The sequence below is a fragment of the Kosakonia sp. LAM2021 genome, assembly GCF_016620385.1.
GTDB lineage: Bacteria > Pseudomonadota > Gammaproteobacteria > Enterobacterales > Enterobacteriaceae > Kosakonia > Kosakonia sacchari.
In genome coordinates, this window is sequence record NZ_JAENHT010000001.1 from 1 (window position 1) to 57069 (window position 57069).

The 57069-nt window shown below is 54.7% G+C and carries 53 protein-coding genes, 2 rRNA genes and 1 pseudogene (1 of these 56 only partly in view); 40 read left to right on the forward strand and 16 right to left on the reverse strand.

Features of this window, described 5'->3' with window-relative positions; genetic code table 11:
• The 3 genes from JKP81_RS00005 to JKP81_RS00015 all read left to right on the forward strand — a co-directional run.
• Positions 1-96: ribosomal RNA gene (locus JKP81_RS00005) — 23S ribosomal RNA — on the forward strand; the annotation flags it as partial.
• A gap of 93 nt (positions 97-189) precedes the next feature.
• Positions 190-305 (forward strand): 5S ribosomal RNA (gene rrf / locus JKP81_RS00010).
• Between the two features lie 407 nt (positions 306-712).
• Positions 713-2011: an MFS family transporter gene (locus JKP81_RS00015; RefSeq protein WP_200550102.1), complete on the forward strand. Its 1299-nt coding sequence runs from the start codon at positions 713-715 to the stop codon at positions 2009-2011.
• Between the two features lie 3 nt (positions 2012-2014).
• On the opposite strand, the gene JKP81_RS00020 is transcribed toward JKP81_RS00015, so the two are convergent.
• The 5 genes from JKP81_RS00020 to trxC form a co-directional block, all read right to left on the reverse strand.
• Positions 2015-2335, reverse strand: coding sequence for a YfiM family lipoprotein (locus JKP81_RS00020; RefSeq protein ID WP_200550104.1), 321 nt, complete (start codon positions 2333-2335; stop codon positions 2015-2017).
• 45 nt (positions 2336-2380) lie between these two features.
• Positions 2381-3736, reverse strand: a complete 1356-nt coding sequence (gene pssA / locus JKP81_RS00025; RefSeq protein WP_200551040.1) for a CDP-diacylglycerol--serine O-phosphatidyltransferase — start codon at positions 3734-3736, stop codon at positions 2381-2383.
• A 119-nt stretch (positions 3737-3855) separates the two neighbouring features.
• Positions 3856-6510 (reverse strand): protein lysine acetyltransferase, encoded by a 2655-nt coding sequence (gene pat / locus JKP81_RS00030; protein ID WP_200550108.1) that lies wholly within the window; start codon positions 6508-6510, stop codon positions 3856-3858.
• Between the two features lie 32 nt (positions 6511-6542).
• Complete coding sequence (locus JKP81_RS00035; protein ID WP_200550109.1) at positions 6543-7241, reverse strand: tRNA-uridine aminocarboxypropyltransferase; 699 nt, start codon at positions 7239-7241, stop codon at positions 6543-6545.
• 69 nt (positions 7242-7310) lie between these two features.
• Complete coding sequence (gene trxC, locus JKP81_RS00040) at positions 7311-7730, reverse strand: thioredoxin TrxC (RefSeq protein WP_020454759.1); 420 nt, start codon at positions 7728-7730, stop codon at positions 7311-7313.
• Between the two features lie 204 nt (positions 7731-7934).
• Between trxC and JKP81_RS00045 the strand changes: the two genes are divergently transcribed.
• Entirely contained in the window at positions 7935-9053 is a 1119-nt protein-coding gene (locus tag JKP81_RS00045; RefSeq protein ID WP_200550110.1) for a tRNA/rRNA methyltransferase, read from the forward strand.
• Between the two features lie 208 nt (positions 9054-9261).
• Here JKP81_RS00045 and ung read toward each other — a convergent pair whose 3' ends face one another.
• Positions 9262-9951 (reverse strand): uracil-DNA glycosylase, encoded by a 690-nt coding sequence (ung, locus tag JKP81_RS00050; RefSeq protein ID WP_200550111.1) that lies wholly within the window; start codon positions 9949-9951, stop codon positions 9262-9264.
• Between the two features lie 314 nt (positions 9952-10265).
• Here ung and grcA point away from each other — a divergent pair, with 314 nt between their 5' ends.
• Complete coding sequence (grcA, locus tag JKP81_RS00055) at positions 10266-10649, forward strand: autonomous glycyl radical cofactor GrcA (protein ID WP_065370323.1); 384 nt, start codon at positions 10266-10268, stop codon at positions 10647-10649.
• 42 nt (positions 10650-10691) lie between these two features.
• Here grcA and srmB read toward each other — a convergent pair whose 3' ends face one another.
• Entirely contained in the window at positions 10692-12026 is a 1335-nt protein-coding gene (gene srmB, locus JKP81_RS00060; RefSeq protein ID WP_097407585.1) for an ATP-dependent RNA helicase SrmB, read from the reverse strand.
• A 129-nt stretch (positions 12027-12155) separates the two neighbouring features.
• Between srmB and JKP81_RS00065 the strand changes: the two genes are divergently transcribed.
• The gene (locus tag JKP81_RS00065; protein WP_200550112.1) at positions 12156-12893 is read left to right on the forward strand and encodes a tRNA1(Val) (adenine(37)-N6)-methyltransferase; all 738 of its coding nucleotides are present in this window, start codon (positions 12156-12158) and stop codon (positions 12891-12893) included.
• On the opposite strand, the gene nadB is transcribed toward JKP81_RS00065, so the two are convergent.
• The gene (gene nadB / locus JKP81_RS00070; RefSeq protein ID WP_200550114.1) at positions 12878-14497 is read right to left on the reverse strand and encodes an L-aspartate oxidase; all 1620 of its coding nucleotides are present in this window, start codon (positions 14495-14497) and stop codon (positions 12878-12880) included. The two genes, JKP81_RS00065 and nadB, sit on opposite strands and share 16 nt — an antisense overlap.
• 423 nt (positions 14498-14920) lie before the next feature.
• On the opposite strand from nadB, the gene rpoE reads away from it, so the two are divergent.
• The 11 genes from rpoE to acpS all read left to right on the forward strand — a co-directional run bounded on the left by rpoE (position 14921) and on the right by acpS (position 24366).
• Positions 14921-15496 carry an RNA polymerase sigma factor RpoE gene (rpoE, locus tag JKP81_RS00075; RefSeq protein WP_000003307.1) on the forward strand — a complete coding sequence of 192 codons (576 nt, stop codon included), beginning with the start codon at positions 14921-14923 and terminating at the stop codon, positions 15494-15496.
• A gap of 31 nt (positions 15497-15527) precedes the next feature.
• The gene (gene rseA / locus JKP81_RS00080) at positions 15528-16178 is read left to right on the forward strand and encodes an anti-sigma-E factor RseA (protein WP_065370326.1); all 651 of its coding nucleotides are present in this window, start codon (positions 15528-15530) and stop codon (positions 16176-16178) included.
• The gene (gene rseB, locus JKP81_RS00085) at positions 16178-17131 is read left to right on the forward strand and encodes a sigma-E factor regulatory protein RseB (protein WP_200550116.1); all 954 of its coding nucleotides are present in this window, start codon (positions 16178-16180) and stop codon (positions 17129-17131) included. Before rseA ends, rseB begins: the two co-directional genes overlap by 1 nt.
• Positions 17128-17607, forward strand: coding sequence for a SoxR-reducing system protein RseC (gene rseC / locus JKP81_RS00090; RefSeq protein ID WP_200550117.1), 480 nt, complete (start codon positions 17128-17130; stop codon positions 17605-17607). Before rseB ends, rseC begins: the two co-directional genes overlap by 4 nt.
• A gap of 156 nt (positions 17608-17763) precedes the next feature.
• Positions 17764-19563: a translation elongation factor 4 gene (gene lepA, locus JKP81_RS00095; RefSeq protein ID WP_086870710.1), complete on the forward strand. Its 1800-nt coding sequence runs from the start codon at positions 17764-17766 to the stop codon at positions 19561-19563.
• A 15-nt stretch (positions 19564-19578) separates the two neighbouring features.
• Positions 19579-20553, forward strand: a complete 975-nt coding sequence (gene lepB, locus JKP81_RS00100; RefSeq protein WP_200550118.1) for a signal peptidase I — start codon at positions 19579-19581, stop codon at positions 20551-20553.
• Between the two features lie 210 nt (positions 20554-20763).
• Entirely contained in the window at positions 20764-21444 is a 681-nt protein-coding gene (gene rnc, locus JKP81_RS00105; protein WP_025263878.1) for a ribonuclease III, read from the forward strand.
• A complete protein-coding gene (gene era, locus JKP81_RS00110) occupies positions 21441-22346 on the forward strand; it encodes a GTPase Era (protein ID WP_086870713.1) in 906 nt (301 codons plus the stop codon). Before rnc ends, era begins: the two co-directional genes overlap by 4 nt.
• A gap of 134 nt (positions 22347-22480) precedes the next feature.
• The gene (gene recO / locus JKP81_RS00115; protein ID WP_200550119.1) at positions 22481-23188 is read left to right on the forward strand and encodes a DNA repair protein RecO; all 708 of its coding nucleotides are present in this window, start codon (positions 22481-22483) and stop codon (positions 23186-23188) included.
• Positions 23189-23254: 66 nt separating this feature from the next.
• Positions 23255-23986 carry a pyridoxine 5'-phosphate synthase gene (gene pdxJ, locus JKP81_RS00120; RefSeq protein WP_200550120.1) on the forward strand — a complete coding sequence of 244 codons (732 nt, stop codon included), beginning with the start codon at positions 23255-23257 and terminating at the stop codon, positions 23984-23986.
• Positions 23986-24366, forward strand: a complete 381-nt coding sequence (gene acpS / locus JKP81_RS00125; RefSeq protein ID WP_200550121.1) for a holo-ACP synthase — start codon at positions 23986-23988, stop codon at positions 24364-24366. Before pdxJ ends, acpS begins: the two co-directional genes overlap by 1 nt.
• Here the strand turns inward: acpS and JKP81_RS00130 are convergent.
• Positions 24363-24623 (reverse strand): YfhL family 4Fe-4S dicluster ferredoxin, encoded by a 261-nt coding sequence (locus tag JKP81_RS00130; protein ID WP_017459033.1) that lies wholly within the window; start codon positions 24621-24623, stop codon positions 24363-24365. The two genes, acpS and JKP81_RS00130, sit on opposite strands and share 4 nt — an antisense overlap.
• A gap of 352 nt (positions 24624-24975) precedes the next feature.
• Here JKP81_RS00130 and JKP81_RS00135 point away from each other — a divergent pair, with 352 nt between their 5' ends.
• Positions 24976-26271 (forward strand): SGNH/GDSL hydrolase family protein, encoded by a 1296-nt coding sequence (locus JKP81_RS00135; RefSeq protein ID WP_234455449.1) that lies wholly within the window; start codon positions 24976-24978, stop codon positions 26269-26271.
• A gap of 35 nt (positions 26272-26306) precedes the next feature.
• Here the strand turns inward: JKP81_RS00135 and JKP81_RS00140 are convergent, their stop codons facing one another.
• Together JKP81_RS00140 and JKP81_RS00145 are read right to left on the reverse strand one after the other, a co-directional pair.
• Positions 26307-27155 (reverse strand): MurR/RpiR family transcriptional regulator, encoded by an 849-nt coding sequence (locus JKP81_RS00140; protein WP_200550123.1) that lies wholly within the window; start codon positions 27153-27155, stop codon positions 26307-26309.
• 130 nt (positions 27156-27285) lie between these two features.
• Positions 27286-28530, reverse strand: coding sequence for an MFS transporter (locus tag JKP81_RS00145; RefSeq protein ID WP_200550124.1), 1245 nt, complete (start codon positions 28528-28530; stop codon positions 27286-27288).
• A 193-nt stretch (positions 28531-28723) separates the two neighbouring features.
• Between JKP81_RS00145 and yfhb the strand changes: the two genes are divergently transcribed.
• Complete coding sequence (gene yfhb / locus JKP81_RS00150) at positions 28724-29359, forward strand: phosphatidylglycerophosphatase C (protein ID WP_065370330.1); 636 nt, start codon at positions 28724-28726, stop codon at positions 29357-29359.
• A 41-nt stretch (positions 29360-29400) separates the two neighbouring features.
• Positions 29401-29929, forward strand: a pseudogene (tadA, locus tag JKP81_RS00155) (tRNA adenosine(34) deaminase TadA).
• Positions 29930-29948: 19 nt separating this feature from the next.
• On the opposite strand, the gene mltF reads toward tadA, so the two are convergent.
• Positions 29949-31541 carry a membrane-bound lytic murein transglycosylase MltF gene (gene mltF, locus JKP81_RS00160; protein WP_234455482.1) on the reverse strand — a complete coding sequence of 531 codons (1593 nt, stop codon included), beginning with the start codon at positions 31539-31541 and terminating at the stop codon, positions 29949-29951.
• 239 nt (positions 31542-31780) lie between these two features.
• Between mltF and purL the strand changes: the two genes are divergently transcribed.
• From purL to glnB, 5 genes are all read left to right on the forward strand, one after another.
• Positions 31781-35668, forward strand: coding sequence for a phosphoribosylformylglycinamidine synthase (gene purL / locus JKP81_RS00165; RefSeq protein WP_200550128.1), 3888 nt, complete (start codon positions 31781-31783; stop codon positions 35666-35668).
• 536 nt (positions 35669-36204) lie between these two features.
• Positions 36205-37641: a two component system sensor histidine kinase QseE/GlrK gene (qseE, locus tag JKP81_RS00170; RefSeq protein WP_200550130.1), complete on the forward strand. Its 1437-nt coding sequence runs from the start codon at positions 36205-36207 to the stop codon at positions 37639-37641.
• Entirely contained in the window at positions 37638-38375 is a 738-nt protein-coding gene (qseG, locus tag JKP81_RS00175; RefSeq protein ID WP_200550132.1) for a two-component system QseEF-associated lipoprotein QseG, read from the forward strand. The genes qseE and qseG overlap by 4 nt, the downstream gene beginning before the upstream one ends.
• Complete coding sequence (glrR, locus tag JKP81_RS00180) at positions 38372-39709, forward strand: two-component system response regulator GlrR (RefSeq protein WP_017459023.1); 1338 nt, start codon at positions 38372-38374, stop codon at positions 39707-39709. The genes qseG and glrR overlap by 4 nt, the downstream gene beginning before the upstream one ends.
• A 74-nt stretch (positions 39710-39783) precedes the next feature.
• A complete protein-coding gene (gene glnB / locus JKP81_RS00185) occupies positions 39784-40122 on the forward strand; it encodes a nitrogen regulatory protein P-II (protein ID WP_002438074.1) in 339 nt (112 codons plus the stop codon).
• Between the two features lie 37 nt (positions 40123-40159).
• On the opposite strand, the gene hmpA is transcribed toward glnB, so the two are convergent.
• Positions 40160-41350 carry an NO-inducible flavohemoprotein gene (hmpA, locus tag JKP81_RS00190; RefSeq protein ID WP_200550133.1) on the reverse strand — a complete coding sequence of 397 codons (1191 nt, stop codon included), beginning with the start codon at positions 41348-41350 and terminating at the stop codon, positions 40160-40162.
• Between the two features lie 316 nt (positions 41351-41666).
• On the opposite strand from hmpA, the gene glyA reads away from it, so the two are divergent.
• Positions 41667-42920: a serine hydroxymethyltransferase gene (gene glyA, locus JKP81_RS00195; protein WP_131406444.1), complete on the forward strand. Its 1254-nt coding sequence runs from the start codon at positions 41667-41669 to the stop codon at positions 42918-42920.
• A 47-nt stretch (positions 42921-42967) separates the two neighbouring features.
• On the opposite strand, the gene JKP81_RS00200 is transcribed toward glyA, so the two are convergent.
• Complete coding sequence (locus JKP81_RS00200) at positions 42968-43837, reverse strand: nickel/cobalt efflux protein RcnA (protein WP_200550134.1); 870 nt, start codon at positions 43835-43837, stop codon at positions 42968-42970.
• A 143-nt stretch (positions 43838-43980) separates the two neighbouring features.
• Here JKP81_RS00200 and rcnR point away from each other — a divergent pair, with 143 nt between their 5' ends.
• Together rcnR and JKP81_RS00210 are read left to right on the forward strand one after the other, a co-directional pair.
• Positions 43981-44253, forward strand: a complete 273-nt coding sequence (rcnR, locus tag JKP81_RS00205; RefSeq protein ID WP_065370335.1) for a Ni(II)/Co(II)-binding transcriptional repressor RcnR — start codon at positions 43981-43983, stop codon at positions 44251-44253.
• A gap of 127 nt (positions 44254-44380) precedes the next feature.
• Positions 44381-45523, forward strand: a complete 1143-nt coding sequence (locus JKP81_RS00210) for a 3-phenylpropionate MFS transporter (protein ID WP_200550135.1) — start codon at positions 44381-44383, stop codon at positions 45521-45523.
• On the opposite strand, the gene csiE is transcribed toward JKP81_RS00210, so the two are convergent.
• Positions 45520-46797, reverse strand: a complete 1278-nt coding sequence (gene csiE, locus JKP81_RS00215) for a stationary phase inducible protein CsiE (protein ID WP_200550136.1) — start codon at positions 46795-46797, stop codon at positions 45520-45522. The genes JKP81_RS00210 and csiE overlap by 4 nt on opposite strands.
• Positions 46798-46921: 124 nt before the next feature.
• On the opposite strand from csiE, the gene JKP81_RS00220 reads away from it, so the two are divergent.
• A complete protein-coding gene (locus JKP81_RS00220; RefSeq protein WP_200550137.1) occupies positions 46922-47560 on the forward strand; it encodes a DUF1007 family protein in 639 nt (212 codons plus the stop codon).
• The gene (locus JKP81_RS00225; RefSeq protein ID WP_200550138.1) at positions 47551-48531 is read left to right on the forward strand and encodes a nickel/cobalt transporter; all 981 of its coding nucleotides are present in this window, start codon (positions 47551-47553) and stop codon (positions 48529-48531) included. Before JKP81_RS00220 ends, JKP81_RS00225 begins: the two co-directional genes overlap by 10 nt.
• A gap of 42 nt (positions 48532-48573) precedes the next feature.
• Here JKP81_RS00225 and suhB read toward each other — a convergent pair whose 3' ends face one another.
• Positions 48574-49377: an inositol-1-monophosphatase gene (gene suhB / locus JKP81_RS00230; RefSeq protein WP_200550140.1), complete on the reverse strand. Its 804-nt coding sequence runs from the start codon at positions 49375-49377 to the stop codon at positions 48574-48576.
• Positions 49378-49494: 117 nt separating this feature from the next.
• Here suhB and trmJ point away from each other — a divergent pair, with 117 nt between their 5' ends.
• The 10 genes from trmJ to pepB form a co-directional block, all read left to right on the forward strand.
• Positions 49495-50226 carry a tRNA (cytosine(32)/uridine(32)-2'-O)-methyltransferase TrmJ gene (gene trmJ, locus JKP81_RS00235; RefSeq protein ID WP_200550142.1) on the forward strand — a complete coding sequence of 244 codons (732 nt, stop codon included), beginning with the start codon at positions 49495-49497 and terminating at the stop codon, positions 50224-50226.
• A 188-nt stretch (positions 50227-50414) separates the two neighbouring features.
• Positions 50415-50906: a Fe-S cluster assembly transcriptional regulator IscR gene (gene iscR / locus JKP81_RS00240; RefSeq protein ID WP_200550144.1), complete on the forward strand. Its 492-nt coding sequence runs from the start codon at positions 50415-50417 to the stop codon at positions 50904-50906.
• A 118-nt stretch (positions 50907-51024) separates the two neighbouring features.
• The gene (gene iscS / locus JKP81_RS00245) at positions 51025-52239 is read left to right on the forward strand and encodes a cysteine desulfurase (protein WP_200550146.1); all 1215 of its coding nucleotides are present in this window, start codon (positions 51025-51027) and stop codon (positions 52237-52239) included.
• A gap of 26 nt (positions 52240-52265) precedes the next feature.
• A complete protein-coding gene (gene iscU / locus JKP81_RS00250; protein WP_017459010.1) occupies positions 52266-52649 on the forward strand; it encodes a Fe-S cluster assembly scaffold IscU in 384 nt (127 codons plus the stop codon).
• A gap of 17 nt (positions 52650-52666) precedes the next feature.
• Complete coding sequence (gene iscA / locus JKP81_RS00255; protein WP_131406460.1) at positions 52667-52990, forward strand: iron-sulfur cluster assembly protein IscA; 324 nt, start codon at positions 52667-52669, stop codon at positions 52988-52990.
• A 73-nt stretch (positions 52991-53063) separates the two neighbouring features.
• The gene (hscB, locus tag JKP81_RS00260) at positions 53064-53579 is read left to right on the forward strand and encodes a co-chaperone HscB (protein ID WP_200550149.1); all 516 of its coding nucleotides are present in this window, start codon (positions 53064-53066) and stop codon (positions 53577-53579) included.
• Positions 53580-53597: 18 nt separating this feature from the next.
• Positions 53598-55448: a Fe-S protein assembly chaperone HscA gene (gene hscA / locus JKP81_RS00265; RefSeq protein WP_200550151.1), complete on the forward strand. Its 1851-nt coding sequence runs from the start codon at positions 53598-53600 to the stop codon at positions 55446-55448.
• Position 55449: 1 nt separating this feature from the next.
• Positions 55450-55785 (forward strand): ISC system 2Fe-2S type ferredoxin, encoded by a 336-nt coding sequence (fdx, locus tag JKP81_RS00270; RefSeq protein WP_039079657.1) that lies wholly within the window; start codon positions 55450-55452, stop codon positions 55783-55785.
• A gap of 1 nt (position 55786) precedes the next feature.
• Positions 55787-55987 (forward strand): Fe-S cluster assembly protein IscX, encoded by a 201-nt coding sequence (gene iscX / locus JKP81_RS00275; protein WP_200550153.1) that lies wholly within the window; start codon positions 55787-55789, stop codon positions 55985-55987.
• Between the two features lie 60 nt (positions 55988-56047).
• Positions 56048-57069, forward strand: the 5' portion of a protein-coding gene (pepB, locus tag JKP81_RS00280; protein ID WP_200550155.1) for an aminopeptidase PepB. It continues 265 nt past the right edge of the window; only the first 1022 of its 1287 coding nucleotides appear in the window; it begins with the start codon at positions 56048-56050; its stop codon lies beyond the right edge, outside the window.

Here is a 57069-nt window from a genome sequence, read left to right on the forward strand (position 1 = left end):
AAGGAACGTTGAAGACGACGACGTTGATAGGCCGGGTGTGTAAGCGCAGCGATGCGTTGAGCTAACCGGTACTAATGAACCGTGAGGCTTAACCTTACAACGCCGAAGATGTTTTGGCGTGAGAGAGAAGATATTCAGCCTGATACAGATTACATCAGAACGTGAGAACGGTCTGATAGACAGAATTTGCCTGGCGGCACTAGCGCGGTGGCCCCACCTGACCCCATGCCGAACTCAGAAGTGAAACGCCGTAGCGCCGATGGTAGTGTGGGGTCTCCCCATGCGAGAGTAGGGAACTGCCAGGCATCAAACAAGTGAAGAGGCCATCCTGACGGATGGCCTTTTTGCATTTTTACGCAGCGAAACAGCACAGGCGCTCGCCCTGCGATGCCGGTTTTAATCTTTCATCTGCCCGACAGAAAGCCTCATGCGGAACAGACAGTAAGTACCGGAAAACTACCCCGCCTGCCCAATCCAGCACACAACAGGCGTGACTGCCTGCCCAGAAAAAAGCCTCATGCGAAAAATCGGAGCTTTTTTGTACAAGTCCCCATATGCCCCTATTCTGAATTACTTACCTTGCTAAGTTGAAATGTGATGTAAATCACTCCTGATATATAACAAATGTGTAACATTTTGATTTTTGCGCTGAGTGGATATGGATATTCACGAGGTTCATATCTCCCAAATGTTTAGCAGGAGTATCAGTAGAATGGCAGAAAGCAGTGTGACCACACCAGACTCGCTCACCAGCAGCGATACTCGACGCAGGGTATGGGCGATCATTGGCGCTTCATCAGGTAACCTGGTTGAATGGTTTGATTTCTATGTCTACTCCTTTTGCTCCCTCTATTTCGCGCATATCTTTTTCCCCGCCGGCAACGCAACGACTCAGCTATTACAAACGGCGGGGGTTTTTGCCGCAGGCTTCCTGATGCGACCGATCGGCGGCTGGTTATTTGGCCGTATCGCAGACAGGCGCGGACGTAAGGCATCAATGCTTATCTCGGTGTGTATGATGTGCCTGGGATCGCTGGTCATCGCCTGCTTACCCGGTTATGAGTCCATTGGCACCTGGGCGCCAGCATTATTATTGCTGGCGCGCCTGTTCCAGGGGCTATCAGTGGGCGGTGAATACGGTACAAGCGCGACTTATATGAGCGAAGTTGCAGTGGAAGGGCGTAAAGGGTTTTACGCATCATTCCAGTATGTCACGCTGATCGGCGGGCAGTTGCTGGCTCTACTGGTTGTTGTGGTATTGCAACAGGTTCTGAGCGACGAGGATTTACGTGCCTGGGGTTGGCGTATTCCGTTCGCGCTCGGTGCTGCACTGGCTATCGTTGCGCTGTGGCTACGCCGACAACTTGATGAAACCTCGCGGCAAGAGGTACGGACCCTGAAAGAGGCGGGATCGCTAAAAGGGCTGTGGCGTAACCGCAAGGCTTTCATTATGGTGCTTGGTTTTACGGCTGGCGGCTCACTGGCGTTCTACACCTTTACCACCTATATGCAAAAATATCTGGTTAATACCGCCGGAATGCATGCCAATGTTGCCAGCGTCATTATGACAGTTGCGTTATTTGTCTTTATGCTGATTCAACCCGTTATTGGCGCGCTGTCGGATAAGATAGGACGCCGTAATTCAATGTTGCTGTTCGGCGGTCTTGCCACGCTTTGTACTGTCCCGATTCTCAGCGCACTGCATAGCGTTACTTCACCTTATGCCGCGTTCGCGCTGGTTATGCTGGCGTTAGTGATCGTCAGTTTCTACACCTCAATCAGTGGGATCCTGAAAGCCGAAATGTTCCCGGCGCAAGTTCGTGCGTTAGGTGTCGGGTTATCTTATGCCGTGGCGAATGCGCTGTTTGGCGGTTCGGCTGAGTATGTTGCGCTGTCGCTGAAATCGGTCGGTTTTGAAAGCAGTTTTTTCTGGTATGTTACTGTGATGAGCGCATTAGCATTTGTGGTTTCCCTGATGCTGCATCGCAAAGGAAAAGGCATCCGGCTTTAGTGTCTATCTTGCCAGTTGCCACACGGCAAAACCGGTTGTGGCGCCGGCAATATCCCATGCGAAATCTTTCCAGCTCCAGCCGCTCCCTGCCGGGCGGCTATCCCATAACTCTTTCGATGCGCCAAGGCTAACAGAAAACATCAGACCATATATCGCACTGCGGTCACGGCTGGTGCCCTGATGTTGCGCGTATTCGTTCCCGGCTGCCGAAAGCATGGCCGAACCAAGAAAATGTTGTGCTTTATCTTGACCGCTCCAGCTATCGTTCGCCATATGGCTACAGCCTGTCAGCAGCAACGTTGTTGCCAGCAAGGTGTATTTCATTGAAAGACCTGAAAAAAAGCCCCGTCACAGAGACAGGGCTTAATGTTAAAGAATGCGGCTAATCAGCTTATCAATGCGGATACGGCGCAGGCGGCGTATCAGCTTACGCACTTTCACCGGGTAATCCGCAATGCTCTGCAAATCGCGGTAATGATTTACCACGGTGGTGTGCGTGCGAATAAGTTCCAGCTCTTTATCACGCTGTGCAGCCAGCTCATGTTTTGGATCGTGGATAAGCACTGCGTTTTCCAGATCCAGACGCCAGGCGCGTGGGTTCAGGTTGTTTCCGGTGAGCAAGATCCACTCATCATCAACCCACATCCCTTTCAGGTGGTAGCTGTTATCGTCATCTTTCCACAGGCGAACGACGAGCTGATCGGTATTCACATAATATTGCAGGCGGCTTAAGAAACGGCGCAGGTTGATTTCATACAGATAAGGTAACGCGCCAATAATCTTAAACGGCTCATCTTCAGGAATGAAAAAGTCATTCGCCGTCTTATCGCCAACAATGATTTCGACTTTTTTCCCCTCGCGCAGCAACTGAATAATATTGCGAACCAGTACCGCAGGCAGGTTGAAATAGGGCGTACAAATCGTCAGCTTGTGTTCTGCGCACGGCATCAGATGGAAAATCGTCTTATTCAGCAGGCTGGATTTACCCAGACCAACCAGCGGAGTCACTGCCAGTTGTTCGTTATCCGCATCGCCCTGGAAATGGTACGACGCATCACGCAATTCCTGGCGGAACAGGCGGATATCGTTTTTGATTTCCGGGCTTTTCGGACGCTGCGGATCGTCAAGGCGGTTTACGCCGCGGCCCTGGATCAGATTCCGCTCAACCCAGCCTTGCATGACGTCAGCCATCTGCGGATTGCGGATCAACTGATAACGATCATAGCGGTATTTATCGTGCTGATGCAGGTAAACATCGTTAAGGCTCGCGCCGCTATACAGCACGCAGTCATCAATAATAAAGCCTTTGAAGTGGAGCACGCCAAGCGCTTCGCGGGTATTAACCGGCACACCGTAAACGGGAACGACAACGCCCGGGTTTTCCTGCGCCAGACGGCAGTACCAGTCCGCATTGGTATTTGACGCTGCTGCGCCAATACGTCCGCGCTGAGCGCGATGCCAGTCTACGAGGACGCGAACATCCAGCTCCGGGCGCTGGCGTTTTGCTTCATACAGCGCGTTCAGAATTCCTTTCCCGCCATCATCCTGCTCAAGATACAGGGCAATGATATAGATCCGGCGCGTTGCGTTGGCTATCTTCGCAAGCAGCGTCTCCCTGAAATCAGCAGGCGCATAGAAGAACTCTATGTCATCAGCTGACTGAGAAATCTTGGGTAATTGGGCAAGGTGTTGTTGATGTTTATTACGCTTAAATTTTGACAACATCACAGTGCGTTTCTTCTCTGTTTATTGAAGGGTCTTCTGTAGCATGCAGACGACATAAGCGGGCAATAATAACACCGAGCCTGCTAAAGTGGTCAACATTTCCAGTACCTTACTCGGGATTACTCTGTCTGGGTCAGATGGAGCGACAAACCGACTATGCCATCTTCCAGTTGGATATCGACATCGAACCCCAATTTACGCGCCAGTGTCACCATGCCGCGATTGTTGGGCATAGTAATACCATTCAAGCGCTTAAGTCCGTGATCCCGGGTATAACTGATGAGCTTTTCAAGTAAACGTCGTCCGAGCCCGAGCCCTTTCAAATCGGATCGCACCAGCACGGCAAATTCAGCGTCAATATTATCCGGATCGGAAATAGCGCGGGTTACGCCCAAAATCTCTTCGCCCTGATCGGTGCTGCGCACGGCCACGAAGGCCATTTCCCGATCGTAGTCGATCTGCGTCATATTCGCTAAATCATCGTGGGTAAATTCGTTGATCTCGCTAAAATAGCGATAGTAGAGATCTTCTTTTGTCACCCTGGCAATAAATGCCTGTAACTGAGGTTCGTCTTCGGGAAGAATCGGGCGGAACAAGCACTGCTCGCCATTTCTCATCTCAACGCGTTCTTCCAGATGCTGCGGATAGGGGCGAATTGCAAGACGCGTCTCACCGTTCCCGGCGCAGGGCGCAATGGACATCGTGACATCCAGCGCCGTGAATTCGCTGCCGGAGGCCAGTAAAGGGTGAATGTCGAGCCGTTCGATTTCCGGGCAATCGACAATCAAATTTGAGACCTGAACTAAAAACTGGCTCAGACCAGCGATATCCAGCGTGCGTAATGCGCTGCGCCCACGGATCTTTTTACTTTTGATCGACTGAATGACCAGATAGCGCGCCAGATTCATGTTCAGTGGCGGAAGCGCCACGGCGGCTTGATCCTCTGCCCGCCACTCAACGCCGCCTTCACCTAACATGATCAGCGGGCCGAACACCGGATCGTGTTCTACCACGACACGCAGTTCTTGCGCGCCAGCGCGGTTCGCCATGCTCTGCACTTGCAGGCCATGGATGCGCGCTTGCGGCCAGTTCATTTTGACGCGATCGATAATCGCATCAGCAGCCTGCTGCACCTCTTTCGCGGTACGCAGATAAAGCATTACCCCCTGGACTTCCGACTTATGCGGGATATCCGGAGAACGCAATTTCAGCGCGACCGGGTAGCCAATCTGTTCGGCAATATGCACGGCTTCCGCACTGTCGCTGGCAATCCATGTTGGCAGCGTTTGTAATCCCCAGGCGCGCAGGATCGGCTGTACTTCATGGGTATCCAGCGTTGCTGCGCCATCGGCCAGCGCCTGCTGCAGAAGAGTGTGTGCTGCGGCAGTATCTGCTGTCAGGCTTACGGAGATCGCCGGCGTTTCGCGCAGTTGCTTCTGGTTTCGCCGATATTCCACCATATGCATAAAGGCCGTAATGGTGCCTTCAGGCGTTCGATAAGTTGGCAACCCGGCTTCGCTGAACAAACGCCGCGCTTCCTGCGAGGAAAACTCACCGCACCAGTTGGTCAGCACAGTGACATATTTCCCGCGGGAATGCTTTTTCAGCGCGTCAATTAACGCCACCGCGCTTTCGCTGCCTGGTGCGGCGGCGCTGGGTGCATGGATCACCATCAGCGCATCGTAATCCTGGCTATCAAGCAGAATTTTCAACGCTGCGATGTAGCGCTCGCTGCTGGCGTCATCGCGTAAGTCCAGCGGATTAGCGGGTTCCACATACTCCGGCAGTACGGCGCGCAGCTGCGTGATCGTCTCTTCACTCAGTGTGGCCAGCTTGCCGTTGCGTGACCACAGTTCGTCGAGTGCCAGTGCGGCGGGTGCCGCGCCATTACTGATGAGCATCAACCGTTCGCCGCGCAACGGGCGCATATGGCTGAGCGTTTCGACGGCGGAAAAAAGCTCATGGGTATCCTGGACCCGCAATAAACCGGCGCGCTGAATAGCCGCATCCCAGGCCGGATCGAGCCCCGCATGGGAATGCAGCAGACGCTGCGCTTCCGGGCTGCGCCCGCTTTTTATGACCAGAATCGGTTTATTACGCGATGCGCTACGTGCGGCGGAAACAAAGCGGCGGGCATCACTTAGCTGTTCCAGATAGAGTAGAATGGCGCTGGTTTTACTGTCGCGCGCCAGGAAATCGAGCAGTTCATCAACATCAATATCGAGGCTATCGCCGAGTGCGATGAAATAAGAAAACCCCATTTCCCGCTGCTGCGCCCAGTCGAGTATGGTATTGGAGACGGCGGCAGACTGGGAAATAAACGCCAGTTTGCCGCGTGTAATCGGCACCGGCGAGAAACTGGCGTTCAGTCCTTGCCAGGGAGCGAGTAAGCCCAGGCTGTTCGGGCCAAGCAACCGCATCTGGTAGCGGCCTGCGCAGGCGAGCAAATCGGCATGTTGCTCTGGTGGAGCGGAAAGGATAATGCAGGTTTTACACCCCTTTTGGCCGAGCGCCTCAAGCAGCGTCAAATTACGTTTTGCGTGGGTACACAACACCGCAAGATCCGGCGTGAAAGGCAGGCTGGCGACATCCGGCCATGCCAGCACGCCCTGTACCGCTTTATAGGCGGGCGTCACCGGTAAGACAGGACCTGCGAAACCGCCTGCCAGCAAATTGCGCATCATTAAAAAACCCGCGCGATCCGGCTTCATAGATGCACCCACCACCGCAATCGATCGGGGACGTAATAACGCTTCCAGCCCTCGTTGGCTCATACCGGCCTCCGCAAAAGAGTGACCCGATGATATTAAACGTTTTCTGCGGCGTTTGCTGTGATGGCGGGCGAATGATGCGGTTTCCCCGCCAGGTAACGTTCACGAAACAGAGTGAAGTGATCGCCGAGCGCTTGCGCGGCGGTGTTATCGCCAGCCAGATCCAACAGAGCAATAGCCACTTCCGCCGTGCAGTATTGATCGTCTGCGTGCGCTTCCCGTAAGCGATAGGCAGACACGCGTGACAGATCGACGGAGATAACCGGTAATGCATCCAGATAGGGGCTTTTGCGAAACATTTTCCGCGCTTCGGTCCAGGTGCCATCCAGCATAATAAACAGTGGCGGTTTACCCGCAACCGGAGCGCTCAACACCTGACGCTCGCTGCCCGCGTAAGAGGCCGGGAAGACGACCATCGGTTGGTACGCTTCGCTGGTGCATAAATCGATTAGCGCTTGCGGCGGCTCGGTTCGAGACCATTGAAAAGCCTGCGTGTCAGGCAAGATATCGGCAATCAAACGCCCCGTGTTACTGGGTTTCATCGGCTCGGTGTCAAACATGACCAGGCAAAAACGGCTGTTGGCGCAAGCCGGTTTTAAGGTATCACACAGACAGTTTTTCAGCGGCAGCAGGCAGCGCTGGCAGCGGCGAATACGGTTGCCACGCGCCAGAAACGGGCGCGTCGAACGGGCAAGGCGCTCAGCACGGAGTTGGAGAACAGCGTTATTGGTCATGAAGGTCGCGCAAGAAAAACGCCATTGTCGCAGAGCTGAAAACGGGGCACAAGATGCGCCCCGAAGGGATCACAGTGATTCGTTAAGCCAGCTGTCGAACGGCGCTTTTGGCATCGCGCCGCTTAGCATGTCCACCACTTCGCCATTTTTGAACAACATAATGGTTGGAATACTGCGAATGCGGAAACGCGCACTCAGCTCGCGCTCGGCTTCGGTGTTAACTTTTACAAAGCGCACTTTACCGCTGCGCTCTTCCGCGACATCTTCGAAAATCGGTGCGAAGTTGCGGCACGGGCCGCACCACGGCGCCCAGAAATCGACAACCACAGGCAGGTCATCTTTAAGCAGTTTATCCAGGGTTTCGCCAGTCGCATTGATCACATCTCCATCGAACAGCTCATGTCCACAGCGCCCACATTTCGCGCCATCGTTCATTCTTTCTTCAGGAATGCGGTTCAGCGCCTGACAGCTTGCACATACGGTATTCATAACTAACCTCAGGGAAGCGATGGTACAAAGCGGCGTTTCGCCGGTATGTTTCTTCAATGTTACATATTATTGATAAGAAGGTTTTAAACGACAACGCGTTTTATTCAATGAGTACAATAGCCGATAACTTTTGAACGAATTAATGGCTAAGCGCCAGCACATCAGGTAATCTGCGCGCTTCGCGCAGCGCTGGTGGAGAAAAGCATGAACGATGAATTAAAGAATAAAAGCGGCAAGGTCAAAGTGATGTATGTCCGCAGTGATGATGATTCCGATAAACGTGGCTACAACCCGCGCACCGGGAAAGGGCCAGCGCGTAGTGGAACGTCTTCGCGCGGTGGCGATGACCGTCGCACCTCCCGCGATGATAAAGGTCGTGCTGGCCGTGACGACAGAAGTCGTTCTGCCCGCGATGAGCGAGGCCGCCCTGCTCGTGATGACAGAAGCCGCCCGCAGCGAGACAATTTCAGCAACCAGAGTGATTCGCCGTGGCGTACCGTTTCCCGCGCGCCGGGCGACGAAACGCCGGAAAAACCGGATCACGGTGGTATTAGCGGTAAAAGTTTTATCGATCCGGAAGTGTTGCGCCGTCAGCGCGCGGAAGAGACGCGCGTCTATGGCGAAAATGCCTGCCAGGCACTGTTCAGCAGCCGCCCTGAATCGATTGTTCGCGCCTGGTTTGTGCAGAGCGTGACCCCGCGTTTTAAAGAAGCCCTGCGCTGGATGGCCGCGAACCGTAAAGCGTATCATGTGGTTGATGAAGACGAACTGGCGAAAGCCTCCGGCACGGAGCACCACGGCGGCGTGTGTTTCCTGATCAAAAAGCGTAATGGTCTGAGCGTCCAGAAATGGGTGGCGAATGCCGCAGAAGAAGACTGTGTGCTGGCGCTGGAAGATGTGGGCAACCCGCACAACCTCGGCGCAATTATGCGTAGCTGCGCGCATTTCGGTGTGAAAGGCGTGGTATTGCAGGATGCGGCAGTGGTTGAATCTGGCGCGGCAGTCCGTACCGCAGAAGGCGGCGCGGAACATGTTCAGCCGATCACTGGCGATAGCTTTGTCGATGCGCTGGAAGAGTTCCGTCAGGCGGGTTATGCGCTGGTGACGACTTCCAGCCACAACGGAACGCCGCTGTTTAAAGCCGAGTTGCCGAAAAAGATGGTACTGGTGCTGGGCCAGGAGCGTGATGGTTTGTCTGATGTGACGCTATCTCGTGCAGATTTAAGCGTCTCAATTGAAGGCACCGGCAACGTTGAAAGCCTCAACGTTTCTGTCGCAACCGGCGTGTTGCTGGCAGAGTGGTGGCGTCAAAATAAAGCCTGATAACGCAACGTCAGGTGTATTAAAAAATGCCAGCGTAATGCTGGCATTTTTTTATTCTACTCGCTGAAAACCACATCTTGCGGGCGTGGTTATCAACATGCTTTGGCTCTGTTTTATTGCCTTTGGATTTCAATCTCACGAGCCAGGCAGAGGCTTTAGTGCGTCCTTCCTGAGCGTAGTCATTGCCGTCTCTTATAAGGGCGGATTTTTACTCACTTTCGGCCGGGAGTGTCGGCATCCAGTCGATTGGCGCTTCGCCCTGTTTTTCCAGCCATTGATTCGCCAGGACGAAATGGTTACAGCCGAAAAATCCACGGTGCGCGGAGAGCGGTGATGGATGCGGTGCTTTCAGAACATGATGGCGTTTTGTGTCGATAATCGCCCCTTTCTTCTGCGCGTGCGAACCCCAAAGCAGAAATACCACACCTTCGCGATGCTCGTTAATCAGGCTAATCACTTTATCGGTGAAGGTTTCCCAGCCGAAGCTTGCATGCGAGTGCGCCTGACCGGCGCGCACAGTGAGCACGGTATTAAGTAGCAGCACACCCTGACGCGCCCAGCTTTCGAGATAACCATGTTGCGGGCGGACAAAACCCGGAATGCTGGCTTCCAGCTCTTTATACATATTCAGCAGAGAAGGGGGAGGCGCAATGCCCGGAAGAACAGAAAATGCCAAACCGTGGGCTTGTCCCGGGCCGTGGTAAGGATCCTGACCGAGGATTACAACTTTGACATTGCCAAGCTCAGTGAAGCGAAAGGCGTTAAATACATCTTTCTGCGGCGGATAGATGGTTATCCCGGACTGGCGCTCAGCCGCCACCGTGCTAAGGGTGTTAATAAAGTACGGCTGCTGTTTTTCTTCTGCCAGCACATCATGCCATGTTAATGAAGTGGTCATCCCGCTCTCCTGCAACGTTCGTTCCCCGTAGCTTAACTGCTTATTTCTCCGGAACAAAATTCACTGTCGTCCGTGAGCGATAATCCTAAAAATATTTTTAAAATTTACAAAAATTTTAAGTCAGCGCGATTGGCGTAACTTGATATAAAACAAGTATATTCCCCAATGGTCATTTTTACTGTGTGGTTTTTATTGATTTAAATCAAAGAATACCGCATGTCGGACTGGTATATAAACAATCAGACAACAATGGTTTTACCAATTGGCCGGAAAGCATCCGGCGAATCAAATAATGTGCCTAAGGGAGGCTATTCATGATTACTGGTATCCAGATTACTAAAGCTGCCAATGACAACCTGCTGAATTCGTTCTGGCTGCTCGATAACGAAAAAGGCGAAGCACGTTGCGTGTGTGCCAAAGCGGGTTATGCAGAAGATGAAGTGGTTGCGGTTAGCAAACTCGGCGATATCGAATACCGTGAAATTCCGATGGAAGTGAAGCCGGAAGTGCGCGTTGAAGGCGGCCAGCACCTGAACGTTAACGTGCTGCGTCGTGAAACACTGCTTGATGCCGTTGAACACCCGGAAAAATACCCACAGCTGACGATTCGTGTATCCGGTTATGCTGTGCGTTTTAACTCTCTGACTCCAGAACAGCAGCGCGACGTTATTGCTCGTACCTTTACTGAAAGCCTGTAATTTCAGGCACACATAAAAACGCCGGGATATCCCGGCGTTTTTTTACTCTTCTGTATTTTGCGGCGCAGTACTTGCAGCGCTCGGCTTACGTCGTTTACCAATGTTTTTGGTGTCACGATGGCGTTGCTTCACGCGCGGCTTCTCTTTTTCTTTCTCTTTTTTCTTCTCTGCGCGCTTCGCCAGCACTTTCTTCGACGGTTTGCCAGTCAGCTTTTCACTGGGCGCTCGCGTTTTTGCACGCAATTCATCTATCACGCGCGGCTTCAGCGGTTCTTCAACATAACGGCCAATTTTACCCAGCAGCAGATGATCGTGCGCTTCAACCAGAGAAATCGCGGTGCCTTTACGGCCTGCGCGACCCGTACGACCGATGCGGTGCAGGTAGGTATCGCCGCTGCGCGGCAGATCGAAGTTAAAGACGTGGCTGACATCGTCGATATCAATGCCGCGAGCGGCGACATCGGTGGCGACCAGTACATTCACACGGCCTTCCGTCAGCCGTTTAATCGCTTCGTTACGCTTCGCCTGCACCATCTCACCTTCGAGATAGCAGTTGTTAATGCCCGCTTCACGCAGCCAGTTCGCCAGCTCATGCACACGTTCGCGTTTGCGCACAAACACGATAGAGCGGCTGACTTCAGGTTGCTTGAGCAGATGTACCAGCAGCGCGGTTTTATGGGCGACGTCATCGGCACGGTAGTACCATTGGTGAATTTTTTTGCGCTCACGCGTTGATGGCGTGGCGGAAACTTCGACAGGATCTTCCAGCAGGCGCTCGGCAAAATTTTTAATCGCCTCGCCTTCCAGCGTCGCGGAGAACAGCATGGTCTGCTTGCGCCAGCGGGTTTCACCGGCAATGTGCTCGATATCTTGCGCGAAGCCCATGTCCAGCATGCGGTCTGCTTCATCAAGGATTAGCGTCTCTACCGCGCGGCAGTCGAAGTTCTCTTCTTTAATATATTGCAGCAGGCGGCCAGTGGTCGCGACCACGATATCCTGGTTTTCGCTGAACACTTCCGCGTGGTTCATATACGCTACACCGCCGGTAATGGTGGCAATATCCAGATGCGTGTTAGCGGCAAGCTCGCGCGCGTGATCGGCAACCTGCATCGCCAGCTCGCGGGTCGGCGTCAGGATCAGGATGCGCGGCGGGCCGGATTTTTTACGCGGGAAGTCCAGAAGGTGCTGCAACGCAGGCAGCAGATATGCCGCTGTTTTACCGGTGCCGGTAGGGGCGGAACCGAGGACATCACGCCCTTCAAGCGCAGGCGGAATGGCGGCGGCCTGGATGGCGGTCGGGCGTGTAAAGCCTTTGCTCTGGAGCGCGTCCAGCAGGCTGTCGTCAAGTTCGAGTTCGGAAAAAGTCGTTACAGTCATGATCTACCTCTGTGTGGGGCGCCGATTATAGACGTTACGGCTGCAATCTTCATCTGTTGTCTGCTTATCGCTTTTCCAGCGCTTTGCTTTCCCCTATGCTACACCGGTTTCCGAATCGAGGTTGTAAAGATGTCCCAGTCAAAGGCTCAGTTGCGCCGTGACGGCTTCACGTTTAAAGAATTCTTTGTTGCTCACGATCGCTGTGCCATGAAAGTGGGCACCGATGGGGTGATGTTAGGCGCATGGGCGCCGGTTTCCAAAGCGCGGCATGTGCTGGACATTGGTACCGGTAGTGGGCTGCTGGCGCTGATGCTGGCGCAACGCACATCGCCAGAAGTAACAATTGATGCCGTCGAGCTGGATGAGTACGCTGCCGGGCAGGCGCAGGAAAATGTTCAGGCTTCGCCGTGGGCTGAGCGCATTACCGTGCATCAGGCGGATATCTGCCAGTGGAGCACGGAAAATACCGCGCGCTACGATCTGATTGTCAGCAACCCGCCCTATTTTGACGAAGGGGTACAATGCGCCACGCCGGAGCGCGAAAAAGCGCGCTATACCACAACGCTTGATCATCAGTCCTTGCTGGAAATTGGCGCAACGCTGATTACGGAAGAGGGTTATTTCTGCGTCGTTCTGCCGATTGAAATCAGCGAAGCCTTTGTCAGCAAAGCGCAGACACTGGGCTGGCATCTGCGTTTGCGTACGGATGTAACTGAAACAGAAAGCCGTTTGCCTCATCGCGTCCTGTTGGCATTTTCTCCGCGAGACGGCGAATTGTTTGCCGATCGTCTGGTGATCCGTGGGCCAGATCAGCGTTACTCAGAGAGTTACACCGCGCTGACCCAGGCGTTTTATCTGTTTATGTAGTTTTGTGGCGAGAGCACCGTCGGGCCGGATTCCGGCAGTAAATTGGGGTGATCCAGCGTGAAATGCAACCCACGGCTCTCTTTACGCGCCATTGCACAGCGGACAATTAATTCCGCGACTTGCACCAGGTTGCGTAGCTCCAGCAGGTTATTCGAAACACGGAAGTTCGCATAGTATTCATCGATTTCCTGCTGTAGCAGCGTTATACGGCGCAGTGCGCGCTCAAGGCGTTTAGTGGTGCGCACAATGCCGACGTAATCCCACATAAACAGCCGTAATTCGTGCCAGTTGTGTTGCAGAATCACCCGTTCATCGGCGTCGTCCACGCGGCTTTCATCCCATGCTGGAAGCGTCGTAGCCGCCTGGGCATGCGGTAGCCGGTGGGCGATATCTTTTGCCGCCGACCAGCCATAGACCAGGCACTCCAGCAGTGAATTCGACGCCATGCGGTTCGCGCCGTGTAAACCGCTATAGCTCACTTCCCCAATCGCATACAGCCCGTCGACATCGGTACGCCCGCGATCATCAATCATGACGCCGCCGCAGGTGTAATGTGCTGCCGGTACAATCGGAACGGGCTTTTTGGTTAAATCAATGCCAAGCCCGAGCAACTTTTCGTAAATCATCGGGAAATGGTGACGAATAAATTCAGCCGGTTTATGGCTAATATCGAGATACATGCAATCGACGCCGAGACGTTTCATTTCATGATCGATCGCGCGGGCGACCACATCGCGTGGCGCTAATTCACCTCGCGCGTCAAAATCGGGCATGAAACGCGTGCCGTCCGGGCGTTTCAGATGCGCGCCTTCACCGCGTAACGCTTCCGTGAGCAGGAAATTGCGTGCTTGCGGGTGGAACAGTGCAGTAGGGTGAAATTGATTAAACTCCAGATTCGCCACCCGGCAGCCCGCACGCCAGGCCATTGCAATGCCGTCACCGGAGGCGATATCCGGATTGGTGGTGTACTGATAGACCTTCGAGGCGCCGCCGGTTGCCAGCACCACGGCTTTTGCCTGACAGGTTTCCACCTGTTCTTTATTACGGTTCCACACCCACGCGCCCACTACGCGGCGCGTTCCGGCCAGGCCAATTTTGTCGGAGATAATCAGATCCACCGCATTGCAGCGCTCAAGCACGCGAATGTTCGGATGGTTAATCGCCTGGGAGACCAGCGTGTTTTCGACCTCTTTGCCCGTCGCGTCGGCGCTATGCAGGATGCGGCGGTGGCTATGCCCGCCTTCACGCGTGAGGTGGTAACTGGCTTCGCCGTTGGCAGCAACTTCGGTATCAAACAATACGCCTTGATCAATCAGCCACTGGACACACTGGCGCGCGTTGCTGGCGACAAACTCCGCTGCGTGGCGCTCAACAATTCCGGCGCCGGCAATGAGCGTATCTTCCACATGCGATTCGATGCTGTCGGTTTCATCAAATACCGCAGCGATACCGCCCTGAGCATAAAATGTCGAACCTTCGCTAATGGGACCTTTGCTTAAAACAATGACCCTATGTTTGTCTGCAAGCCGCAAAGCCACCGAAAGACCGGCCGCGCCGCTGCCGATGACCAGTACATCACAGGAGAGTTCAGGAGTCGTTTTCATGGTTTGTTTAATTTACTAAACAGTGTTTGCGCAGCATAGCACCGTAAGCGGGAGATGATCACTGTTTTTTGCGATTTTTGTACTAATGGCTAAACATGATGATCGGGTCGGAAATATCCATCCAGGAAAAAGATATTAAGAAGCAGTTTGTTAGCTAAGGTGTATTAGAGGTGAAAAAAAAGCGGTATTGCGTTACTCTCTGGCGATCTTAAGGTCTTTTCTTTGAGAAAACACATTGTTCAAAGTTTGCAGACTTATAATGAGTCAGAATGAAAAGTCTGTAGAACGATGCACAAAAACAAAGGCGTAACGGAACTTTATTACAGACCGGTCCTCTAATTGGCTGCTTGCTCATATTGTGCAGTATTGGAGTGGCGTTTCTGGATACGCGTGGAAATTGGTTTTGGGGAGACTTTACCTCGGATGAGCGAGCAGTTAACGGATCAGGTCCTGGTCGAAAGGGTCCAGAAAGGAGATCAGAAAGCGTTCAACTTACTGGTGGTGCGCTACCAGCATAAAGTGGCGAGTCTGGTTTCCCGTTATGTCCCTTCGGGCGATGTGCCTGATGTCGTACAAGAGTCATTTATAAAAGCCTATCGCGCGCTTGATTCATTCAGGGGGGATAGTGCTTTTTATACCTGGCTGTACCGAATTGCGGTTAATACAGCGAAAAATTACCTGGTTGCCCAAGGGCGCAGGCCGCCATCCAGTGATGTGGACGCAATTGAAGCAGAAAACTTCGAAAGTGGCGGTGCACTGAAAGAAATTTCGAACCCTGAGAACTTAATGTTGTCAGAAGAACTGCGACAAATAGTTTTCCGTACCATTGAGTCGCTCCCGGAAGATTTACGCATGGCAATCACGTTGCGGGAGCTGGATGGCCTGAGTTATGAAGAGATTGCGGCCATAATGGATTGTCCGGTAGGTACCGTTCGTTCGCGTATCTTCCGTGCGCGGGAAGCTATTGATAATAAAGTTCAACCGCTTATCAGGCGTTGACGATAGCGGGATACTGAAAAAGGTATTAGGCATGCAGAAAGAACAACTTTCCGCTTTAATGGATGGTGAAACGCTGGATAGTGAGCTGCTCGTTGAGTTGTCTCAGGATCCGGAAATGCAGAAAACCTGGGAGAGCTACCATCTCATCCGCGATTCCATGCGTGGTGATACCGCCGATCTCCTCCATTTCGATATCTCAGCCCAAGTAATGGCCGCGATTGAGAAAGACGCTGTTCAGGCGCCGGCGCCGTTGATTCCTGAAGCTCAGCCCGCTCCTCATCAATGGCAGAAAATGCCGTTCTGGCACAAAGTTCGACCATGGGCCAGCCAGCTTACTCAGATGGGCGTCGCGGCATGCGTATCGCTTGCTGTAATTGTTGGCGTCCAGCACTATAATGGCTCGGCTGAATCAACCCAACAGCCCGAAGCGCCAGTGTTTAATACGCTGCCGATGATGGGCAAAGCCAGTCCGGTGAGTTTGGGTGTTCCGTCTGATGCGACGGCAAATGCCGGTCAGCAACAGCAGGTGCAGGAACAACGTCGTCGCATTAATGCGATGCTGCAGGATTACGAACTGCAACGCCGTCTGCACTCCGAACAGCTTCAGTTTGAGCAGGCGCAAACACAGCAAGCTGCTGTTCAAGTGCCAGGAAATCAAACTTTAGGAACGCAATCGCAGTAATGAAGCAACTTTGGTGTGCCATGTCTTTTGTGGCTACTGGCTTGTTCTTCTCTGTCAACGCCTCGGCTGATGTTTCGTCCGGGGCGTTGCTGCAGCAAATGAACGTGGCGAGCCAGTCGCTTAACTACGAACTCTCATTCGTCAGCATCAATAAGCAGGGTGTTGAATCGTTACGTTACCGCCATGTGCGTCTTAACGATCAGCCGCTTGCGCAGCTGTTGCAAATGGACGGCCCCCGCCGCGAAGTGGTGCAGCGTGGCAATGAGATCAGCTACTTCGAACCGGGTCTTGAGCCTTTCACGCTTAACGGCAACTTCATCGTCGATTCACTGCCGTCGCTGGTTTATACCGACTTCAAACGTCTTTCTCCCTATTACGATTTCATCTCCGTCGGCCGCACGCGCATTGCTGACCGACTGTGCGAAGTGATCCGCGTTGTGGCGCGTGATGGCACCCGTTATAGCTATATCGTGTGGATGGATGAAGAAACTCGTCTGCCGATGCGCGTTGATTTGCTTGATCGTGATGGCGAAACCCTTGAACAGTTCCGCGTTATTGCGGTTACCGTTAACGGTCAGGTGACTAACAGCATGCAAACACTGGCGAAAGCCAGTTTGCCACCGCTCCTTTCACTTCCGGCTGGCGATAAAGTGGTATTTAACTGGGAACCGGCCTGGTTGCCGCAGGGGTTTAGCGAAGTCTCCAGCAGCCGTCGCCAACTGCCGACCATGGATATGCCCGTTGAATCTCGCCTCTATTCCGACGGCTTGTTCAGCTTCTCCGTTAACGTTAACCGTGCGAATCAGAATAGCGCCGATCAGATGTTGCGCACCGGTCGCCGTACCGTTAGCACAACGGTTCGCGATAACGCCGAAATTACTGTCGTCGGTGAATTGCCGCCGCAAACCGCAAAACGTATTGCGGACAGTCTCAAATTTAAGGCCGCACAATGATAAAAGAGTGGGCGACCGTCGTTTCCTGGCAAAATGGTAGCGCGCTGGTCGAATGTGATGTCAAAGCTTCCTGTAGCAGTTGCGCTTCGCGTGCCGGTTGCGGCAGCCGTGTGCTGAATAAACTCGGTCCGCAAACCACGCACACTATTGCCGTACCGAGCGCAGAGCCGTTAGTTGCCGGGCAGAAAGTTGAATTAGGCATCGCCGAGAGCAGCCTGCTGGGCTCCGCGGTACTGGTCTATATGTCGCCGCTGGTAGGCCTGTTTGTCATGGGTGCCATTTTCCAGGCGTTCTTCGGCCAGGATCTCGCAGCGCTTTGCGGCGCAGTGCTTGGCGGCGTCGGCGGTTTTTTACTGGCCCGTGGTTTGTCGCCAAAGCTTGCCACGCGCAGCGAATGGCAGCCGGTTATTCTCAGCGTCGGTCTGCCCCCGGATCTTATCCGCGTCGACAACGCATCCGCTGAACGCCAGCCGTAATATCCTCTTTAAGTCTTACGATAATAGCGATACTTTTCTGCCTGGTATCAGCATTTCCCCGCATTGTTGTTGTAGTGTAGAATGCGGCGTTTCAGTACATTGACGTCAGGCGCGTACAGGCCTCTTAGTTACTCGTAAGGCATAAAAACTCACTATATGAAGAATATTCGTAACTTTTCGATCATCGCTCACATCGACCACGGTAAGTCGACGCTGTCTGACCGTATCATCCAGATTTGCGGTGGTCTTTCCGATCGCGAAATGGAAGCCCAGGTTCTTGATTCCATGGATCTTGAACGTGAGCGCGGCATTACCATCAAAGCGCAAAGTGTCACGCTGGATTACAAAGCCAACAATGGCGAAACCTACCAGCTGAACTTTATCGATACCCCCGGTCACGTTGACTTCTCCTACGAGGTTTCCCGTTCGCTCGCCGCCTGCGAAGGCGCACTGCTGGTGGTGGATGCAGGCCAGGGCGTGGAAGCGCAGACGCTGGCAAACTGCTATACCGCCATCGAGATGGATCTGGAAGTCGTACCGGTACTGAATAAAATCGACCTGCCAGCCGCCGATCCTGAGCGTGTAGCAGAAGAAATTGAAGACATTGTTGGTATCGACGCCACCGATGCGGTGCGCTGCTCGGCGAAAACCGGTGTGGGCGTGCCCGACGTGCTGGAGCGCCTGGTGCGTGACATTCCGCCGCCGGAAGGCGATCCGGATGCGCCGTTGCAGGCACTGATTATCGACTCCTGGTTCGATAACTACCTTGGCGTGGTTTCTCTGGTGCGTATCAAAAATGGCACCATGCGCAAAGGCGACAAAATTAAAGTAATGAGCACCGGGCAGGTTTATAACGCTGACCGGCTGGGGATTTTCACGCCGAAACAGGTTGATCGCACCGAACTGAAGTGCGGTGAAGTAGGCTGGCTGGTTTGCGCGATTAAAGACATTCTCGGCGCGCCAGTGGGCGATACCCTGACTTCCTCCCGTAACCCGGCAGATAAAGCGCTGCCAGGCTTTAAGAAGGTCAAACCGCAGGTTTATGCCGGTCTGTTCCCGGTCAGCTCTGACGATTACGAAAACTTCCGCGATGCGCTCGGCAAACTGAGCCTCAACGACGCCTCGTTGTTCTATGAACCGGAAAGCTCCACCGCGTTGGGCTTTGGTTTCCGCTGCGGCTTCCTCGGTCTGCTGCACATGGAGATCATCCAGGAGCGTCTTGAGCGCGAATACGATCTGGATCTGATTACAACCGCGCCGACCGTGGTCTACGAAGTGCAGACCACCAATAAAGAAGTGGTTTACGTCGATAGCCCGTCTAAGCTGCCGCCGCTGAACAACATTGACGAGCTGCGCGAGCCTATCGCCGAGTGTCACATGCTGCTGCCGCAGGAGTACCTGGGCAACGTTATCACGCTGTGCGTAGAGAAACGTGGCGTGCAGACCAACATGGTTTACCACGGCAACCAGGTTGCGCTGACTTACGAAATTCCGATGGCGGAAGTGGTGCTGGACTTCTTTGATCGTCTGAAATCAACGTCGCGTGGTTACGCGTCGCTCGATTACAACTTCAAACGTTTCCAGGCCTCTAACATGGTGCGCGTGGACGTTCTGATCAACGGTGAGCGTGTGGATGCGCTGGCGCTGATCACCCATAACGATAACGCACCGTACCGTGGTCGTGAATTGGTCGAGAAGATGAAAGAACTGATCCCGCGTCAGCAGTTTGATATCGCGATTCAGGCGGCGATCGGTAACCACATTATTGCCCGTTCGACAGTGAAACAGCTGCGTAAAAACGTGCTGGCGAAATGCTACGGCGGTGACGTGAGCCGTAAGAAAAAACTGCTGCAGAAACAGAAAGAAGGTAAGAAACGCATGAAGCAGGTCGGCAACGTCGAACTGCCGCAGGAAGCGTTCCTTGCCATTCTGCATGTGGGCAAAGATAGCAAATAATCCTAAGGAGTTGGCATGGCGAACATGTTTGCCCTGATCCTGGTGATCGCGACCCTGGTGACGGGTTTTTTATGGTGCCTTGATAAGTTTATTTTTGCACCAAAACGCCGGGATCGTCAGGCCGCTGCGCAAGTTGCGACAGGCGATGCGCTCGATGCAAAAACGCTGAAAAAGATCGGTCCGAAGCCTGGCTGGCTGGAGACCGGTGCTTCCGTATTCCCGGTGCTGGCCATTGTGCTGGTGGTGCGTTCGTTTATTTACGAACCGTTCCAGATCCCATCTGGTTCAATGATGCCAACGCTGCTTATTGGTGATTTTATTCTGGTGGAGAAGTTTGCCTACGGAATTAAAGATCCGATCTACCAGAAAACGCTGATTGAAACCGGTCATCCGAAACGCGGTGACATTGCGGTATTTAAATACCCGGACGATCCGCGTCTGGATTACATCAAGCGTGTGGTTGGCGTACCGGGCGATAAAGTGACCTACGATCCGGTGACCAAACAAGTGACCGTGCAGCCGAACTGCAGCTCGGGTCAGGCTTGCGGGAGTGCTTTGCCTATCACTTACAGCAACGTTGAAGAGAGCGATTTTGTGCAGACCTTCGGACGTCGCTCCGGTGGCGAGGCAAGCAGCGGTTTCTTCCAGTTACCGAAAGGTCAATCCCTGGCGGATGGCGTACGTTTAACCGAGCGTAAAGAGACGTTGGGGGATGTGACGCACCGCATTCTGACCGTGCCTATCGCGCAGGATCAATTGGGGATCTACTATCGCCAGCAGAGCCAGCCGCTGGCAACCTGGATTGTGCCGCCGGGTCATTACTTCATGATGGGTGATAACCGCGATAACAGCGCAGACAGCCGCTACTGGGGCTTTGTGCCGGAAGCGAACCTGGTTGGCCGCGCCACGGCAATCTGGATGAGTTTCGAGAAACAAGAAGGTGAATGGCCGACAGGCGTGCGCCTGAATCGTATCGGCGGAATTCATTAATTAACCAGGGCGCAATCACCGCGATTGCGCCCTGAATTATTTCCAATATTATTCCCACCAGACTAACGACAACCCCGGTCGTTGCGTATAGAATATTCCCCCGAAGTTTAAGGCTGGTTCCCCCGGGCGCCACAGCACACGAAACCGCGTTGGTTTTCTCAGGTCGGTTTCGTGTGCTGCATTGTTGACGCATTTATTTATTGGTATCGCATGAACCCCATCGTAATTAATCGGCTTCAACGGAAGCTGGGCTACACTTTTCAACATCATGATCTGTTGCAGCAGGCATTAACCCACCGCAGCGCCAGTAGCAAACATAACGAGCGTCTCGAATTTCTCGGCGACTCTATTTTAAGTTATGTGATTGCTAACGCGCTCTATCATCGTTTCCCGCGTGTGGACGAAGGTGATATGAGCCGCATGCGCGCGACGCTGGTGCGTGGAAATACGCTGGCGGAAATTGCCCGCGAATTCGAGCTGGGTGAGTGTCTGCGTTTAGGGCCGGGTGAACTGAAAAGCGGCGGTTTTCGCCGTGAATCCATTCTGGCAGACACCGTTGAGGCGTTAATTGGCGGGGTGTTCCTTGATAGCGATATTCAGACCGTCGAAAAATTAATTCTGAGCTGGTATCAAACGCGCCTTGATGAAATCAGTCCTGGCGATAAACAAAAAGATCCGAAAACGCGCCTGCAGGAGTTTTTACAGGGCCGTCATCTGCCGTTGCCGTCTTATCTGGTGGTGCAGGTGCGCGGCGAAGCGCACGATCAGGAATTTACTATCCACTGCCAGGTCAGCGGCCTGAGTGAACCGGTGGTTGGCACGGGTTCCAGCCGTCGCAAGGCGGAGCAGGCTGCCGCCGAACAGGCGCTGAAAAAACTGGAGCTGGAATGAGCGAAGAAAAAACCTATTGCGGATTTATTGCCATCGTCGGACGTCCCAACGTTGGTAAATCCACCCTGTTGAATAATCTGCTTGGGCAGAAGATTTCCATCACCTCTCGTAAGGCGCAAACCACGCGCCACCGCATCGTTGGCATCCATACGGAGGGCGCGTATCAGGCGATTTACGTCGATACTCCGGGCCTGCACATGGAAGAGAAACGCGCCATTAACCGTCTGATGAACAAAGCTGCCAGCAGCTCCATCGGTGACGTTGAACTGGTCATTTTCGTTGTGGAAGGTACCCGCTGGACGCCGGACGACGAAATGGTGCTGAACAAGTTGCGTGACGGCAAAACGCCGGTGATCCTCGCGGTCAACAAAGTGGACAACGTGCAAGAGAAGGCCGATCTGCTGCCGCACCTGCAGTGGCTGGGAAGCCAGATGAACTTCCTCGATATCGTTCCGCTGTCTGCAGAGACCGGTCTGAACGTCGATACCATCGCCGGCATCGTGCGTAAGCATCTGCCGGAAGCGGTGCATCACTTCCCGGAAGATTACGTGACCGACCGCTCACAGCGCTTTATGGCCTCGGAAATCATCCGTGAAAAACTGATGCGTTTTCTCGGTGCGGAACTGCCGTACTCGGTCACCGTGGAGATCGAACAGTTCGTGACCAACGAACGCGGTGGTTACGATATCAACGGGTTGATCCTTGTTGAGCGCGAAGGGCAGAAGAAGATGGTGATTGGCAACAAAGGTTCCAAAATCAAAACCATCGGTATTGAAGCCCGTAAAGATATGGAAGAGATGTTCGAAGCCAAAGTTCACCTGGAACTGTGGGTGAAAGTGAAATCCGGCTGGGCCGACGACGAACGCGCGCTGCGTAGTCTCGGTTACGTAGACGATCTCTAAGAGCCTGCTCTCTATGGCTCCCGGGGTGCAGACAGACGGCCAGGCCGTGAGTGTTCAGGCGCTTGATCAAATAAGCGCTCTGGGTAAGCGGATGAAGCCAGCGCTCCTGCGGCCTGAAAGACGACGAGAATAATATGGAAGGCTGGCAGCGCGCTTTTGTTCTGCATAGTCGCCCGTGGAGCGAAACCAGCCTGATGCTGGACGTCTTCACGGAAGAGTCTGGCCGTGTGCGCCTTGTTGCCAAAGGCGCACGTTCCAGGCGTTCTAATCTGAAGGGCGCATTACAACCTTTCACTCCTCTGCTGGTGCGCTTTGGCGGGCGTGGCGAAGTCAAAACGCTGCGCAGCGCGGAAGCGGTATCGCTGGCACTGCCGCTCAGCGGCATCACGCTCTACAGCGGTCTCTACGTTAACGAACTTATCTCCCGCGTGCTTGAACACGAGACGCGCTTTTCTGAACTCTTTTTTGATTATCTGCACTGTATCCAGGCCCTGGCTGGCGTCAACAGCACGCCGGAACCGGTGCTGCGCCGTTTTGAGCTGGCGCTGCTCGGGCATCTGGGTTATGGCGTTGATTTTCTCCACTGCGCCGGCAGCGGCGAGCCGGTCGATGATGTAATGACTTATCGTTACCGGGAAGAGAAGGGCTTTATTGCCAGCGTCGTGATAGATAACAGCACTTTTACCGGGCGGCATTTACGCGCACTGGCGGAGCGGGAGTTCCCGGATGCCGACACGCTACGCGCCGCAAAGCGCTTTACCCGTATCGCGTTAAAGCCGTATCTTGGTGGCAAACCGCTGAAAAGCCGGGAGCTGTTCCGGCAGTTCGTGCCAAAAAGATAGCAGAATAACAACCGGGCTGGCGCGGCGAAGCACGCGTCAGTTCCTTTGAGAACATTGAGGATTGTCATGGCTGAATTACTGTTGGGCGTCAACATCGATCACATTGCCACACTGCGTAACGCGCGCGGGACGGCTTATCCGGATCCGGTTCAGGCCGCTTTTATCGCTGAGCAAGCAGGCGCTGATGGCATCACTGTGCATTTGCGTGAAGATCGTCGTCATATCACCGACCGTGACGTGCGAATTCTGCGCCAGACCTTGCATACCCGAATGAATCTGGAAATGGCGGTGACCGAAGAGATGTTGGCGATTGCCTGCGAAACCAAACCGCATTTTTGCTGCCTGGTGCCGGAAAAACGCCAGGAAGTGACCACTGAAGGCGGGCTGGATGTTGCTGGCCAGCGCGAGAAAATGCGCGATGCCTGCCAGCGCCTGGCGCAGGCGGGTATTCTGGTATCGCTGTTTATCGATGCTGATGCTGAGCAGATCAAAGCGGCGGCAGAGGTTGGCGCACCGTACATTGAAATTCATACCGGTTGCTACGCGGATGCGAAAAACGATGCCGATCAGGCAAAAGAGCTGGAACGCATTGCAAAAGCGGCGACCTACGCGGCAAGTCTCGGCCTGAAAGTCAACGCCGGGCACGGACTGACCTATCACAACGTCAAAGCCATTGCCGCGCTGCCGGAAATGCACGAGCTGAATATCGGCCACGCCATTATTGGTCGCGCGGTGATGAGCGGCCTGAAAGAGGCGGTAGCGGAGATGAAACGGTTGATGCTGGAAGCGCGCGCGTAATGGCGATTCTGGGATTAGGTACGGATATCGTCGAGATAGCCCGCATCGAAGCGGTGGTCGCCCGTAGCGGCGATCGCCTTGCTAAACGGGTGCTGAGCGACAACGAGTGGGCGCAGTATCAGGCGCATCAGCAGCCGGTTCGCTTTCTGGCGAAACGCTTTGCGGTCAAAGAGGCGGCGGCAAAAGCCTTAGGCACAGGGATCCGTAACGGGCTGGCGTTTAATCAGTTCGAAGTGTTCAACGACGCGCTGGGCAAACCGAGCCTGCGTCTTTGGGATGAAGCACAGCGAATGGCGGAACAGATGGGCGTGCGCGCCATGCATGTGACGCTGGCGGATGAACGCCATTACGCCTGCGCGACGGTGATTATCGAGAGCTAAATCTTGTCTGCGTGGTGCATCAGAACAAACTTGTCCCACAGCTGTTCTTCAGTTTCCACATGTGCCGGATCTTTGAGGATGGTATTGGGTATCGGGCACACTTTCTGGCACGTCGGGGTTTCGTAGTGGCCGACGCACTCGGTGCAGCGATCGCTGTTGATCTCATAAATGCTGTCGCCCATCGAAATGGCTTCGTTCGGACATTCCGGTTCGCACATGTCGCAATTGATGCAGCGTTTTGTAATTAGTAAAGCCATTTCAAAGAATTACCGTCAAATCTGGATGCTATCTGGAAACTACTGAATATTAACCGGCGCACTTTACCACAGAAACCGGATAGCCCCAATCACGATGATGCTTTTGCGCACAAAGGTGGCGTGGGACAACCTTTCTACTCCGTCCTGAGACGTTTTGGCGAATGTTCTTAATCAAACATAAGAAAAGCGCCATTGACCGCATAATATTTCTGCGCCGAAAATACAAATAACACCCGAACAGAATAGTATGCGGTGTGTTTTTATTGAATAAGAATAATTACCCCATCTCTGATATATAAATATTATATATATCTTAGTGCGACCTGACAGGGGTAATTAATAAGGGACTATGATGAAAAGAGCGAAATTATATCTCGCATTTATTTCCAGTATCACAAGCGGGCTGGCGAATGCGGCGAATGGGTATATCTATACAACGCCGGTGCCACCTGCGTATGAATCCTCCGCAAACCAGCGTGCGTTGCGGACAAACGAAGAGACCTCAACCTATATCAAATGTGTGTATAACATCGATAATCAGGACCAAAGCAATCCGGCTTCATCATGGGCATGGGCACGCGACGGGAGCAACTATCTAAAGCTGCGCGGGTATTGGTATAGCGCCACGCCGCTGGCAAATATGTTTTATAGCGAATCATCCTACGCAAGCCTGGTGAATATCTGTCGGAGTACGTTAAAGGCCAGCAATATTAATGCAGAAACCGTTATTCCTTACGCATCTGATTACACGCTCTCCTGGTATTATATGATTTGGCATCAGGGGCAGGCACAACCGGCGATAATGTTCGGCAATAATAAAATTGATCGCATGGTCATATTTGGCGACAGCCTTAGCGATACGATTAATGTTTATAACGGCTCATATGGCACGGTTCCAAATCACGCATCATGGTTTCTTGGCCATTTTTCTAATGGCAAAGTCTGGCACGAATATCTGGGCGGTTCGCTGAATTTACCGGGCTACGTTTGGGCGACAGCCAATGCGGAAAGCGGCGAGAAACCGTTGTTTAACGGTTTTGACAAGCAACTGGATTCTTTCAGCGCTTATCTGGGTAAAACAGAGAACTATGACATTGCGCAGACACTGTTTACGGTGCTGTTTGGCGGTAATGATTTTATCACTGGTGCAAAAATGCCGGACGATATCATCGCTACGTATCGCGTACAGCTGGCGCGTCTGGCGGCATTGGGCGCGCAGCATATTGCGATATTCAGGCTGCCTGATTTTTCCGGCATTCCCAATGTCGCTACGTGGACACCAGCGGAAAAAGAGGCGCTAAAAAACAAATCAGAGAATTTTAACCAGCAGTTGGACCAGCTACTCGGCGAATTACGCACCGCATACCCGAAAACGAATTTTTTCACCGTCAAACTGGATAGCGCATTTAATGATCTGCTCAGTGAAAGCGGTAAATATGGTTTTGTTGATACCAGCGAAACTTGCCTGGATATCTCCGCTTCGGGCATCTCTTACGCCACAGGCGTTGCGGTGAAGCAGGCATGTAAAGCGGCGAGTGGCGCGTTTGTTTTCTGGGACAATATGCACCCGACCACCAAAACCCATGCTCTACTCGCGGAAATGATGCGGGAGGAGATAGTGCAACATCTGACCAACGGCGGCGAGTAACGCGCTAAAGCTCCTCGTCCGCCAGGGCGGGGAGGCTACACCAGTTTTTTCACCAGCTCTTCGCTATGGCGAATACGCTCCGGCGCATGCTCAAGATCCTGTTGCACCAGCGCCATAAACAGCAAATCCGTAAGCATCATTTGCGCGCTGGTAGAAGAAATCGCCGCGCTGCGTGTCGCTTGCTCTTCGGCGATGGTGTACAGGCAGTGCGTGGCCCGCTGTTGTAATGCGTTCGGCGTGAAGCCGGTTATGGCGAGGATCTTGCCGCCAACGCGTAGTGTCTCATCGGCCGCCATGTTAATTTCACGGCGTTCGCCGCTATAAGAGACCGGCAGCAGCAGATCGCCCGACTCCATCGCCTGCACGGTTGCCAGCAGCGCGTGCATATCCTGCTCGACCACGGCGTTAACGCCGATTTTCATCAGCTTCCAGCCAAAATTACGTGCGACCAGCCCGGAAGCGCCAATACCCGTCAGGATAATACGCCGTGCTTCGCGCAGCAGCCGCACGCTCTCCAGCAGTTTCTCCTCGCTGTTGACATCCAGCGAGGCATGCATGGCACTCTGGTACTCTTTAATCAACTTTTCGCCCACCACCCGCAGCGGATCATCGCCACGGATCTGGTTATGTACCGGCACAGACCACGGGTTGCTATTGCTGGCTAACGCTTCGCTGATCGCCAGCTTCATCGCCGGAAAGCCTTTGAAATCCATCTTCTGGGCAAATTTCACCACGCTTGACTGGCTGACACCTGCTTCTGCGGCCAGTTGTTGCGAACTCAAATGGCGGGCGCGATCGGGGTTTTCCAGCAGAAATTCCGCCAGCTTTTTATCGCTCTGCGCAAGGCCTGGGTAGCGCTGGCGAATGCGGATTAGACAATTCATAAGATCTCCGGGAGCAAACCCATCCGCGATATTTTGCCGATGAATGAATTTTATATTCCAGTAATAGATTGCGATTATGAATTAAAAATTCTTTTAGCACAAAATATCCCTGAATGGGTTTTGACAGCGATCAAGAGGATCCGCTGAGGCTGTGTTGTTTAACCTTCGGTGAATTATCGAGCAGGCGAATTGCCGGAATAAAACTGGCACCAGCGCAGGCAATGACCACTGCAATTGCCGAGGCGATCAGCACGTTGCTGCTACCGAAGTGCGTCGCCAGTGGCCCGGCGGCCAGCTCACCAACCGGAATAGCGATAAATGACCCCATTGCGTCGTAGGCATAAACACGCGCCAGCTTCTCCGGCGGAATATGTGTTTGTAATGACTGCGCCCACGCCACGCCGAACAGGCCGAAACTGACACCTGCAAGAAAAAATGCGGCCAGCAACCATGCGGTAGACACACTTTGGCTCAGGAGATAGATCGGCACCGCGCATACGGCAACCAGCATCACACCGATAAACAGGTCGCGTCGTGGACGCCAGCGCAGCGCGAGGAACGAACCGACAATCAAACCAACGCTCTGCGCGGCGACAATCACTCCCCAACGCGTGCGGCCAAACGAGGCATCGGCAATGATCGGGCCGAGCACCATCACCACCCCGCTGAATGCGGCATTAATAATGGTGAACTGCACGACAATGGCCCACACCCAGGCACGGCTGATGAACTCTTTCCAGCCATCGCGCAGATCTTGCAGGATATTGCTTTGCGCCGCCGTCTCCTGAATAGCACCCATGCGAATGGCCAGGTAAAGCGGAGCCGAGGCGGCAAAGCCCAGCGCGTCAATCGCCAGCCCCCAGCCAGGCCCGACGGCGCTGGTGAGGATGCCACCGAGCGACGCGCCGACGACCGTTCCGCTATAAATACCAAGCTGGATAAAGGCATTGGCTTCGCGCAGGTTATGCGCTGGCACCGTTTGCGGCACCAGCGCGGACGACGCCGGCAGCGCGATCCCCGCCGCTGCGCCGTTAATCGTGCCGAGTATCGCCAGGAGCATCACCGTCGCTGAACCGTCCAGCACCAGCCAGGCGACAACGCCTTGCGAACAGGCAGCGACCAGCGACGACAACACCAGCACACGGCTGCGTGAATAGCGATCGGCCAGCACACCACCGACCAGTAAAAACGCCACGTTAAACAGCGAACGTGCTGCCACCACAATACCGAGCTCGGTGGCGGAACCACCAATGTCCAGTACCGCAAAAGCCAGCGCAATGGGGGCAATGCCGTTACCGAGCACCGTCAGCAGACGGGCAAAAAACAGATGGCGAAACGGGGCAAAGTGAAAGGCGCGTGTATGTTGTGTTGTCATCAGGTTCGGGGTGAATTAAAGGTTCTGGCCAGTGTAAAGCATCCCAGGCTGGCCAACATAGCCGCTGATTATTACAGGTATCGGTGACCGATTGTTACCGGAAAAGTGTAGGTCTATCTGTTAGGCTATTGAAAGAGCGATCGCCAGAAGGAGAGGCCCGGCGGTCGAAGGTTAACCAACAGAGGACTCCCATTTGGCTAACAGCGAGCGCCGCGTCGTCTTTTTTGATCTTGATGGAACCCTGCATCAGCAGGATATGTTTGGCACGTTTCTGCGTTACGTTTTACGTCATCAGCCGTTAAATGCGTTGCTGGTGCTGCCTTTGTTGCCGGTGATTGCGGGCGGATTATTACTCAAAGGACGCGCCGCGCGCTGGCCAATGAGCTTGCTACTGTGGGGCTGCACGTTTGGCCATAGCGAACGCCATCTGAATGCGTTGCAGCAGAAATTTGTCAGCTGGTTTCGTGAGCATGTTACCGCCTTCCCGGTCGTGCAAACGCGGTTAACCAACTATCTGGCGGCGTCCGATGCTGATATCTGGCTGATTACCGGCTCGCCGCAGCCGCTGGTGGAGCAAGTCTATTTTGATACTCCCTGGCTCCCGCGCGTTAACCTGATAGCCAGCCAAATCAGCCGCCGCTACGGTGGCTGGGTGCTGACTATGCGCTGCCTCGGGCATGAAAAAGTCGCCCAGCTTGAACGCAAAATCGGTACACCGTTGCGTCTCTACAGCGGCTACAGCGACAGCAAGCAAGATAACCCGTTGCTCTATTTTTGCCAGCACCGCTGGCGCGTGACGCCACGTGGCGACTTGCAACAGCTGGAGTAGTGTCGAACCGATAACGGCTGTGTATAATGCGCTCCGCCTGAATTACTGGAGTAACTCGCTTTGTCCATTCCTGAACTGAATCACGACGTCTGGATGCGTCATGCGCTCACCCTGGCGAAACGCGCCTGGGAAGAGGGCGAAGTGCCGGTTGGCGCGGTGCTGGTGCATAACGGTCAGGTGATCGGCGAAGGCTGGAACCGGCCGATTGGTCGCCACGATCCTACCGCGCATGCGGAAATTATGGCGTTGCGCCAGGGCGGGCTGGTGCTGCAAAACTACCGTCTTATTGATACCACTTTATATGTCACGCTGGAGCCATGCGTTATGTGCGCGGGTGCCATGGTGCACAGCCGTATCGGGCAACTGGTCTTTGGTGCGCGGGATGCGAAAACCGGCGCGGCGGGCTCGCTGATTGATGTGTTGCACCATCCGGGCATGAACCATCGGGTGGAGATAACCGAAGGCGTGTTACGCGACGAATGCGCCGCGATGCTGAGCGATTTTTTCCGCCAGCGTCGGCTGGAGAAGAAAGCCCTGAAAAAACCGGCTGGCGATCCCACAGCTTTCTAGAGCCTGGTGGCGCGAAGCGCTAGCGGTTAACTTTTAGCGGGTTTTGCACCAGCGCATCGGATACCAGCAGCGGGTTACGCGGGAAAGCTTCATTAGCGGTTAACGCGCTAAAGGGCAGCACGCCATAAGCCGGGCGATTTAACTCCTCGGTCGATACTGCCGGGTAACTCTTCGCCAGCTTCAGCGCTTTTGCGGCTTCTTTCTCTTTTTCCAGCAAATAACCGACCAGGCTAATTTCATACTTACGAATATTTTCTACATAGGCATAGGCTTCATGCCCGCGTGCGTAACCGTACGTCAGCTTGCTGTAGTACTGCTTCTGGCTTAATAACGGCAGACGCTGTTTCACATCTGCCCAACTGTCCGGATTGCCTTTCGTCTTCGCCGTCAGCGCTCGGGCATCCAGCATATGTGCGTAGCCCATATTGTAAGCCGCCAGCGCGAACCAGATTTTTTCATCCTGCGGAACGGTGTCGGGCACTTTGCTCATCATGTCCACCAGGTAACGCGCGCCGCCGCTGATGCTTTGCTCGGCGTCAGTGCGATCGCTTAAACCTAAGCTCTGCGCCGTGTTACGCGTCAGCATCATCAAGCCGCGAACGCCGGTGGGTGAGGTGGCCTGGGAATCCCAGTGTGACTCCTGATAAGAGATGGCCGCTAACAATCGCCAGTCGATCGCCTGGGCGTATTTTTCAAACAGCGGTTGCAGATCCGGCAGCACGCTATCGACGGCGCGTAAAAAGGTACGCGTGTCGACATAGTCAAAATCCTCGCCGTGGCCGAGGTACTTCTCCTCCAGCCGTGCAAGCGTGCCGTCTTCATTCATGTTATTGAAAAAATCGAGCATCGCAGCCGACAGCGTATTATCGTCATCGCGCTTGCTAAACCAGGTAACGGGTTGCTCATCGGTAATATCCAGCGCCACCGCCAGCTCGGGGTGCACGCGCTGGAACAGGCTAATGGCGACCGAATCGGCGACGGTATAGCTCAGTTTCCCGTCGACCACTTGTTGCAGCAGCGCGGTCGTGCCGAGCTTTTCATCCACCGTCCAGCTCAACGCCGGGTACTTCTTCTCTTTTAATTCACGCAGATCGTCCAGCGCGACATGACCAGGAGCGATGGTTAACTGGCTGGCATTCACGGATTCCAGCGTGCGCGGTCGATAGCTGCCCACGCGGTACACTAGTTGTTGAGAAACGGAGTAGTAGACTGGCCCGGTTTGGTAGTTTTTCACCCGCTCGCTGTTGTAGACCAACCCGGCGGCGAGCATATCGGCGTCGTCATTATCAAGGTCGTCAAACAGTTGGCTGATATTCTGGCGCACCGTGACTTTCAGTTTGACGCCAAGGTAATCGGCGAAGTGCTGCGCAAGATCGTAATCCAGCCCATACGTTTTGCCATCAATGATGTTGTACGTCAGCGGTGTGGCGACCGTACTGACGCGCAGCTCCCCACGAGCTTTGATCGCCGCGATGCGATTGTCGGCTTTGCCGAACCAGGGGATAGAAGGCCACAGGGCCGCTGCCAGCAGCAGGGTGACAATGCCGATGAGCAGATAATTAATCTTAAATTTTTTCAAGGAGTTAATTCTCTGCGCCGTGCTTTGCCTCAGAAGGTTCTCGTGATGATAACAGTAAGGTTTGTCGGTGATTGAGCGGCATTCTGCGCAACAAAACGCCAGTTGGCAACTAATTAGAGCATTCGGCGACAGCTATTGTTAAAAATTGGCGGCGATTTTATTTCGACGCAAACGGTTTCGTCGGCGCGCAGGATTCTCTATAATGACGCCCGTTTTCCCCTGGTGCACACTTAAAGCGTCCCCGACGCTTCGTAATCGAAGACGAGAGACTTATGATGGAAATTCTGCGTGGTTCGCCTGCATTGTCCGCTTTCCGTATCAACAAACTGCTGGCACGTTTTCAGGCCGCCAACCTCCCGGTAAGCAACATTTACGCCGAATACGCTCACTTCGCCGATCTCAATGATGGGCTGACAGAAGATGAATACGCGCGGCTCCAGCGTCTGCTGAAATACGGCCCGAGCCTTAGCAGCCATACCCCGACCGGAAAATTACTGCTCGTCACTCCTCGTCCTGGCACCATCTCTCCCTGGTCTTCTAAAGCCACCGATATCGCTCACAACTGCGGCCTCAACAAAATCAATCGCCTTGAGCGCGGCGTCGCCTATTACGTTGACGCAGCCGGGCTGACTGACGCTCAGTGGAACGACGTTGCCGCAGAGCTGCATGACCGCATGATGGAGAGCGTCTTCACCTCACAAGCAGACGCCGAACGCCTGTTTGAGCACCATCAGCCTGCGCCGGTAGAGAGCGTGGATCTGCTCGGTGAAGGCCGTCAGGCGTTGATTGACGCCAACTTGCGTCTGGGGCTTGCGCTGGCGGAAGACGAAATCGACTACCTGCAAGATGCGTTTACCCGCCTCGGGCGCAATCCGAACGACATCGAGCTTTATATGTTCGCGCAGGCGAACTCTGAGCACTGCCGCCACAAAATTTTCAACGCCGACTGGGTGATTGATGGCAAACAGCAGCCGAAGTCGCTGTTCAAAATGATCAAAAACACCTTCGAGCAAACGCCGGATTTCGTGCTGTCGGCTTATAAAGATAACGCCGCAGTGATGGAAGGTTCTGAAGTGGGCCGCTTCTTCGCCGATCGCGGGGAAGGGCGTTACGACTACCATCAGGAATCGGCGCATATTCTGATGAAAGTGGAAACCCACAACCATCCGACGGCGATTTCGCCGTGGCCGGGTGCGGCGACAGGTTCCGGCGGCGAGATCCGCGACGAAGGCGCAACCGGCCGTGGCGCGAAGCCAAAAGCGGGTCTGGTGGGCTTTTCCGTTTCTAACCTGCGTATTCCAGGCTTTGAACAGCCGTGGGAAGAGGATTTCGGCAAACCGGATCGTATCGTCACCGCGCTGGATATCATGACCGACGGCCCGCTGGGCGGCGCGGCGTTCAACAATGAATTTGGTCGTCCGGCGCTGAACGGTTACTTCCGTACTTATGAAGAGAAAGTGAACAGCCATAACGGCGAGGAGCTGCGCGGTTACCACAAACCGATCATGCTGGCGGGCGGCATCGGCAACATTCGCGCCGATCATGTGCAGAAAGGTGAAATCACCGTTGGCGCGAAACTGATCGTGCTGGGCGGCCCGGCGATGAATATCGGTCTGGGCGGCGGCGCGGCGTCGTCGATGGCATCTGGTCAGTCCGACGCCGATCTCGATTTTGCCTCCGTACAGCGCGACAACCCCGAGATGGAGCGTCGTTGCCAGGAGGTTATCGACCGCTGCTGGCAGCTGGGCGATGCCAACCCAATCCTCTTTATTCACGACGTTGGCGCGGGTGGTCTTTCTAACGCCATGCCGGAGCTGGTGAGCGACGGCGGGCGCGGTGGTCGTTTTGAGCTGCGCGATATTCTGAGCGATGAGCCGGGAATGAGCCCGCTGGAAATCTGGTGTAACGAATCGCAGGAGCGCTACGTGCTGGCGGTTGCCGCCGATCAACTGGCGCTGTTTGACGAGTTGTGCCGCCGCGAGCGCGCGCCGTACGCGGTGATTGGTGAAGCGACGCAAGCGCAGCACCTGACGCTCAACGATAAGCACTTTAACGATCAGCCGATCGACATGCCGCTGGATGTGCTGCTGGGTAAAACGCCGAAGATGACCCGCGATGTCGCGTCCCGACAGGCGGCTGGCGAAGCGCTGAACGTTCAGGGCATTTCCATTGCCGATGCGGTTAACCGCGTGCTGCACCTGCCAACCGTGGCAGAAAAAACATTCCTTGTGACCATCGGCGACCGCACGGTGACCGGTATGGTTGCACGCGATCAGATGGTTGGCCCGTGGCAGATCCCGGTGGCGAACTGCGCGGTAACCACCGCCAGCCTTGATAGCTACTACGGTGAGGCGATGGCGCTGGGCGAACGTGCGCCGGTTGCGCTGCTGGACTTCGCTGCTTCCGCCCGCCTGGCGGTGGGGGAAGCGCTCACTAACATCGCCGCGACGCAGATTGGCGATATCAAACGCATTAAGCTATCGGCGAACTGGATGGCCGCCGCCGGGCACCCTGGCGAAGACGCCGGACTGTATGCGGCGGTGAAAGCGGTAGGCGAAGAGCTTTGTCCGGCGCTCGGTTTAACCATTCCGGTGGGTAAAGACTCCATGTCGATGAAAACCCGCTGGCAGGAAGGCAGCGAGCAGCGCGAAATGACCTCGCCGCTGTCACTGGTGATCACTGCGTTTGCCCGCGTTGAAGATGTTCGCCGCACGGTTACTCCGCAGCTTTCCACGGAAGATAACGCCCTGCTGCTGATTGACCTGGGTAATGGCAACAACGCACTGGGTGCCACCGCGCTGGCACAGGTTTACCGCCAGCTTGGCGACAAACCGGCTGATGTACGTAACGTTGAGCAACTGAAAGGCTTCTTTGATGCTATCCAGGCGCTGGTGGCGGACCGCAAACTGCTGGCCTATCACGATCGCTCCGATGGCGGCCTGCTGGTCACGCTGGCAGAGATGGCCTTTACCGGCCACTGCGGTATCAACGTTGATATCGCGTCTCTGGGCCAGGATCGTCTGGCGGCGTTGTTTAATGAAGAGCTGGGCGCGGTGATTCAGGTGCGCGCGGCCGATCGCGAAGCGGTAGAAAGCGTGCTGACGGCTTACGGCCTGGGTAATTGCGTTCACTATCTTGGTAATGCTGTCGCTGGCGATCGCTTTGTCATTGAGGCTAATGGTCAGGCGGTGTTCAGCGAAAGCCGCACTCAGCTGCGCATGTGGTGGGCGGAAACCACCTGGCAGATGCAGCGCCTGCGTGATAACCCGGAGTGTGCGGATCAGGAGCATCAGGCGAAAGCCAATGACAACGATCCGGGCCTCAACGTGAAGCTCTCTTTTGATATCAATGAAGATATCGCCGCGCCGTTTATTGCTACCGGCGCGCGCCCGAAAGTGGCTGTGCTGCGTGAACAAGGTGTTAACTCCCACGTTGAAATGGCGGCTGCATTCCATCGCGCCGGTTTTGATGCCATTGACGTGCATATGAGCGATCTGCTGGCAGGGCGCACTGGCCTTGAGCACTTCCAGGCGCTGGTTGCCTGCGGCGGCTTCTCGTATGGCGATGTGCTGGGTGCAGGCGAGGGTTGGGCGAAATCGATTCTGTTCAACGAGCGCGTGCGTGACGAGTTTGAAACCTTCTTCCACCGTCCGCAGACGCTGGCGCTGGGCGTGTGTAACGGTTGCCAGATGATGTCTAACCTGCGTGAACTGATCCCTGGCAGCGAGCTGTGGCCGCGTTTTGTGCGTAACCACTCAGACCGCTTTGAAGCGCGCTTCAGCCTGGTCGAAGTGACGCAAAGCCCGTCGCTGCTGCTGAGCGGGATGGTTGGCTCGCAGATGCCGATCGCCGTTTCCCATGGCGAAGGTCGCGTGGAAGTGCGTGATGGCGCGCATCTGGCGCAGCTGGAAAGCAAAGGGCTGGTGGCGTTGCGTTACGTGGATAACACCGGGGCCGTGACGGAAACGTACCCGGCGAACCCGAACGGCTCACCGAACGGCATTACGGCTGTGACCAGCGAAAGCGGGCGCGTAACCATTATGATGCCGCACCCGGAGCGCGTGTTCCGCACCGTTTCTAACTCCTGGCACCCAGAAAACTGGGGCGAAGACAGCCCGTGGATGCGTATCTTCCGCAACGCCCGTAAACAACTGGGTTAATTTCGCCATAATCAGTAAGCCCTCTTCTTTATAAGAGGGCTTTTTTTTCGCCTGAGCAAAAGTGTCGGTATTTCCCAACATTGGGTATTGAGTAGTGTCTCCAAACAGAGACATTTAATTAATTGATTATAAATACTTTATTTTTGATGCTATCAGTGTGTTGCTAAATAGCGACAGGTTGTTGAAATGATAAGCACATCACATTTTCATTTTTAAAACATTAAATGCATTATAATCAATTGGTTAAAATATTTATTGGTATGTTGGCACAATATCTGCATAATATTAAGCAGTGGCTCATTCACCTTCTTATGTCAGCCCCTTCGGGACGCGCTACATAAACTTCGAATGACGCACTTAAAGGTGCCTGCCGTCCACCTGCTGATTATTGCGCTGCTTTATCAGACATCGGGCGAAACGTCGAGTTAGGCACCGCCTAATTTCATAACAAAGCCGGGTTAATGCCCGGCTTTGTTGTTTCTGGCTTTTGGTAAATCAGTTAGCATCTCCCTACCTTTTTTTGCGAGAGAACTGCATTGAAACGCTGGCCTGTTTTCCCCCGCTCGCTTCGCCAACTGGTCATGATGGCCTTTTTATTAATTCTGTTGCCGCTGTTGGTGTTAGCCTGGCAGGCATGGCAAAGCCTGAACGCACTCAGTGCGCAGGCGTTACAGACCAATCGCACTACGTTGATTGACGCGCGTCGCAGTGAAGCAATGACCAATGCCGCACTGGAAATGGAGCGTAGCTACCGGCAGTACTGCGTGCTGGATGACGCCACCCTGGCGCGCGTGTACCAGAATCAGCGTAAGCGCTATAGCGAGATGCTTGATGCCCACGCGGGCGTGCTCCCTGACGATAAACTTTACCAGGCGCTGCGCCAGGATTTAAACGCGCTCGCCCAGTTACAATGCAAAAATAGCGGCCCGACAGCCGAGGCGTCATTGCAGCTTGAAGCGTTTGCTGCTGCGAATACCGAGATGGTGCAATCGACGCGCGCGGTGGTCTTTTCCCGCGGGCAACAGCTTCAGCTGGAAATTGCCGAACGCGGCCAGTTTTTCGGCTGGCAGGCGTTGGTGTTGTTCCTGGTGAGCCTTGCGCTGGTCCTGTTGTTTACCCGCATGATCATCGGCCCGGTGAAGGGCATCGAGCGGATGATTAATCGCTTAGGCGAGGGGAGAACCCTGGGCCGCAGCGTTGTTTTTAAAGGCCCGCGCGAGCTGCGCTATGTCGGCGAACGGATCCTCTGGCTGAGCGAAAGGCTGGCCTGGCTTGAATCACAGCGTCATCAATTCTTACGCCATCTTTCCCACGAGCTAAAAACGCCGCTTGCCAGCATGCGCGAAGGCACCGAGCTGCTTGCCGATCAGGTTGTTGGACCGCTGACGGTAGAACAGAAAGAGGTGGTGGAGATCCTTGATGCCAGTAGCCGCAATCTGCAAAAACTGATTGAGCAGTTGCTGGATTACAACCGCAAGCTGGCCGAAGGTTCGGTGGAGCTTGAAACCGTGGAACTCGCGCCACTGGTAGAAATGGTGATCTCTGCCCACAGTTTGCCGGCGCGAGCTAAAATGATGCATACCGATGTCGCCCTTGATGTGGCGACCTGCCAGGCCGAACCGATGTTGCTGATGAGCGTGCTGGATAATCTTTACTCCAACGCGGTGCACTATGGTGCTGAATCCGGTAACATTTCTCTGCACAGCTATACTGCCAACGCACGGCTCTGTATCGAAGTGGCAAATACCGGTACGCCGATCCCTGAAACGGAGCGTGAAATGATCTTTGAACCGTTCTTTCAGGGTAGCCACCAGCGAAAAGGAGCGGTGAAAGGCAGCGGGTTAGGGCTAAGCATTGCCAGAGACTGCATTCGCCGTATGCAAGGCGAGCTGCATCTGGTGGCGAGCAGTAAAGCTGATGTCTGTTTCCGTATTGAGTTACCCCTCAATGCGCCGGAAAAATCCACTCAATGAATCTAAATCTGGTGAGTATGTCGCATGTTTTTTCCCGCGTGGTTAACGCGGTTACACAGCAAAACGCCTGGCTTCGCGTATTTCCCTGTCTGCTGCTGGCGGGCTGTGTTGCGCAAAAGCCGCAAAGCGCGATTCATGACCCCCAGGAAGAACGGCTCCCTGAACATCAACTGGCCGATTTCTTGTCCACAGATTGCGACGATATCTGGTCGCTGTCCGGGCAAAACGTCGACACCAACCCGCTTTACTGGCTGCGCGGTATGGACTGCGCGCAGCGTTTATCGCCCGCTGCAGCGCGTGCCGAAGCACGTACCTGGTCTGACGATAACTGGCAGGCCACGTTCAGGCGTGGCATTTTGCTCTCTAACGCCAAAATTTCGCCGCTTGAGCGTCGTGAATACACCGAGCGACTGGGCGCATTAAGCCCCACGATCCCTGCGCAGGTTCGCCCACTGTTTGAGCTCTGGCGCGATGGTGAAAAAGCCCAGTTGCAACTGGCGGAAGAGCGCGCCCGTTACGCGAAATTACAGCAATCGGCGGACAGCGAGCTGGATAGCCTGCGCCAGCAGCAACAATTCCTGCGTGAACAATTGGAAACGACTACACGTAAACTGGAAAACCTCACCGATATTGAACGGCGTCTCTCCACGCGTAATAAACCCGCCGCTACCGACCTGCCGGACAGTTCTCACCCGTCTAAAAGCGACGGCACCCAGGAGGATGTGAAACCATGACCAGCCGTAAGCCTGCCCATCTGTTGCTGGTGGATGACGATCCGGGGCTGTTAAAACTGCTGGGGCTGCGCCTCACCAGCGAAGGCTATAGCATCGTTACGGCAGAAAGTGGACAGGAAGGGTTACGCATTCTCGCGCGGGAAAAGGTCGATCTGGTGATAAGCGATCTGCGCATGGATGAGATGGACGGCATGCAACTGTTTGCCGAAATCCAGCGCGTACAGCCGGGCATGCCGGTGATTATCCTGACGGCGCACGGCTCGATTCCCGATGCGGTGGCCGCTACACAGCAGGGTGTGTTCAGCTTTCTGACCAAGCCGGTAGATAAAGACGCGTTGTATAAAGCGATTGACGATGCGCTGGAGCACAGCGGTTCGGCAATGGACGACCAGTGGCGTGAAACCATTGTCACCCGCAGCCCGGTGATGCTGCGTCTGCTGGAGCAGGCGCGGATGGTGGCGCAATCTGACGTGAGCGTGCTGATTAACGGCCAGAGCGGTACCGGGAAAGAGGTGCTCGCACAGGCGATTCATAACGCCAGTCCGCGCAGCAAAAGTGCGTTTATCGCCATCAACTGCGGCGCGTTGCCGGAACAGTTACTGGAATCTGAGTTGTTCGGTCACGCACGCGGTGCGTTTACCGGCGCGGTCAGCAGCCGCGAGGGGCTGTTTCAGGCGGCAGAGGGCGGCACGCTGTTCCTTGATGAGATTGGCGATATGCCGATTCCGTTGCAGGTCAAACTGCTACGCGTATTGCAGGAGCGTAAAGTGCGCCCGCTTGGCAGTAACCGCGATATCGATATTAATGTGCGCATCATTTCAGCCACGCACCGTGATTTACCGAAAGCGATGGCGCGCGGCGAGTTTCGCGAAGATCTCTACTATCGGCTGAATGTGGTGAGCCTGAAGATCCCGGCGCTGGCTGAGCGCGCGGAAGATATTCCGCTGCTGGCCAATCATTTGCTGAAACAGTCGGCGGAGAGGCATAAACCGTTTGTTCGCGCCTTTTCCACCGATGCCATGAAGCGGTTGATGACCGCCGGCTGGCCGGGCAACGTGCGCCAGTTGGTTAACGTTATTGAACAGTGCGTGGCGCTCACCTCATCGCCCGTGATCAGCGATGCGCTGGTGGAGCAGGCGCTGGAAGGGGAAAACACCGCGCTGCCGACCTTTGTTGAGGCGCGTAATCAGTTTGAACTGAACTACCTGCGTAAGCTGCTGCAAATCACCAAGGGTAATGTCACGCATGCCGCGCGCATGGCGGGGCGCAACCGCACCGAGTTTTACAAATTACTCTCCCGCCATGAGCTGGACGCCAACGACTTTAAAGAGTAATGGCGAAATGATTATGGTACTGTGAGCAACCGATTACGATGCAGCAGACTGGCAAAAGCGTGTAAGGAACGACCATGAAAAAGATTGATGCGATTATTAAACCTTTCAAACTGGATGACGTACGTGAAGCGCTGGCTGAAGTCGGCATCACCGGGATGACGGTAACGGAAGTGAAAGGTTTTGGTCGCCAGAAAGGCCACACTGAACTTTACCGTGGCGCGGAGTATATGGTGGATTTTCTGCCGAAGGTGAAGATTGAAATTGTCGTGACTGACGACATCGTTGATACCTGCGTGGACACCATTATCCGTACTGCCCAGACCGGTAAAATCGGCGACGGTAAGATCTTCGTCTTTGACGTCGCGCGCGTTGTACGTATTCGTACCGGCGAAGAAGACGACGCCGCAATCTGATATTTTTCCCTCACCCCGCAGGGTGAGGGAGTCTGTTTTACAACACTTTATGCGGACCAAAGCATTCGTAATGAATGCTGTCTTTGTTCACGCCAAGCGTGACCAGCTGTTGCGCGACAAACTGCATAAAACCGACCGGCCCGCAGAGGTAAAACTGCATTGCCGGATCGCTGAACTTCCCTTCCAGCGCGTGTAAATCCATCAACCCTTCACTGTGATAGCGACCGCTATTCGCCTCAGCCGCCGCAGGCTGTTGATACCAAATATGCTGATAAAAATGGTTCAGCGACGCGCCGAGTTTGCTCACTTCATCGGCAAAAGCATGCACCTCACCATTCATCGCGGCGTGGAACCAGTTTACCTGCGCGCCATGCTGCGATTTGGAAAGGCTGTCGAGCATCGCCAGCATCGGTGTTTGACCGACACCCGCAGAGATCAGCGTGACCGGCGTGTTGCTCTGCACATTAATAAAGAAATCCCCGGCAGGCGCTGCAAGGTGCACAATATCGCCCACTTTCGCACTGTTATGCAGCCAGTTAGAAACCTGCCCGCCCGCTTCGCGTTTTACCGCGATACGGTAACTTTTGCCGTCAGGCTTGCGGGTCAGTGAATACTGGCGGATCTCCTGATTGGCGAAACCCTCCGGCTTCAGCCAGACACCCAGATATTGCCCGGGCTGATATGCGGCGACCGGCTGACCGTCGACCGGTTCGAATTCAAAGCTGGTAATCAGTGCGCTCTGTGGTTTTTTCTCTACCAGGCGGAAGGCGCGCGTGCCTTGCCAGCCGCCGGTTTTTTCCGCGTGTTCGCTGTAAATCTGCGCTTCACGATTGATAAAGACACCCGCCAGTACGCCGTAGGCTTTTCCCCAGGCGTCCAACACTTCTTGCCCTGGGCTGAACATCTCATCCAGCGTCGCCAGCAGGTGTGTGCCCACAATGTTGTACTGTTCCGGCTGGATCTGGAAGCTGGTGTGCTTCTGGGCAATTTTTTCAACCGCCGGCAGCAGCGCGGCAAGATTATCAATATTGCTGGCGTAAGCGGCAATGGCGTTGAACAGCGCTTCACGCTGATCGCCATTGCGCTGGTTGCTCATATTGAAAATCTCTTTCAGTTCCGGGTTGTGAGTGAACATCCGGTCGTAAAAATGGGCAGTGAGTTTTGGTCCGGTTGCCGCCAGCAGGGGAAGGGTGGCTTTGACCGTAGCGATGGTTTGGGCGTCGAGCATGATTGCTTCCTTTTTTGCAGATTATTTAAAGTTGTATTTTAAATGAATCTTATAGCGCAGCGACCAGGCTTGTAAAGAGCGGACAATGTAAAGGGATTTACCTCGTGAATAAGTTGCATCACAAACCTGAAAAGAAATCCGCTTTAAAAGGGAAGTATGTTATCGCTCAAACCCTTGTCTGACGCGGAGCCAATCGTTTGCGTAAAAACCTTTGTCAAGACCTGTTATCAGAATATTAATCAGTTATACTGTGGGCCGTTCCCCAAATTTGGGCCCTCATTTAGAGTTGTTTTGTTAGCTGAGTCAGGAGATGCGGATGTTAAAGCGTGAAATGAACATTGCCGATTATGATGCCGAACTGTGGCAGGCTATGGAGCAGGAAAAAGTACGTCAGGAAGAACACATTGAACTGATCGCCTCCGAAAACTACACCAGCCCGCGTGTAATGCAGGCTCAGGGTTCTCAGCTGACGAACAAATACGCCGAAGGTTACCCGGGCAAACGTTACTACGGCGGTTGCGAGTATGTGGATATCGTTGAGCAACTGGCAATTGATCGTGCAAAAGAGCTGTTTGGCGCGGATTACGCTAACGTGCAGCCGCACTCCGGTTCACAAGCGAACTTCGCGGTCTACACTGCGCTGCTGCAACCGGGCGATACCGTTCTGGGTATGAACCTGGCGCAGGGCGGTCATCTGACTCACGGCTCCCCGGTTAACTTCTCTGGCAAACTGTACAACATCATCCCTTACGGTATTGATGAGTCCGGTAAAATTGACTACGAAGACATGGCGAAGCAGGCGAAAGAGCATAAACCGAAGATGATTATCGGTGGTTTCTCTGCTTACTCCGGCATCGTTGACTGGGCAAAAATGCGTGAAATCGCCGACAGCATCGGTGCTTACCTGTTCGTTGACATGGCACACGTTGCGGGTCTGATTGCCGCTGGCGTTTACCCGAACCCGGTTCCGCATGCGCACGTTGTGACCACCACCACCCACAAAACCCTGGCGGGCCCGCGCGGTGGTCTGATCCTGGCGAAAGGCGGTGACGAAGAGCTGTATAAAAAACTGAACTCCGCTGTTTTCCCAAGCGCGCAGGGCGGCCCGCTGATGCACGTTATCGCGGCAAAAGCGGTGGCACTGAAAGAAGCGATGGAGCCAGAGTTTAAAGTTTACCAGCAGCAGGTTGCCAAAAACGCCAAAGCGATGGTGGAAGTGTTCCTGAACCGTGGCTACAAAGTGGTGTCTGGCGGTACTGAAAACCACCTGTTCCTGCTGGATCTGGTGGACAAAAACCTGACCGGTAAAGAAGCGGATGCCGCGCTGGGCCGTGCGAACATTACGGTGAACAAAAACAGCGTGCCGAATGATCCGAAGAGCCCGTTTGTCACTTCCGGTATTCGTATCGGTTCCCCGGCTGTGACTCGCCGCGGCTTCAAAGAAGCGGAAGTGAAGGAGCTAGCTGGCTGGATGTGTGACGTGCTGGATAGCATCAATGACGAAGCCGTTATTGAGCGCACTAAACAGAAAGTTCTGGATATCTGCGCCCGCTTCCCGGTTTACGCCTAAGTTTATTCAGCTTTGAAAAACCCGCTTCGGCGGGTTTTTTTTATGCCTTAATGCAGTGTGCTATAGCCATGAATGCCCATATAAATCCCGACGAGTGCGATAAGCGCGCTGGAAAAATAGGGGGCCTTACGCGCCAGCGTATTGAAACCAGACCAGCGTTTTGCCGCTTGCTGTACGCTGATTGCCGCGCCAACGCCAACCGCCACCAGTGTAAGTGCAAGCCCGATACTGAAAGAAACCACTAATGTTGCGCCCAATGTGATGGCTTTTAACTGAATACAGATCAGCAAAATGGTGATCGCCGCCGGGCAGGGGATAAGCCCGCCGGTTAAACCGAATAGCAGGATCTGCCCGTTAGTCACCTCGCCGCCGGTAAAACGCCGCTCAATATCCCGCGCGTGCGCCCGCTCGTGCGCATCCTGATACTCCTCCTCTTTGGTCACTTTACGCAGCGACAGAATTGTTGGCTGTGCGGTAGCCCGGGCGTGTGAAACGGGTTGAAGCACCAGGCTGGGCACGCGATGCGCATGGCTGTGGTCATGATCGTGGTGGTGATGATGCCCGGCGAGCCACGAACGTTCACCTTGCCAGGTGCGCAGGAACATCCACACCGCCGTACCGAAAATGATCACCGCAGACACCATTTGCAGCCAGGGTTCAACGGCTTGCGCGGTGAACTGGTTGCTGAGATACATGCCTCCGAGCGCAATCAGCCACACCACCACCGTGTGCGATAGCGTGGCGGCGAGACCCAGCATCACGGCCTGTTTAACCGTGCCTTTAATGGCAATGATAAATGCCGCCATCATTGTTTTAGAGTGCCCCGGTTCGAGGCCATGCAGCGCGCCTAGCAGGATGGCGCTCGGAATAAAAAACCAGGCGTTTCCTTGCTGAAAAAGGGTGGTGAAGTTATTCATGAGAATAATTCTCGGTAAAAATTTGTGCGCTCAAATCTACTCCCCCCCAGTAAAAAATACTATCCCCCAGTAGAAATAAACTCCCCCCCAGTTGATGCATGGTATGCTAAGGGTCGTTTAAGCACGGTCGATTTGAGGTCTGTATGTCGCACACCATCCGGGACAAGAAAAAGCTGAAAGCGCGGGCGAGCAAAATCGAAGGGCAGGTTGGCGCGCTGAAAAAAATGCTCGATGAACCTCATGAGTGCGCCCAGGTTTTGCAGCAAATCGCGGCGATCCGTGGCGCAGTAAACGGGTTAATGCGCGAGGTGATCAAAGGCCATCTGACCGATCATATCGTGCATGAGAACGACGAAATTAAGCGTGAAGCGGATCTGGATGTGGTGCTGAGCGTGCTGGATTCTTATATTCGCTAAGCAATGACGAGTAGCCCGGGGGCAGATATTCGCCTGCAAACGTTGGGCAAGCGCATGTGTTGCCTGATTGTTACTTGCCAGCCCTGTTATTTATCGCCAGACTATCGCCTCCATTCAGGAGGAAATCATGGTCTTGCAGTCCACGCGCTGGCTGGCGCTCGCTTATTTCACCTACTTTTTTAGCTACGGTATCTTTTTACCTTTCTGGAGCGTCTGGCTCAAAGGCGTAGGGCTGACCCCCGAAATCATCGGTATGTTGCTCGGCGCAGGTCTTGTCGCCCGCTTTCTTGGCAGCCTTTTCATCGCCCCGCGCGTGAGCGATCCTTCCCGCTTGATTATGGCTTTACGCGTACTGGCGCTTGCCACATTGCTGTTTGCGCTGGCGTTTTATGCAGGAACGCATGTGGCGTGGCTGGCGGTCATTATCATCGGTTTCAACCTCTTCTTTTCACCGCTGGTGCCGCTCACCGATGCGCTGGCGGGCACCTGGCAAAAACAGTTCCCGATGGATTATGGCCGCGTGCGTCTGTGGGGATCGATTGCTTTTGTGATTGGTTCGGCGCTCACCGGCAAACTGGTGAGCCTGTTTGATTACCAGGCGATTCTGGCGCTGCTGACGCTGGGCGCGGCATCCATGTTGTTGGGGATGCTGCTGCGTCCTTCCATTTTGCCGCAGGGTGAAAATCGCCAGCAGGACGGCGCAGGCTGGCAGGCCTGGCGGGCACTGATTGCACAGAACTGGCGTTTTCTCGCCTGCGTGTCGCTGCTGCAGGGCGCGCATGCCGCCTATTACGGCTTCAGCGCCATCTACTGGCAGTCGGCGGGGTATTCTGCTTCAACGGTAGGGTATCTGTGGTCGTTGGGCGTGGTAGCGGAAGTGGTGATTTTCGCGCTCAGTAACCGGCTGTTCCGCCGCTTCAGCGCGCGCGATCTGCTGCTGCTTTCCGCTGTTTGCGGGTTGGTGCGCTGGAGCCTGATGGGCTGGACGACCGAGCTTCCGTGGCTGATTATTGCCCAGATCCTACACTGCGGCACGTTCACCGTTTGCCATCTGGCCGCGATGCGCTATATCTCGGCGCGGCAGGGCAGTGAGGTGATTCGCCTGCAAGCGGTGTATTCAGCGGTCGCGATGGGCGGCAGTATTGCGCTGATGACCATGATCGCCGGTTTCCTGTTTGAACATCAGCATCAGGGGCTGTTTTTTGTCATGGCCGTGCTGGCCATTCCGGCCCTGTTCCTGCGCCCGAACGTCGCCGTACAGGCCCGCTAGCTTTCCAGCATGTCGCGAATATGCCGCTGCTGTTGCCCGCTCAGCGGACCGTCGGTGTGGATCAGCGGCGGTGAGAACAGCGGCAACGGCGTAGTGTAAGGCGTGATAATCAATGTCACGTCTTTCGGTGCGCCGGTCTTACGAAATTCCGCCAGCGGCAAATATTTAATACTGAGCGGCAGCAGTGTTAATTCACGCAGTTGCTGCTCAATCTGCTGTTCGCGCGTACTGTCTTCGCCAGTAATCAACACCACTTGTTTCTCATGCAGATCGCTGTCCTGCATCAGCCAGGCGCCGAAAATCACCGCCACCAGCCCGGCCTCTTCATCGCTAAAGCGCAAATCGTACTCGTCTTCCAGTTCCTGCAATGCATCGCGGGTGGTTCGCATCAGGCGCGGGTAAAGCTGGTTAATCTCGTCGGGCAGGCTGTTATCAATACCAATGCCGAACAAGCTGCGATCCAGCGCCTGGGCAATGTGAATATAGAGCTGGGCGCTTAAACCCTGCTCGTCGCTGAAGCGCAGCCCCGCCAGAGCGTGAAAGCGGGCGATCATCCGGCGGATAGCTTTTTGCAGACGGCGATCCTGGTGTTGCTGGTCACGCAGCGGATCGGGCGTGCGCACCAGCATAAACAGCAGCGATAAGAACAGGTGCTCATTCTGCTGCGGAGAGTCGACAACGCGGCGCTGCCAGTGACGCACAATCTCCTGTGCTACCTGATACTCGGCGCGCATTCGCGCCCATTCTTGCTGAACCGGGTTAAATTCCGGGGTATGTCCCTGGTGATGTTGCAGTAAACAATATTGCAAATAGAGACGCAGAAATTGCATATCCCGGCATTCAAAGACGCGCTGCAGGCGGCGCGAACAGAGATTAATCAACGCCAGCAGGTTTGTGTCGTCGTATAACGTTCGGGCAATACCTTGCTGTTTAAGCGCGGTTTTTAACGCCGGAGTAAACTGTTGCGTGATAAATTGCGGGCACAGCCGCAACGCACGGCGAAGCCAGTGCAACAGGCATAAACGTTGATCGAGCGGAGCGCCCTCAATCCGAAAGCCGCCGTTAGGGTGGGGAACGATTGAGAGCCGGTGGTAGCGCTGAATTTCACTTTCCGTTTCAGCGATATCCCGGCGAGCCACGGCGTCGTCCACTCCATTCATAGCGCTGATATGTTCCATGGTGACGTGCTGCCCCGGCAAGGCGAGCATCAAAAGCACCTGGCAGCGGCGCTGCGGACTGGAGAGCGCAGATGGCGGTGTCATTACAATTGTCATCTGTCAGATTCCAGTTGGGGTTTTTGATAAGCGTAGTTAAAGGTATGCTCAGCGATAGCGCAGCGGCAGCTCTTTCATTCAGGATTGCCGGGGAGCATCACAGAATTTTTCTCGTGGGGAATACATGCAAGCAGTTAAACAATGCGTCAGTAGCCTGTTTCTCGCGCTTTTATCATTTTCAGTGGTGGCGCATCCGCACAGTTTTATCCGCATGAAAACGCAAGTGTTAATCGACAATGGGCAGTTCACCGGGCTGAAAATGCGCTGGACGATGGATGAGATCACCTCAGCAGACCTGCTGTATGACGCAGGCAATGCAAAACCCGGCGATGAGATCTGGAAAAAACTGGCGGCGGAAGTGATGGCAAACGTGCTGGGTCAACACTATTTCACCGAAGTCTGGCACAACGGGCAGAAAGTGAAGTTTCTTAACCGACCCACGGAATATGGCATGGAACAGATCGCGCACCAGGCGGTGCTGACGTTTATTTTGCCGCTCGCCGAACCGCAGGGGCTCGGCGGCCAGCAGTATACTTTTTCCACTTTCGATCCCACCTATTTTGTCGATATGAGTTACGCAAAAGCGAGCGACGCGGCATTGCCTGCTACTGCGCCTCAGGGCTGCAAACTGGCGGTACAAACACCCAAACCGGGAGAAGAGGTGCTGAATTATGCCCAGTCGCTGGATAAAGCCGATGCGCCGGCAGAAGATATGGAACTCGGTAAACAATTTGCCCAGACGGTGACGCTGACATGTCCGTGATGGTGAGCGCGACGGCGCGAAAACGACGCTTATTGCACTGGTGGCCACTGGTGCTTTTTATAGTATGCGCGCTGGTCGCCGCATTGTGGCTATGGCAGATCTGGCCGCAAGTGATGATGAAAAGCGTTATCTGGCAGCGCGATGTGAATATGAAAATGAGCAGCCTACTAAAAGCGGTGGCGGAAAACCCGCGTCAGGCCGGTGGGGTGCTGTTGCTGTTTAGTTTCGTCTATGGTGTGCTGCATGCGCTTGGACCGGGGCACGGCAAAGTGGTGATCACCACCTGGCTTGCCACGCATCCGTCGAAACTGAAACCGGCGATTGGGTTAACGCTGGCCTCTTCTTTGTTGCAGGGGCTGGTGGCCATTGCGCTGGTCGTGGTTGTGCTGAGTATTCTGGCGCTGCCCGCGCGGCAGCTGCATTTGAGCAGTTACTGGCTGGAGAAGGGCAGTTATTTACTGGTAGGTGTGCTGGGAGTGCTTTTGTGCTGGCGAGCGTTGAAAAAGCTGCGCGCGCTTGTACAAACGCCGAAATTCCGCGCCTTTACGCCGCACCATGTGCATCACGAAGGATGCGGTTGCGGTCATCAGCATTTACCCACGGCCTCACAGTTGCAGAGCGGTGATGACTGGCGCGCACGGTTAATGATTATTTTGTCGATGGGGATGCGCCCCTGTTCCTGTGCGATCATGGTGCTGCTGTTCAGTAAAGTGATTGGCGTGTTTAGCTGGGGTGTGGCGTCCGCGCTGGCAATGGCGGTCGGAACGTCGCTGACCATCAGTTCGCTGGCGTTGCTGGTTCATGGTTTTCGCCAGCTGGCGGTGAAATTAAGTGGGGATCGTGCGCCGGTATTGTGGCGACAGGTTGGCTGGACCACGCTGGCTCTGGCCGGTGGCGTGTTGTTAATTAGCGCGTCGGTAGTGATGTGGGTCAGTGCGTTACCGCCGGGCGGCGGATTACGACCGTTTTGATAGCGCCCGGTGGCGGCGAACCACCGCCGGGCACAGCCTGACTTAGCGTTTCAGCGCGTCGCTCAGCTCTTCACGCATATTCGCCAGCATCGCTTTAACCACGCGCGGGTTACCTGCCACGATGTTGCCGGTCATCATATAGTTGTGACCGCCGGTGAAATCGCACACCAGGCCGCCCGCTTCACGTACCAGCAATTCACCTGCGGCGAAATCCCACGGTTTCAGCGCAATTTCGAAGAAACCATCCACGCGGCCAGCGGCAACGTAGGCCAGATCCAGCGCCGCGGAACCGGTGCGGCGGAAGTCCGCGCATTCGGTGAACAGTTTGCCCACGATGTTGATGTAGGTGGTGGCGTGTTGTTTGGCTTTGAACGGGAAACCGGTCGCCAGAATGGTGCCATCCAGATCGCGAGCCGTGCTGCCGCGCAGACGGTAACCGTTCAGCTGTGCGCCCTGACCGCGAGTAGCGGTGAACAGTTCGTTACGCATAGGATCGTAAACCACAGCGACTTCTGTGCGGCCTTTGATTCGTACGGCGATAGATACCGCGAAGTGCGGCAGGCGTTTAACAAAGTTGGTGGTGCCATCCAGGGGATCGATAACCCATTGCACATCCTGGTCAGCGCCTTCGTGCTCACCACTCTCTTCGGTGATGATGGTGTGTTGCGGGTAAGATTTGCGGATCGTTTCGATAATCAGCGCTTCGGCTGCTTTATCAATGTTGGTCACGAAATCATTGCTGCCTTTCTGGCTGGTTTCTACGGTGTCCGGAGTTTCGTAGTTTTTGGCAATTAAATTACCCGCCTTGCGCGCAGCACGCACGGCGATGTTCAGCATCGGATGCATCGGTCTCTCTCACTGGATGTTAAAGAACGGAAAACGGCGCATATCATAGCAGCGAATTCGGATTATGTCTTTGCTTTATGATAATATGCGCGAATATTCTTTAGCCGTTGAAAATCTATGCTGCAAAATATTCGAATCGTACTGGTGGAAACTTCCCACACCGGCAACATGGGCTCTGTTGCTCGTGCAATGAAAACAATGGGTTTAACGAATCTCTGGCTGGTGAACCCGCTGGTAAAACCGGATTCACAAGCTATCGCGCTGGCCGCAGGTGCCAGCGATGTGATTGGCAATGCGCAAATCGTCGACACGCTGGATGAAGCGCTCGCCGGTTGCAGCCTGGTTGTTGGCACCAGCGCGCGTTCCCGCACGCTGCCGTGGCCGATGCTCGATCCGCGTGAATGCGGGCTGAAAAGCGTTGCCGAAGCGCAACACGCGCCGGTCGCGCTGGTGTTTGGGCGCGAACGCGTTGGCCTCACCAATGATGAGCTGCAAAAGTGCCACTACCACGTGGCGATTGCCGCCAACCCGGAATACAGCTCGCTGAACCTGGCGATGGCGGTGCAGGTTATTGCTTATGAAGTGCGCATGGCCTGGCTGGCAGCGCAAGAGAGCACTGCTCCGGCAGTTGAGCATGAAGAGACGCCGTACCCGCTGGTGGACGATCTGGAGCGTTTTTACGGGCATCTGGAGCAAACGTTGCTGGCAACCGGTTTTATTCGTGAAAATCACCCCGGCCAGGTGATGAACAAACTTCGCCGTCTGTTTACCCGCGCGCGCCCGGAAAGTCAGGAGCTTAATATCCTGCGCGGCATTCTGGCGTCCATTGAACAGAAGCATAAAGAGTAATGCGCGAAGCCGGGGAAATGCTTTTTTCGGCCTAAATATATGAAAGCACTAAACGACAAATACCTGACTAAAACAGTCAACTAAATAGTTGACCAATTTAGTCGGGAATGTCAGACTTGCGTCTGCTATGCAACATTAACATATTAATAATACACCCCGGGCAGGGGCGAGTTTGAGGCTTGTAAGACATGAGACTGACATCTAAAGGGCGTTATGCCGTGACCGCAATGCTGGACGTTGCACTCAACTCCGAAGCGGGCCCGGTTCCGTTGGCTGATATTTCCGAGCGTCAGGGTATTTCCCTCTCCTACCTGGAGCAGCTGTTTTCCCGTCTGCGTAAAAATGGCTTAGTCGCCAGCGTACGTGGTCCGGGCGGCGGTTACCTGCTGGGTAAAGACGCAAATACCATTGCCGTTGGCGAAGTCATTAGCGCGGTTGACGAATCCGTAGACGCAACCCGCTGCCAGGGTAAAAGCGGCTGCCAGGGTGGCGATAAGTGCCTGACCCATGCACTGTGGCGCGATCTGAGCGATCGTCTGACCGGTTTCTTAAACAACATCACGCTGGGTGAACTGGTTAACAACCAGGAAATCCTTGATGTGTCTGACCGTCAGCACAGTAACGAATCCCATCGCAACACCCGCGCTCAAGACGCTATCGACGTCAAACTGCGCGCATAATAAAAAACAGAATTCAGAATCAGGCCAGGGCACACAACAGTGCCCTGTTAACGCGGTCGTACATCCAGCCGGTTGCCTGATTCCTTGCATTAGAGCGATGTACGGAGTTTAAAGAGCAATGAAATTACCGATTTATCTCGATTACTCCGCAACCACGCCGGTGGATCCGCGTGTTGCCGAGAAAATGATGCAGTTTCTGACCCTGGACGGGACCTTTGGTAACCCTGCTTCCCGTTCTCACCGTTTTGGCTGGCAAGCTGAAGAAGCGGTTGATATCGCCCGTAACCAGATTGCAGAGCTGGTTGGTGCGGACCCGCGTGAAATCGTCTTCACTTCCGGTGCAACCGAATCCGATAACCTGGCGATCAAAGGTGCAGCCAACTTTTATCAGAAAAAAGGCAAGCACATTCTCACCAGCAAAACCGAACACAAAGCCGTGCTGGACACCTGCCGTCAACTGGAGCGCGAAGGCTTCGAAGTGACCTATCTCGCCCCGCAGAGCAACGGCATTATCGATCTCAAAGAGCTGGAAGCGGCGATGCGTGAAGACACCATCCTCGTTTCCATCATGCACGTGAACAACGAAATCGGCGTGGTGCAGGATATCGCGGCAATCGGCGAAATGTGCCGTGCGCGTGGCATTATCTACCATGTTGACGCCACCCAGAGCGTGGGCAAACTGCCTATCGACCTGAGCCAGCTTAAAGTGGATCTGATGTCCTTCTCCGGCCATAAAATTTATGGGCCGAAAGGTATCGGCGCGCTGTATGTTCAGCGTAAACCGCGTGTGCGTATCGAAGCGCAGATGCACGGCGGCGGTCACGAGCGCGGTATGCGTTCCGGTACGCTGCCTGTCCACCAGATCGTTGGCATGGGCGAAGCGTACCGCATCGCGAAAGAAGAGATGGCGAGCGAAATGGAACGTCTGCGCGGCCTGCGTAGCCGTCTGTGGAACGGCATTAACGATATCGAAGAAGTTTACCTGAACGGCGATCTCGAGCACGGCGCACCGAACATCCTCAACGTCAGCTTTAACTACGTTGAAGGCGAGTCGCTGATCATGGCGCTGAAAGACCTGGCTGTATCCTCCGGCTCTGCCTGTACTTCCGCAAGCCTGGAACCGTCCTACGTGCTGCGCGCACTGGGCATGAATGATGAGCTGGCGCACAGCTCCATCCGTTTCTCTTTAGGTCGTTTCACCACCGAAGAAGAAATTGATTACACCATCGCGTTGGTACGTAAATCCATCGGCCGTCTGCGTGAACTCTCTCCGCTGTGGGAAATGTTCAAACAGGGCGTGGATTTGACCACCATCGAATGGGCTCATCATTAATTGTTGCGCAAGCAGGAGAAGAAAAAATGGCTTATAGCGAAAAAGTAATCGATCACTACGAAAACCCGCGCAACGTTGGCTCGTTCGACAACGACGACACGGTTGGTAGCGGCATGGTTGGCGCACCGGCGTGCGGCGACGTGATGAAACTGCAGATCAAAGTTAACGATAAAGGCATTATCGAAGACGCGCGTTTTAAAACTTACGGCTGCGGCTCTGCAATCGCTTCCAGCTCGCTGGTTACCGAGTGGGTGAAAGGCAAGTCACTGGACGAAGCGCAGGCGATTAAAAACACCGATATCGCCGAAGAGCTGGAACTGCCGCCGGTGAAAATCCACTGTTCTATCCTGGCGGAAGACGCGATTAAAGCCGCAATTGCGGATTACAAAAGTAAACAAGAAGCGAAATAAGGCGGGAGGTTGTTGTCATGTCCATTAGCCTGAGCGACAGTGCTGCCGCGCGAGTCAATACCTTCCTGACCAACCGCGGTAAAGGGTTTGGTCTGCGTCTGGGGGTGAGAACCTCCGGCTGTTCTGGTATGGCTTATGTCCTTGAATTTGTCGATGCGCCGAACGAAGAAGACACGGTGTTTGAAGACAAAGGCGTGAAGGTAGTGGTTGACGGCAAAAGCCTGCAATTCCTCGACGGCACTCAACTGGACTTTGTCAAAGAAGGCCTGAACGAAGGGTTTAAATTCACCAACCCGAACGTTAAAGACGAGTGCGGTTGCGGCGAAAGCTTCAACGTTTAATCGCCACCATCCGATGACCCCACCGCAGCGTCCTGCGCGTGGGGTTTGTTTCGATTGCACACCCGGAATTGTTATGGATTACTTCACCCTCTTTGGGTTGCCGGCCCACTATCCGCTCGATGTTCAGGCGCTGGCGACACGTTTCCAGGATCTGCAACGTCAGTTCCACCCGGACCGCTTCGCAAACCGCCCGCAGGCGGAACAACTGGCTGCCGTCCAGCAATCCGCTACCATTAACCAGGCATGGCAAACGCTGCGCAACCCGCTAACGCGCGCAGAATATTTGCTGTCGCTGCACGGTTTTGATTTAGCCTCCGAGCAGCACACGGTGCGCGATACCGCCTTCTTAATGGAGCAACTTGAGCTGCGTGAAGAGCTGGACGAGATTGAAAAAGCGCAAGACGCGGCCCGTCTGGAAGCATTTCAACAGCGTGTGAAAGAAATGTATGACGCGCGCCATCGGCAAATGGTGGAGCAATTAGATAGCCAGACGTGGGATGCGGCGGCGGATACCGTGCGTAAACTGCGTTTTCTCGATAAACTGCGCAGCGCAACAGAACAACTCGAAGAAAAACTGCTCGGTTTTTAATTTTTTTGGAAGCACATCATGGCCTTATTACAAATCAGTGAGCCCGGTCTGAGCGCCGCGCCGCACCAGCGTCGTCTGGCGGCGGGTATCGACCTCGGCACCACCAATTCATTGGTTGCCACCGTGCGCAGCGGGCAGGCGGAAACGCTGGCCGACAGCGCCGGACGTCACCTGCTCCCTTCGGTGGTTAACTACCAGGCCGACAGCCACGTTGTCGGTTATGACGCCCGCGCCAACGCCGCGCAAGATTCAGTAAACACCATCAGTTCAGTCAAACGCCTGATGGGGCGCAGCCTGGCCGACATTCAGGCGCGTTACCCACATCTTCCGTGGCAGTTCCAGCCCAGTGAAAATGGTCTGCCAATGATTGCCACACGTGGCGGTCTGGTTAACCCGATTCGCGTCTCTGCGGATATCCTCAAAGCCCTTGCCGCTCGCGCGCAAGAGACGCTTTCCGGCGATCTGGACGGCGTGGTGATCACCGTTCCTGCTTATTTTGATGACGCACAGCGCCAGGGCACTAAAGATGCAGCGCGTCTGGCAGGCTTGCATGTATTGCGCCTGCTGAACGAACCGACTGCTGCTGCTATCGCCTACGGTCTGGACTCCGGTAAAGAAGGCGTGATTGCCGTTTATGACCTGGGCGGCGGCACCTTTGATATCTCTATTTTGCGCCTGAGCCGTGGCGTTTTCGAAGTGCTGGCGACCGGCGGTGATTCCGCGCTCGGCGGCGACGATTTCGACCATCTGCTGGCAGATTACATTTGTGAACAGGCGGAGATTACCGATCGCAGCGACGCGCGCCAACAGCGCGAATTGCTGGATGCGGCGATTGCCGCAAAAATCGCCCTCAGCGATGCCGACAGCGTCACCGTTGATGTGGCGGGCTGGCAGGGCACGATTACACGTGCCCAGTTTGAAGCGTTGATTTCAACGCTGGTCAAACGCACTTTACTCTCTTGTCGTCGCGCGCTGAAAGATGCGGGTGTTGAAGCGCAAGAGGTGCTGGAAGTGGTGATGGTCGGTGGTTCAACGCGCGTGCCGCTGGTGCGCGAACGGGTAGGCGAGTTCTTTGGCCGCACGCCGCTGACGTCGATTGACCCGGATAAAGTGGTGGCGATTGGCGCCGCAATCCAGGCGGATATTCTGGTGGGTAACAAGCCGGACAGCGAAATGCTGCTGCTGGATGTCATTCCGCTCTCCCTGGGGCTGGAAACCATGGGCGGCCTGGTAGAAAAAGTGATCCCGCGTAACACCACTATTCCGGTGGCGCGTGCGCAGGAGTTCACAACTTTCAAAGATGGCCAGACCGCGATGTCAATCCATGTAATGCAGGGCGAGCGTGAGCTGGTGGCAGACTGCCGTTCACTGGCGCGTTTTGCATTGCGCGGGATCCCGGCGATGCCGGCGGGCGGGGCGCATATTCGCGTCACCTTCCAGGTGGATGCTGACGGTCTGCTCAGCGTAACCGCGATGGAAAAATCCACCGGCGTGGAAGCCTCCATTCAGGTGAAACCGTCGTACGGCCTGACCGATGGCGAAATCGCCGACATGATTAAAGACTCCATGAGTTTCGCCGAGCAAGACGTGAAAGCGCGAATGCTGGCGGAGCAGAAAGTGGAAGCCGCGCGCGTGCTGGAAAGCCTTGCCAGCGCGCTTGCCGCTGACGCCGCGCTGTTAAGCGCCGCAGAGCGTGCGGAGATCGACGACGCAGTCGCGCAGTTACGCGCGGTTGCCGACGGCGATGACACCGACGCGATAGAACAAGCCATTAAAAATGTAGATAAACAAACCCAGGAATTCGCCGCACGCCGTATGGATCAATCCGTACGTACCGCGCTGAAAGGCCATTCCGTCGACGAGGTTTAATATGCCTAAAATTGTTTTTCTGCCTCATCAGGATCTCTGTCCGGATGGCGCAGTTCTGGAAGCTAAGAGCGGTGAAACCATTCTTGATGTCGCCCTGCGCGGCGGGATTGAGATTGAGCATGCCTGCGAAAAATCCTGCGCCTGCACCACTTGCCACTGTGTGGTACGTGAAGGTTTTGACTCGTTGCCGGAAAGCAGCGAAGACGAAGACGACATGCTGGATAAAGCGTGGGGTCTGGAGCCAGAAAGCCGCTTAGGCTGCCAGGCGCGTGTGACCGATGAAGATCTGGTGGTTGAAATTCCTCGCTACACCATCAACCACGCGCGGGAGCACTGATATGGGGCTGAAATGGACCGATAGCCGCGAAATCGGCGAGGCGCTGTACGACAGCCGCCCGGACGTGGATCCGAAAAGCGTGCGTTTCACCGATATGCACCAGTGGATTTGCGAGCTGGAAGAATTTGACGATGATCCGAATGCATCGAATGAAAAAATTCTCGAAGCGATTCTGCTAGTCTGGTTAGACGAAGCATCGTAATCATCAAACGGGCTGCCTTCGGGCGGCCCGTTTTTATGAACAGCCATAAGGATAAAAATAATGACAGAAGCTATGAAAATTACGCTGACAACGCAAAGCGCCGATGCGCGCTGGGGTGAAAAAGCCACTTACAGCATCAATAACGACGGTATCGCGCTGCATTTAACCGGGAAAGATGACGTCGGCCTGATCCAACGTGCCGCGCGTAAAATCGACGGCATGGGTATCAAACATGTTGCCCTGAGTGGTGAAGGTTGGGACGCGGATCGCAGCTGGGCGTTCTGGGCCGGTTATAAAGGGCCAAAAGGTACGCGCAAAGTGGAATGGGCGCCGCTTAACGACGCAGAGCAAAAAGAGCTGGATAGCCGCCTGCTGGTGATCGACTGGGTGCGTGACACCATCAACGCCCCGGCGGAAGAGCTGGGGCCGGAGCAACTGGCGCAGCGCGCGGTCGATCTGTTGCACAAAGTCGGTGGCGATAACGTCTCGTATCGCATCACCAAAGGGGAAGATCTGCGCGAGCAGAACTATCTCGGTCTGCATACGGTTGGCCGGGGTTCTGAGCGCCCGCCGGTACTGCTGGCGCTGGACTACAACCCGACCGGTAATCCGGACGCGCCGGTTTATGCCGCGCTGGTGGGCAAAGGCATTACCTTCGATTCCGGCGGTTACAGCATTAAGCCGACTTCCTCAATGGATTCCATGAAATCCGACATGGGCGGCGCTGCGCTGGTGACCGGTGCGATGGCGTTTGCCATTAATCGCGGGCTTGATAAACGCATCAAACTGTACCTGTGCTGTGCGGATAACCTGATTAGCGGCAACGCCTTCAAACTGGGCGATATCATCCGTTATCGTAACGGTAAAACCGTTGAAATCATGAATACCGATGCGGAAGGGCGCCTGGTGCTGGCGGATGGCCTGATTGACGCCTCAGCGCAGAAACCAGAGTTGATTATCGATGCGGCAACGCTGACCGGTGCGGCGAAAACCGCGCTCGGCAATGATTACCACGCGCTGTTCAGCTTTGACGATGCGCTTGCCGGGCGTTTGCTCAGCAGCGCGAGCGCGGAAAACGAGCC

Bases quoted from the DNA above. Each gene is read 5' to 3' on its own strand.
- JKP81_RS00015 (WP_200550102.1), top strand. From the start codon at position 713: ATGGCAGAAAGCAGTGTGACCACACCAGACTCGCTCACCAGCAGCGAT.
- JKP81_RS00020 (WP_200550104.1), bottom strand. From the start codon at position 2,335: ATGAAATACACCTTGCTGGCAACAACGTTGCTGCTGACAGGCTGTAGC.
- pssA (WP_200551040.1), bottom strand. From the start codon at position 3,736: ATGTTGTCAAAATTTAAGCGTAATAAACATCAACAACACCTTGCCCAA.
- pat (WP_200550108.1), bottom strand. From the start codon at position 6,510: ATGAGCCAACGAGGGCTGGAAGCGTTATTACGTCCCCGATCGATTGCG.
- JKP81_RS00035 (WP_200550109.1), bottom strand. From the start codon at position 7,241: ATGACCAATAACGCTGTTCTCCAACTCCGTGCTGAGCGCCTTGCCCGT.
- trxC (WP_020454759.1), bottom strand. From the start codon at position 7,730: ATGAATACCGTATGTGCAAGCTGTCAGGCGCTGAACCGCATTCCTGAA.
- JKP81_RS00045 (WP_200550110.1), top strand. From the start codon at position 7,935: ATGAACGATGAATTAAAGAATAAAAGCGGCAAGGTCAAAGTGATGTAT.
- ung (WP_200550111.1), bottom strand. From the start codon at position 9,951: ATGACCACTTCATTAACATGGCATGATGTGCTGGCAGAAGAAAAACAG.
- grcA (WP_065370323.1), top strand. From the start codon at position 10,266: ATGATTACTGGTATCCAGATTACTAAAGCTGCCAATGACAACCTGCTG.
- srmB (WP_097407585.1), bottom strand. From the start codon at position 12,026: ATGACTGTAACGACTTTTTCCGAACTCGAACTTGACGACAGCCTGCTG.
- JKP81_RS00065 (WP_200550112.1), top strand. From the start codon at position 12,156: ATGTCCCAGTCAAAGGCTCAGTTGCGCCGTGACGGCTTCACGTTTAAA.
- nadB (WP_200550114.1), bottom strand. From the start codon at position 14,497: ATGAAAACGACTCCTGAACTCTCCTGTGATGTACTGGTCATCGGCAGC.
- rpoE (WP_000003307.1), top strand. From the start codon at position 14,921: ATGAGCGAGCAGTTAACGGATCAGGTCCTGGTCGAAAGGGTCCAGAAA.
- rseA (WP_065370326.1), top strand. From the start codon at position 15,528: ATGCAGAAAGAACAACTTTCCGCTTTAATGGATGGTGAAACGCTGGAT.
- rseB (WP_200550116.1), top strand. From the start codon at position 16,178: ATGAAGCAACTTTGGTGTGCCATGTCTTTTGTGGCTACTGGCTTGTTC.
- rseC (WP_200550117.1), top strand. From the start codon at position 17,128: ATGATAAAAGAGTGGGCGACCGTCGTTTCCTGGCAAAATGGTAGCGCG.
- lepA (WP_086870710.1), top strand. From the start codon at position 17,764: ATGAAGAATATTCGTAACTTTTCGATCATCGCTCACATCGACCACGGT.
- lepB (WP_200550118.1), top strand. From the start codon at position 19,579: ATGGCGAACATGTTTGCCCTGATCCTGGTGATCGCGACCCTGGTGACG.
- rnc (WP_025263878.1), top strand. From the start codon at position 20,764: ATGAACCCCATCGTAATTAATCGGCTTCAACGGAAGCTGGGCTACACT.
- era (WP_086870713.1), top strand. From the start codon at position 21,441: ATGAGCGAAGAAAAAACCTATTGCGGATTTATTGCCATCGTCGGACGT.
- recO (WP_200550119.1), top strand. From the start codon at position 22,481: ATGGAAGGCTGGCAGCGCGCTTTTGTTCTGCATAGTCGCCCGTGGAGC.
- pdxJ (WP_200550120.1), top strand. From the start codon at position 23,255: ATGGCTGAATTACTGTTGGGCGTCAACATCGATCACATTGCCACACTG.
- acpS (WP_200550121.1), top strand. From the start codon at position 23,986: ATGGCGATTCTGGGATTAGGTACGGATATCGTCGAGATAGCCCGCATC.
- JKP81_RS00130 (WP_017459033.1), bottom strand. From the start codon at position 24,623: ATGGCTTTACTAATTACAAAACGCTGCATCAATTGCGACATGTGCGAA.
- JKP81_RS00135 (WP_234455449.1), top strand. From the start codon at position 24,976: ATGAAAAGAGCGAAATTATATCTCGCATTTATTTCCAGTATCACAAGC.
- JKP81_RS00140 (WP_200550123.1), bottom strand. From the start codon at position 27,155: ATGAATTGTCTAATCCGCATTCGCCAGCGCTACCCAGGCCTTGCGCAG.
- JKP81_RS00145 (WP_200550124.1), bottom strand. From the start codon at position 28,530: ATGACAACACAACATACACGCGCCTTTCACTTTGCCCCGTTTCGCCAT.
- purL (WP_200550128.1), top strand. From the start codon at position 31,781: ATGATGGAAATTCTGCGTGGTTCGCCTGCATTGTCCGCTTTCCGTATC.
- qseG (WP_200550132.1), top strand. From the start codon at position 37,638: ATGAATCTAAATCTGGTGAGTATGTCGCATGTTTTTTCCCGCGTGGTT.
- glrR (WP_017459023.1), top strand. From the start codon at position 38,372: ATGACCAGCCGTAAGCCTGCCCATCTGTTGCTGGTGGATGACGATCCG.
- glnB (WP_002438074.1), top strand. From the start codon at position 39,784: ATGAAAAAGATTGATGCGATTATTAAACCTTTCAAACTGGATGACGTA.
- hmpA (WP_200550133.1), bottom strand. From the start codon at position 41,350: ATGCTCGACGCCCAAACCATCGCTACGGTCAAAGCCACCCTTCCCCTG.
- glyA (WP_131406444.1), top strand. From the start codon at position 41,667: ATGTTAAAGCGTGAAATGAACATTGCCGATTATGATGCCGAACTGTGG.
- JKP81_RS00200 (WP_200550134.1), bottom strand. From the start codon at position 43,837: ATGAATAACTTCACCACCCTTTTTCAGCAAGGAAACGCCTGGTTTTTT.
- rcnR (WP_065370335.1), top strand. From the start codon at position 43,981: ATGTCGCACACCATCCGGGACAAGAAAAAGCTGAAAGCGCGGGCGAGC.
- JKP81_RS00210 (WP_200550135.1), top strand. From the start codon at position 44,381: ATGGTCTTGCAGTCCACGCGCTGGCTGGCGCTCGCTTATTTCACCTAC.
- csiE (WP_200550136.1), bottom strand. From the start codon at position 46,797: ATGACAATTGTAATGACACCGCCATCTGCGCTCTCCAGTCCGCAGCGC.
- JKP81_RS00220 (WP_200550137.1), top strand. From the start codon at position 46,922: ATGCAAGCAGTTAAACAATGCGTCAGTAGCCTGTTTCTCGCGCTTTTA.
- JKP81_RS00225 (WP_200550138.1), top strand. From the start codon at position 47,551: ATGTCCGTGATGGTGAGCGCGACGGCGCGAAAACGACGCTTATTGCAC.
- suhB (WP_200550140.1), bottom strand. From the start codon at position 49,377: ATGCATCCGATGCTGAACATCGCCGTGCGTGCTGCGCGCAAGGCGGGT.
- trmJ (WP_200550142.1), top strand. From the start codon at position 49,495: ATGCTGCAAAATATTCGAATCGTACTGGTGGAAACTTCCCACACCGGC.
- iscR (WP_200550144.1), top strand. From the start codon at position 50,415: ATGAGACTGACATCTAAAGGGCGTTATGCCGTGACCGCAATGCTGGAC.
- iscS (WP_200550146.1), top strand. From the start codon at position 51,025: ATGAAATTACCGATTTATCTCGATTACTCCGCAACCACGCCGGTGGAT.
- iscU (WP_017459010.1), top strand. From the start codon at position 52,266: ATGGCTTATAGCGAAAAAGTAATCGATCACTACGAAAACCCGCGCAAC.
- iscA (WP_131406460.1), top strand. From the start codon at position 52,667: ATGTCCATTAGCCTGAGCGACAGTGCTGCCGCGCGAGTCAATACCTTC.
- hscB (WP_200550149.1), top strand. From the start codon at position 53,064: ATGGATTACTTCACCCTCTTTGGGTTGCCGGCCCACTATCCGCTCGAT.
- hscA (WP_200550151.1), top strand. From the start codon at position 53,598: ATGGCCTTATTACAAATCAGTGAGCCCGGTCTGAGCGCCGCGCCGCAC.
- fdx (WP_039079657.1), top strand. From the start codon at position 55,450: ATGCCTAAAATTGTTTTTCTGCCTCATCAGGATCTCTGTCCGGATGGC.
- iscX (WP_200550153.1), top strand. From the start codon at position 55,787: ATGGGGCTGAAATGGACCGATAGCCGCGAAATCGGCGAGGCGCTGTAC.